Consider the following 57671-nt stretch of genomic DNA (forward strand, 5'->3'; position numbering starts at 1 on the left):
GGCGCCAACAGATCGCGCGGCGGCAAGGGCTTTATCTGCACGGCGTCAACAGCCAAGAATGGCACTGTCTCTTGTATCGTACCCACATTGACCGCCGGCTCATCGACAACAACCAGCAAAAATGATGTGGATCATGTAGTGACGGAATTCGGCGTCGCCAAGCTCAGGGGGCAGACGGCGAAGCAGCGCGCCATGAACCTCATCAACGTTGCCCATCCAGACTTCAGGGGTGAGCTCATGGAGGCTGCACGCAGGATGAACAGGATTTAAGATTTACCCGCTTCAGCAAAACTACTCCCATGTTATGCCCCCTTGTCTCAAGGGGGCCTTTTTCGTACCTCATTCAATAAAGAGAAATTGCAATAGCTGGAAATTGGCAGGTAGGCACACCCCGCCCTCGATCTCCGTGGTCATTTCAATCCTTATCATTCCCATATTCGGGCCCTGCTCCAGTTTGCCATGGCCCAGGCTTTTTCCGTTCTTTATGTCAAAATAGTCGACACCGCTCCGGGCAGGGCTATAATTAATCTATTTAGTTTCCATCCGGAAAGGGTTCTTTTCTGCCCTGGCGGCGTCAATCTGCGGGCTTACTTGTGCGACGTACCGATGTACGTCTCCGCGCAAGCCCTTGATTTCCTTGCCAGAACAAAAAATCCCCTCTTTCTGAATCGGAAACCACTAGTTTCTTATCCGGAGTTTCCGGATGGAAACTATTTATCCATTTGTCAAAGACGGGAATTCCATGTTGACGGTCGGAATCGTTTCCACCATGACAGTTCTTTATCTTGGCTTGCTGTTTGCCGTGGCCTATTACGCGGACAATAAGCGCAAGACGGGGCAGAGCATAATTGCCAATCCCTATGTCTATTCCCTTTCCCTTGCTGTTCATTACACTTCCTGGACCTTCTACGGCGTCGTCGGGCTTTCAGCTACCAACGGTATCGCTTTTCTCGCCCTTTATCTGGGCAACACCCTGATGGCCTTCAGCTGGTGGTTTCTGCTGCGTAAAATGGTGCGTATCAGCAAAGAGCAGCACATTACCAGCATCGCCGACTTCGTCTCCAGCCGTTACGGCAAGTCACCCCTCCTTGGCGGAATCGTCACCGTTTTCAGTATCATGATAATAATTCCTTTCATTGCCTTGCAGCTTAAGGCCGTGGCCTATACCTTCGATCTTCTGACCGTTTCTCCGGGTACAGACGGATTCAGGCACATAGTGCCAGCGCTTCCCGAATTCATCGATACCGCTTTCATTGTCGCCATATTTCTCGGCATTTTCGGCATTCTTTTCGGGGCACGGCATCTGGATGCTTCGGAGCGACACGAGGGGCTTGTGGCTGCAGTTGCCCTGCAGTCGGTTGTCAAGCTCATTGCCTTTGTTACTGTGGGCATCTTTGTTACCTACGGTATTTTCGATGGTTTCACCGATATTTTCAGCCGTTTTGCCTCGCAATTTCCCGAACGGAAACATCTCTTTCTCCTGGGGACCGGGCCGGCGCCTTATGCCACCTGGCTTACCCTCCTTCTTTCCACCATGGCGTTTGTAATGTTCCAACCCCGCCAGTTCCAGATCATGGTTATTGAGAATTCCCACGAAGAGCACATCAAGGATGCCATGTGGCTTCACCCGGCCTACACTTTTCTTATTACCCTGTTTGTCATCCCCATAGCTTTGGGAGGGATCATTGCATACGGCGGCAATACAACAATGGCCGACTTTTTTGTTCTTAATTTTCCGCTGCAGACAGGGCATCCCTGGTTGGCCCTGCTGGTATTCATCGGTGGCTTTTCTGCTGCTGCAGGGATGGTCATGGTGGAAGCGGTAGTTCTTTCCACCATGATTCTCAACCACCTGATAATCCCGATCATCATTCATCTTGGCATCGGAGGCTCAGACATATCCGGGGTTCTCATCAACATCAAAAGGGTTGGCATCCTTGGGGTGGTGCTCCTCGGCTACCTTTACTACCAGTTCATCGGCGAGTCATACACTTTGATCAATATCGGCATTATTTCGTTGATAGCTGCCAGCCAATTCGCACCCTCCATAATCGGTGGGCTTTACTGGAAGAGGGCAAGCCGTTGGGGTGCCACCGTCGGCCTGGTGCTTGGCTTTTTTATCTGGTTCCATACCCTCGTCATTCCCCTGTTGGTCAAAGAGGGCTGGTTGGATAACGGCATCATGCAAAACGGCCCCTTCGGCCTCGCTTTCCTGCGCCCGCTTCACCTGTTCGGTATGACGGAACTGGACATGTTGCCCCATTCCCTGTTTTGGAGCATGCTATTCAATCTTGGGACGTTCATTGCCTGCTCCCTCTTGAGCGAGCCTTCGGAAAGCGTGGCCGAGCAGGCCGTCAAGTTTGTGGATGTCTTTGAGGCGCGTGAGGAACCGGTCAGGCTCAAAAGGATGAGCAGAGCACCTGCCATTGTGGAGTTTATCGACCTGATGACCAAGTTTATCGGCGAGAAACAGGCTCACGCGGCCATATCCCGGTATCTTGGCGACAAGGAGATCGATGAACGGGGGAGCCTTTCCGAGTATGAACTGCCCGTTCTGAAGCGTTTCACTGAAAAGGTGCTGGCCGGTTCGGTGGGGGCCGCCTCGGCCGGAATTATCGTCGAAAGCTATATGGCGGCAAGGGGAAGCAAGCTGGAAGATGTTTTCGACATTTTCGGCACGGTGACCCTCAGTCGTACCGCCAGCCGCGAACAGCTCGGTCTCCTTTATGAGGCAGCAAAGGCCGTGGCAGGCAAAGCTGATTTGCTGGCCATATTGGACAATATTCTCAATCACATCAAGCAGCAGTTCAAGTTCGATGCCTGCACCATCCGCGTTCTGGAAGAGAAAAAAGGACGCCTTGTCCTTTTAAGCCAGAAGGGGATGAGTCTGAAACACCTGGAAGAATCGGACCGTGAGCTGAATATGGAGACCTATGCCGGGGCTGCCTTTCTCAACAATTCACCGGAGATAGTCAACGATGCCGATGGAATGAACAAGCCGCTTTCGGCCCAAGTCATCCGCAGAGAAGGAATTAAATCCTTCGTCCATGTCCCTATCACCATTGAAGGACAGCCGGTCGGGATACTTTCTGCATTCTCCAAATCCATGAAAGGGATTTTCACGGAAGAATTCATTGAGCTGTTCAACAGTCTGGCAGGACAGATCGGCATTGCACTGCGTAACGCCCGGCAGGCTGAAAAGCTCATTCAGGTAAAGGAACACGAAAAGGAGATGCAGATTGCCAGGGGAATCCAGTCCGGACTCCTGCCGGCCAGTCCTCCGGAGGTCAAAGGCATATCCCTTGCCGGTATATGCGTCCCGGCCAGGGAAGTGGGAGGGGACTACTTCGATTATCTGCCCCATGGCAGTGAGGCCCTGGATTTGATCATCGCCGACGTGTCCGGCCATAATGTGGGTGCTGCATTGATCATGACCGAAGTGCGTACCTTCATCCATGCGGAGGCAAGCAGTATCCGCAGTCCCCGCGATATTATGAACGCCCTCAATGAGTTTCTCTATGAGGACCTGACCCGTGCCGAACTCTTCATCACCATGTTTTACCTCAACTACGATGCAGGCCTAAGAAAGCTGTCTTTCGCCAATGCCGGCCATAACCGGCCCATATTGTGGCGGTCGGAATCAGGGGCATGTGAGTATCTGGATGCCGAAGGGCTGATTCTCGGCATAAAACGGAAGGTCGCCTTTGAGCAGAAACAGTTGTTGCTTGAACCCAATGACGTTCTATTGCTTTACACCGACGGCATCATAGAGGCAGCAAATCCTGCCGGAGAACTATTCGGCGAAGACAGGCTCTGTGGGCTCCTCCAAACGTATCGCCAGCTTCCCCCACAGCAGCTTGTCGATAGTCTTTTTAGCCAGGTCAGGTCTTTTGCCGGCAGCCAAAGTTTTGTAGATGATGTTTCGCTGGTGGTCATGCGGGTGGAGGAATGAACGGGATATGCCGGAACAGGTAAAATTAGGTTGACAACTCTGCTCGATACTTCCTATAACTCCTGCAAATTTATTGTCGCGGAAGTTCATATGCCCATTGTCAAACTCACGGACGCGAAAACATTGCCTCTCCCCGATGCTGTGCTTGAGGCCCTTGGCCTGATGGCAGGGGATTCTGTCTCCTTGGAGATCGGAGAAGACGGGGCGCTGATGGTGCGGCGGGTGGTTGTCACTGAGCCCGTTATCCGGGAGGCAACCACGACTTTGCAGCAGTCAATTCATCGCAAGAACCTGCAAACGCCCATGCAGTTTATCAAGGGAGTTGGTCCTAAACTGGCGGAACAGCTGGCAAAGAAGGGGATTTCTGTCGTTGAAGATGCCCTGTTTTTGCTCCCTCACCGTTACGAGGACCGACGGAGCTTAAGTAAGGTAAGCAAGCTGCGTCCCGGCGCCCATGAGGTTTTTTACGCAGAAGTGCTCTCTTTTGAAGCCAAGTCCACCAAGGGAGGGAAACGTTTTCTTGAGGTAACTGCCGGAGATGAAAGCGGCTCGATCACTCTCAAGTGGTTTCGCTTCAATCCTGTCTTTATGAAGAAGACCTGGCGCGTGGGGAGAAAAGGGGTATTTACCGGCGAGGTGGTCCAATACGGTTTCCAGAAGGAGATCCATCATCCTGAGGTGGAGTGGCTGGATGAAGGGGCCGATCTGGCGGCGCTCACAGCAAGGGATCCTCTCAATTTCGGCCGTATTCTGCCGGTTTATCCGCTGACGGAAGGACTCCACCAGAAGACACTGCGCAAGGTGATGAAGGAGGTCATCGACCGGTTCGTAATTGACGTGGAAAACCACCTGCCCCTGGGGGTAATGGAGAGGCACCACCTGATGCCCCTGGACGAGGCCCTGCGAGAGACTCATTTTCCGGGACACGATGCTGACCTGGCGAGACTGAACAACGGCGCAACCGTTGCCCACAAGACCTTTTCATTTGACGAACTCTTTTTTCTCGAACTGGGGCTGGCCCTGAAGCGGAGCGGCATCGTCCTTGAACAGGGGATTGCTTTCCAGGTGACGCACAAATACACCAGGGAACTGCTGAAACTGCTTCCTTTCCATCTCACCGACGCCCAGCGCCGTGTCCTTTCCGAGATAAAGAACGACATGATGCTCCCCCATCCCATGCACCGGCTGGTACAGGGGGATGTGGGCTGCGGCAAGACCCTGGTGGCCCTTATGGCTGCACTGGTGGCGGTGGAAAACGACTACCAGGTGGCGATCATGGCGCCGACGGAGATCCTTGCCGAGCAGCATTTCCTTACCATCCACCGCTGGTGCGACGCCTTGGGCATCAAGGTATCCCTGTTGACTTCAGGCATGAAGGGGAAGGCTAAAAGTGCCGTTCTCGAAGAAATCGCCGCCGGCAGGACCAGCATCGTCATCGGCACCCATGCGGTCATCCAGGAAAAGGTGGAATTCAACAGGCTCGGCCTGGGAATCATTGACGAGCAACACCGCTTCGGCGTACTGCAGCGGGGCATACTCAAAAGGAAAGGGATCAATCCTGACATCCTGGTGATGACCGCCACCCCCATTCCACGGACCCTGGCCATGACGGTTTTCGGCGACCTTTCCCTGTCGGTCATCGACGAACTGCCTCCCGGCAGGACGCCGGTGGAGACTCGCGTCGCCTTCGAATCCAGGCGCTCCCAAGTGTACGGCATCATCCGCGAGGAGGTTAAGAAGGGACGGCAGGCCTACATCATCTATCCTCTGGTGGAAGAGACCGAAAAGTCGGAACTGAAGGCAGCGGCGCAGATGGCCGAACATCTGGCACGGGATGTTTTCCCGGAATTGCGGGTTGGGCTGCTCCACGGCAGGATGAAGCCGGAAGAGAAGGAATCGGTCATGGGTGCATTCAAGGCCAGGGAGACGGACATTCTCGTTGCCACCACCGTCATTGAAGTGGGGATCGACGTGCCCAATGCCACGGTCATGGTCGTCGAGCATGCAGAGCGCTTCGGTCTTTCCCAGCTGCATCAACTGCGGGGCAGGGTAGGACGCGGCAGCGGCCAGTCCCGCTGTATTCTGCTCTCGTCCGGACAACTTTCCGAAGACGGCGAAAAACGCCTGCGGGTGATGGAATCCACCAATGACGGCTTCCGCATAGCCGAGGCCGATCTGGAGATCCGCGGCCCTGGAGATTTTCTCGGCACCCGTCAGGCAGGTCTTCCCGACTTCAGGGTGGCCAACATCCTGCGTGACGGACGTATCCTGGAAGCGGCTCGTGGAGAGGCCTTTGCCGTTGTTGAAAGAGATCCCGGTCTGGTTGACGGCGAAAATGCAGGTCTGCGCCAGGAACTTGTCAGACGCTGGGGTGGCCGCCTTGAACTAGCCGCCATTGCCTGATCCCTTCCTCAAATTTGTTATCCTTCCTTTACTTCATTCTCCAATCTGAAACATACTCTCGCGCCGGATAAAATTTCAGCGAACGTCAGGCAGGCAATTATCCCAGATTTATTAGTCCCCCTTCAATTGATAAAATGATAATCCTTATTAAAATGTAGGTTGTGGAAAAACGCGGGCAGCAGACAACTTCATGGGGAGGGAGCCATGGCGGACAGCGAATTGAACAGAAGGATCGTCTCCTGCGGAAGAGAGATGTTCGCCGGCATTTATGGAGAGACTCCTTCGCTCTTTGACAAGGGGCGGTGGCTGGGTAAGCTGATGGCCTGGAGCATGAGTGACGAGGAGTTCAAGACCCGGCTGTTCCGTTTCGTCGACGTATTCCCGACCCTTTCCACAGACAGGATGGTAGCCGACCATCTGGAGGAATACTTTGACGGTGCGCAGCCTCCAGTACTGGCTTTACTCCGCCAGGCCGCCGGTGTCTTCGGCCCATTCGGCAACTTTATCCAGAGGAAGGCTGTCTCAACGGCTATCCGAAAAATGGCGCAGCAGTTCATTGTCGGAGAGAATACCACGGAGGCAATCAGCAATATCGAACGCTTGCGCCATCAAGGTTTTGCTGCCGTTGTCGATGTATTGGGCGAGGCAACCCTTTCCGAAAAGGAGGCCGATGCCTATGTGGACCAGTATCTGGATCTTATCGGCTCCATTGAACGGGCCATGGGCCGCTGGAAACCCCTTGGCGCTGGCCGGACTTCAGGCAGTATGGATTGGGGACATGCACCCCGGATCAACGTTTCTGTCAAGGCAACAGCACTTTCTTGTCTGGCAAGCCCGATGGATTACGAGGGAAGCGTTGCGGCCATTCTTCGCAGGCTTCGCCTTATCTGTCGTCGCGTGAGGGAGGTAAATGGTTTTCTCTGCCTCGACATGGAGACCTATCGTTACAAGGAGATCATACTTGAGGTCTACCGACGCCTGAAACTGGAGAATCCAGACTATCATCACCTGGGGCTTGTTCTCCAGTCCTATCTCAGGGATACGGACCATGACCTGGATAATCTGGTTACCTGGGCAAGAGAAAATTGCCTTGGTATCTCCATCCGCCTGGTGAAGGGGGCATACTGGGATTATGAGATGATCAGGTCCCGCCAGAGCGGACTCCCCGAACCGGTCTGGACCATGAAGGCGGAAACTGACGCCGCTTTTGAACGTCAGGCACGCCGAATCATGGAAAACAGTGATGTCTGCCATTTTGCCTGTGCTTCCCACAACATCCGTTCCATTTCCGCTGTCATCGAGCTTGCCCGGGAACTGGCCGTGTCTGATGATCGATACGAATTTCAGGTCCTGTACGGTATGGCTGAACCAGTGCGTAAGGCAATCCTCAACCGTACCGGCCGATTGCGTCTCTACTGCCCATACGGTCCCATGGTTCCGGGCATGGGTTATCTGGTCCGACGGCTTCTGGAGAATACCTCCAATGTCTCTTTCCTTCGACAGACATTTGTGGATGCCGCAGGAGCAGAAAAACTGCTGGAGGATCCGTTGCATGTCGTGGAACGGCAGCGGCTTGCGGTCCAACCCAGACTGCGTGAGGGGGCAAAGTCTTCGGGGAAGGTGATTCCTTTCTCCAACGAGCCGGTCATCGATTTTACCAGAGAAGAGCAGCGCCAGGCGTTTCGTGAACATATCGGGCAGGTGCGCAGTCGGTTCGGCCGGAAATATCCGCTGTTCATAGGGGGACAGGAACTGGAAACGGAGGACTTGCTTCCTTCAATGAATCCCTCCGATCCGTCCGAGATCGTTGGCTGGGTGTGCCAAGCCGGAACCGATGAGGTAGCCCAGGCGATCGGGGCTGCCAGGAAGTCCTTTGAAACCTGGCGTGATATAACTCCTGAAATACGCGCTGAATTTCTCCTCAAGGCATGCACAGTCGTCCGTCGGCGCATCTACGAGCTTTCCGCCCTGCAGGTACTGGAAATCGGCAAGCAGTGGGATCAGGCCTATGCCGATGTGACTGAAGCCATTGATTTCCTCGAATATTATGCGCGGGAAATGATTCGCCTCGGCTCTCCCAGGTCAATGGGAAAAGTTGCCGGAGAGACGAATCAATACTTTTATGAGCCGAAAGGGGTTGCTGCTGTCATCGCCCCCTGGAATTTTCCCCTGGCGATCAGCATGGGCATGGTCTCTGCCGCCATTGTCACCGGGAACTGCGTCGTTTTCAAGCCTTCCGGCCTCACATCCATCATTGGCTGGCAATTGGTGGATATATTCAGAGAAGTTGGGCTTCCTGACGGTGTCTTTAACTTTGTCCCCGGTCGCAGCGGCATCATGGGCGATTACCTGGTTGACCATCCCCATGTCAGCCTCATTGCCTTCACCGGTTCCATGGAGGTGGGGTTGAGGATCATCGAGCGCGCTGCCAAGGTGCAGCCCGGCCAGGAAATGGTAAAAAAGGTCATCTGCGAAATGGGAGGGAAAAACGCGATTATTATTGACGATGATGCCGATCTGGACGAGGCGGTTCCCCATGTATTCAATTCGGCCTTCGGTTTTCAAGGGCAGAAATGCTCGGCATGTTCCAGGGTCATTGTCCTTGATGGCATCTACGATAAATTTGTCCAGCGGCTTACGGCACTGGCCGAAGCTGTTCCGGTCGGGCCAGTCGAAGATCCTGCCAATCTCATAGGTGCGGTTGCAGAAGAAAATGCTCAAAAACGTATAATGAACTACATTGAAGTTGGCCGGCAGGAAGGGCGTCTGCTTTATCAGGGGCATGTGCCGGAGGTCGGATTTTTCGTACCACTGACCATCATTGGCGATATCCGCCCGGAACATCGGCTTGCCCAGGAGGAAATTTTCGGACCGTTGCTTGCCGTAATGCGGGCAAGAGATTTCAATGAAGCCCTGGTCTGGGCCAATTCTACCCGCTATGCTCTGACCGGCGGCCTTTTCAGCCGCAGCCCCGAACATATTGCCATTGCCACCAAGCGATTTCGTGTCGGCAATCTCTACCTCAACCGCAACTGCACGGGTGCCCTGGTCGGTCGTCAACCCTTCGGCGGTTTCAGGTTGTCCGGTGCCGGTACCAAGGCGGGCGGGCCTGATTATCTCCTTCATTTCATGGATCCGCGGGTGGTGACCGAGAACACCATGCGCAGAGGCTTTGCTCCTGCGGGTGCAGGCGATGGATCTTCCTGCCGAAAACGTTAGAACATTTTTGGTTATTTATTGTTGCAAATAGTCCTCGAATGGTTTAATAGATGGACCCTCAGCAACGGGGGGCAGGGTGCGCTGGCAGTTTTACCTTGACAAATGGTGATCCGTCTATATACTGGGTAGCTTTGAATGCTGTGCCCATTGGTGATACTTTGAAAGTTCGGATAGCCGATTTAAAAGATAAAGCGTTGCACATGGAGGCTGAGGAGCCGGTTAATGACTATCCGGACTTGCTTGCCATGACCGGGACCGGCGAGTGCGAATTTCTGTCTCCGCTACGGCTTGATTTCACTGTAGCCAGGGAGTTTGACCATATCAGGGCTTCCGGCAAGGTAGAAACGGCCGTAAGAGTTTCCTGCGCCCGTTGTCTCACTGAATTCGACATCGAGATATCATCATCCTTTACGATTTTTTATACGAAATCTGCCGAGCCGCTTGACGAAGAGGTCGAGCTGGCCGCGGAAGACCTGATTTCCAAATCCTACCAAGGGGAAGAAATCGATTTCTCCACTGAGGTGGCGGAACAGGTAATCATGGAGATACCCTTCAAGCCCCTATGCCGGGATGATTGTAAGGGATTATGCAGTAGTTGCGGAGCCAATCTTAACGACACCGCTTGCGGCTGCGCTACGAGCGAAGGCAGTTTCAAATTCAACGCGTTGAAGGGTATCAAGATAGACAAGTAAAGGAGAATTATTTTATGGCAGTACCTAAGAAGAAGACATCCAAGTCACGCAAGAACATGAGAAGGGCCCATGATTTTCTTACCGCCCCGACAGTTTCCACTTGCCCACAGTGCAAATCCCCGAAACTTCCCCACAGAGTTTGTCCCTCCTGCGGCACTTACAAAGGCAGAGAAGTAATTAAGGCTGAAGAGCTTTAAACTGCCATCCGAGGCTCTTTGTATTAAGAGCCGCTGCTAGAGGTCATATGAGAGTTGCTGTAGATGCGATGGGTGGCGACAACGCGCCTGGTGTCGAGGTGGAGGGCGCTGTCGCAGCTGCCAGGGAATTCGGTATTGCCATAACCCTGGTAGGCGATACGGAAAAAGTAAACTGCGAACTTGCAAAGCATAACTGCAAAGATCTGGATATAACAGTCAAGCATGCCAGCGAGGTGGTCGGCATGCATGATTCCGCTTCCGATGCGGTAAGAAAGAAGAAGGATTCTTCCATCCGCATTGCCTTTGAACTGGTGAAGAACAATGAAGCGGACGCTGTTGTAAGTGCCGGTAACTCAGGTGCCACCATGGCTGCCGGCATGTTCGTACTCAAGCGCATCAAAGGTATAGATCGCCCGGCCATCGCCCAGATATTTCCCACTCTCCGCGGAAAAACCCTAGTGCTCGATGTTGGCGGCAACGTTGATTGCAAACCTCTCAATCTCGTCCAGTTTGCCATAATGGGTGAGGTCTATGCCCGGTCCGTCATGGATGTGGAAAACCCGAAGATCGGTGTTCTTTCCAACGGAGAGGAAGAAAGCAAGGGAAACGACCTTACCCGCGAATCAAGCACACTCCTTAAGAGCACTTCCCTCGATTACATGGGATATGTGGAAGGTCGGGATATCTTCAACGGCATGGTGGATGTTGTCGTCTGTGATGGATTTGTCGGCAACGTGGTGCTCAAGCTTTCCGAAGGACTGGCCGAGGCTGTCAGCACGATGCTTAAAGAGGAAATCAAGCAGAGCCTGCTGTACAAGATCGGCTATATCCTGTCTCGCCGGGCCTTCATCAATTTCAAAAAGAAGGTCGATTATACGGAATATGGTGGCGCTCCTCTGTTGGGAATAGATGGCGTCGGCATGATCTGCCATGGCGGTTCCAATGCCAAAGCCATAAAAAATGCCATCCGTTTTGCCCACGAATATGCCCGAAAGGGCGTTAATCAACACATGGTCGAAAAACTCCAGGAAAACTATCCTCTTTATATGCAGCAGCTGGAAACACTAAAAGCACAAGCGGCAGGGTAGGAAGGTTGTAAATCATGATTCGTACCAGGATAACCGGGACCGGTTCTGCCCTTCCCGATAAGGTGCTGACAAATTCCGACCTGGAAAAAATGGTCGATACCAGTGATGAGTGGATCACAACACGAACTGGGATCAAGGAGCGCCGCATCGCTGCCGAAGGTGAGTATACCTCCACCTTTGCCACCCGTGCTGCAGAAAAGGCCCTGGAGATGGCAGGAGTCAAGGCTGAAGAGCTGGACCTGATCATTGTCGGGACCGTTACCCCCGATTTTCCCTTTCCCTCGACTGCCTGCGTGATCCAGAGCAATCTCAATGCAAATAATGCGGCAGCCTTCGATGTTTCCGCAGCCTGTTCCGGTTTTATATACGGGCTCTCCATTGCCGACCGGTTCATCAGGACCGGCACCGCCAAAAAGGCCCTGGTCATTGGCGGTGAAGTGCTCTCCCGTATTCTGGACTGGACCGATCGCAATACCTGCCTCCTTTTCGGTGACGGAGCGGGAGCTGCCGTGGTCGAGGCACAGGAAGGAGATTGTGGTGTTCTTTCCACCCATATCCGCAGTGACGGATCCTACTGGGAACTTCTTTATCAGCCCGGTTGCGGCGGCAGAAATCCCGCCACACAGAAAACCATCGACGAAAAACTGATGTTCATCAAAATGCATGGTAACGAGGTCTTTAAACTGGCGGTGAGGGCTATGGAGGATGTGGCGCGTCAGGCACTTGCCGCAAATGACCTGACCACTGACGATATCGACCTTTTCATACCCCATCAGGCCAACCGGCGCATTATCGATGCCATCGGCAAAAGACTCGGCGTTGCCGAGGGAAAGGTTTTCATCAACCTGGAGCGCTACGGCAATACCTCGGCAGCTTCCATTCCCATAGCCCTTGATGAAGCCAACCGCTCCGGGCGTCTCAAGGGGGGGGATGTTGTCCTGCTTGACGCTTTTGGTGGCGGACTTACCTGGGGATCTGCGCTGTTTCGCTGGTAATAACAAGAAAGGAATGTTTCCATGAGCAAGAAAGCGTTTATCTTTCCCGGCCAGGGGTCTCAATTCGCAGGCATGGGCAAGGATCTTGCCGATAATTTCAAGAAGGCAGCCCTCGTTTTCGAGGAAGCCGACGATGCCCTCAATTTCAAGCTTTCCCGACTCTGTTTTGATGGTCCGGAAGAAGATCTCAGACTTACGGCCAATACTCAACCTGCCATTCTCACTGCAAGCATTGCCGCTCTGAGAGTCCTCGAAGAAGAAACCTCCCTCAAAGCAGATTTTATGGCAGGTCATTCCCTTGGAGAGTATTCGGCACTCGTTGCCGCCGGTGCCATCAAATTTGCCGATGCCGTTCGTACCGTTCGTGCCCGCGGCACTTTCATGCAGGAGGCGGTTCCGGTCGGCGTTGGTTCCATGGCTGCAATCCTGGGCGTAGAACCCGAAGTGTTGGCTGAAATATGTTCAGAGGCAGCACAGGGTGAAGTGGTTGCGCCAGCTAATTTCAACTCCCCCGGCCAGATTGTCATAGCCGGTAACAGCGGCGCCGTCAACAGAGCCATAGAGATTGCCAAAGGGAAAGGATTCAGAAAGGCGATGCTGCTTCCCGTAAGCGCACCCTTCCATTGTGCTCTCATGATACCAGCCGGTGAACGCCTTGCCGGTGTATTGGAGCCTGTTGTTGTTTCACCGTTGACTGTTCCCGTCGTAACCAATGTTGAGGCATCGGCCAATAGTGATGCCGGAAGGGTGAAGGAGCTCCTGGTCAGACAGGTGAGTGCCCCCGTCAAATGGGACGCATCCGTAGGGGCTATGATTGCCGCCGGCGTCGACAAATTTGTCGAAATCGGACCGGGCAAAGTGCTGGCTGGCTTGGTAAAACGGATCGACAAGAGCATTGCTACATCCAATGTGCAGGATCAGGAGAGCCTCAGGGCTTTGATCCAGGAGGGCTTATGAGTCTTAACGGCAGAGTGGCTATCGTTACCGGTGCTTCGCGGGGCATAGGCAAGGCAGTGGCTTTGAAACTGGCTGCCGATGGCGCCGATCTTGTGGTTACCGCCACCTCCCTTGAGACCGCCCAGGCCACAGCTGACGAAATCACCAGCGCAGGGGGCAATGCTCTGGCTGTGAAGGCGGATGTTTCCGTAACTGCAGAGGTGGAAGGTCTTTTTGCCGCAGCTGTCAAAAAATTTGGCAGGATCGACATCCTTGTCAATAATGCCGGAATAACCCGGGATGGCCTTCTGCTCAGAATGAAAGATGATGACTGGAATGCCGTGCTCGACATCAACCTTAAAGGCGCCTTCAACTGTACCCGTGAGGCCGCCAAATACATGACCAAAGCCAGGTATGGTCGGATCGTCAATATCAGCTCGGTGGTGGGCGAAATGGGCAATGCCGGGCAGGTCAACTACTGTGCCAGCAAGGCAGGCATGTTCGGCCTGACAAAAGCCACTGCCCGCGAACTGGCAAAACGTAACATTACCGTCAATGCAGTGGCTCCAGGGTTTATCGAGACAGATATGACCGGAACCCTTTCGGATAAAGTACGGGAAAACCTGCTGCAGCAGGTTCCGTTGGAGCGGCTTGGCCAACCCGAAGATATTGCTGCAGCAGTTTCATTCCTTGTCTCAACTCAGGCAAGTTACATTACCGGCCATATTCTGTCGGTCAACGGCGGCATGTATATGTAGCCCCGTTTGAGAACCGATTAAAACTGATTTTGTTCGTAAAATACCTTTTGCAAATTTAGCTTTTCATGTTATGTAGCTACAGAGTTGATAAATAAACCAGCCTGAAAAGGTACTAAAAAAATGGAGGTGTAGGAAATGTCGTCAATCGATAAACGTATCAAAGAAATAGTTGCTGAGCAGCTGGGTGTGGATGAGGCTCAGGTAACCAACGAAGCTTCTTTTATGGATGATCTGGGAGCCGACTCCCTTGATACTGTCGAGCTGGTTATGGCTCTTGAGGAAGAATTCGACATTGAGATCTCCGACGAAGACGCCGAAAAGATCCAGTCTGTTCAGGACGCCATCGATTATATCACTGATCACACCTAAGACGGATTGAGGGGAGGTTTACCTCCCCCTTTTTTTGCATTTCGGTTTAAAGCATGTTGAGGATCAGAAACTTAAGGAGCTTCAGTCTATGAGAAGAGTTGTTGTAACGGGAGTTGGTGTCGTCTCTCCGCTGGGCACCGGCAACAAGGCCAACTGGGACGCCCTGACCACCGGAAAGTCGGGCATTGCACGTATTACGCGCTTTGACCCCTCCGATTTGCCTGTCCAGATAGCTGGTGAAGTTAAGGATTTCGTTGCCGAGGATTTCATCGACAAAAAAGAAATCAAGAAGATGGACAACTTTATCCAGTATGCCTTGGGCGCCGCCCATTATGCCATGGAAGACTCAGGGCTGAAGATAACCGAAGAAAATGCTGAAAGGGTGGGCGTTCTTGTGGGAGCTGGCCTTGGCGGCTTGCCTACTATAGAGAGATACCACTCGGCTCTTCTGGAAGGCGGATACAAAAAGATATCCCCTTTCTTCATCCCCATGCTGATCATAAACCTTGCTCCCGGCCACATATCCATCAAGTACGGTGCCAAGGGCCCCAATATTTCATCGGTTTCAGCCTGTGCCACCGGCACCCATTCAATTGGCGATGCATATCACATGATAAAGCGTGGTGATGCCGATGCCATGATCGCCGGCGGTACGGAATCTACCGTGACCCCTCTTGGTATTGGCGGCTTTGCTGTAATGAAGGCATTATCGACCTGCAATGATGATCCTTCTGCAGCGTCGAGACCTTTTGATAAGGAACGTGACGGTTTTGTTCTTGCTGAGGGCGCTGGTATTGTTGTCCTGGAGGAATATGAGTCGGCAAAGCGTCGTGGTGCCAAGATTTATGCCGAAGTTGCAGGATACGGCATGAGCGGAGATGCTTTTCATCTTACCCAGCCTGCCCCTGACGGCGAGGGTGCTGCCCGCTGCATAAAGATGGCTTTGGCGACCGCAGGTGTGAAGCCTGAGGAGGTCGATTACATCAATGCCCATGGTACTTCGACCCATTTTAACGACCTCTACGAAACAATGGCGATCAAACGCATTTTCGGTGACCATGCAAAAAAATTGATGGTATCTTCCACAAAATCCATGACGGGCCACCTCCTTGGTGCAGCTGGTGGCATTGAAGCTGTCTTTACCGCCATGGCCATGGACAAGGGAGTTGTTCCCCCGACCATCAATTACAAAACGCCCGATCCCGAATGCGATCTCGATTACGTTCCCAACACTGCCCGTGACGCTTCCATTCGTTGTGCCCTGAGCAATTCCTTCGGCTTCGGCGGCACTAACGCCTCACTGCTTTTCAGAAAGATTTAGGGAAGGGTGGGACAATGATAGCACTGGGTAGTGATCACGGCGGACTTGCACTCAAGGTTGAAATCAAGAAGCTTTTGCTGGAGCGTGGCATTCCTTTCGAAGACTGCGGGACCGATAACGGTGATTCCGTGGATTATCCCGACTTTGGCGAAAAAGTTGCGAGGAAGGTATCCAAGGGTGAGGTGGAGAAGGGAATTCTTGTCTGTGGCACCGGTATCGGCATGTCCATTGTTGCCAACAAATTTCCCCATGTCAGGGCTGCCATTGTTACCGACAGCTTTATGGCCCGCATGGCCAAGGAGCACAACAACGCCAACATTCTCGTTCTTGGAGGCAGAGTTCTTGATAACGATGGAGCAAGAGAAATGGTATCTACCTGGCTCGATGCCGCCTTCGAGGGGGGCCGTCACCAGGGAAGGCTTGACAAGATTGCACTGATTGAAAAAGAACTCTACAAGTAGCCTGCCAGTAAGCGGTGAATGAGCTGTAAAACATTACGGGACTACCACAGTCCCGTTTCCTTTTTATACCATAGCAAAGGAGAATCTATGTCCATACTGGAGAATTTTGATCCCGCCGTAGCACATGCCATACGAGTTGAAACTGAGCGGCAGGAGTTTAACCTGGAACTGATCGCCTCGGAAAACTTCGTTTCGGAAGCGGTCATGGAGGCTCAGGGTTCGGTCCTGACCAATAAATATGCCGAAGGATATCCCGGCAAGCGCTACTATGGCGGCTGCCATAATGTGGACATAGTGGAAAATCTGGCCATCGATCGGGCAAAGGAGCTGTTCGGCGCCGAGCATGCCAACGTGCAGCCTCACTCCGGTTCACAGGCCAACATGGCTGTTTACTTTACGGTACTTAAGCCGGGGGATACCGTGCTCGGCATGAATCTGGCCCATGGCGGCCACCTGACCCACGGCAGTCCGGTCAACTTTTCGGGGAAATTTTTCAATATTGTCCCCTATGGGGTGACCAAGGAAAGCCAGACCATTGACTACGCCGAGGTTGAAAGGCTGGCTGTTGAGCATAAACCGAAAATGATCGTTGTCGGTGCCAGCGCCTATCCGCGTACCATCGATTTTGCAGCTTTCCGCAAGATCGCCGACAAGGTGGGAGCCGTGGTCATGGTGGATATGGCCCATATCGCAGGGCTTGTCGCTGCAGGACTTCATCCGAGTCCGGTGCCCCATGCCGAATTTGTCACCACTACAACCCACAAGACTCTGCGCGGGCCCCGTGGCGGTATGATTCTCTGCCGTGAGGAATTTGCCAAGGCACTCAATTCCAACATCTTCCCGGGGATCCAAGGCGGTCCCCTGATGCATGTCATTGCCGCCAAGGCGGTGGCATTCAAGGAGGCGCTGTCTCCCGAGTTCAAGCAGTATCAGCAGCAGATAGTCAATAATGCCAAGGCACTGGCGGTAGCGCTGATGAAAAATGGATTCAAGCTCACCTCCGGCGGTACCGACAATCACCTGATGCTGGTTGATCTGTCGGAGACACCGCTGACTGGCAAGGTGGCCGAGGAAGCCCTGGACAAGGCCGGAATTACCGTCAACAAAAACGGCATCCCCTTCGATACCCGTTCTCCTTTTATTACCTCCGGTATCAGGATCGGTACCCCTGCTGCCACTACCCATGGCCTGAAGGAACCGGAGATGGCGCAGGTGGCAGGTTTTATCGCCGATGCACTGGCCAATGTTGACAATGATGCTAAGCTGGCTGAAATAAAGGGACGGGTAAATACCATGATGAAGCAGTTTCCCCTGTATTCCAGCAGACTCGCCTGATAAAAACAACAAAAAGGGGGAGTATCCTGCTCCCCCTTTCTTTGTCTATTTGCTCTCCTTATTTTCTTTCTTTTCAGCCTCGTTTTTTCTCAAAATATTCGTGCCTGCCATGCACCGGGTTGTTTTTCAGGTTAACAGATGCAAAAGCTGTGGTATAAACAACTGTCTCAAAGAGTTGCTTCTCATGCCAAGGAGGGGAGTATGAAAAATCGCAGGCTTCTCATTCTCGTTATTAGTCTTTGCCTGATTCTCGACATCTCCTGCAGCATTGCTGCAGACAAAAAAAATGCTAAAAAGAGCGCGTTCATTACCCATGGTGAATTTGTCACCGATCTTGTTACAGCGATGGGATGGGACGCAGGTTTGCCCCTTAAGCCCAGGGAAAAGGATTACCTGGCCATCCTGTCTGGAAAGAGGTTCTTCAAGTTTGAAGCGGAAAAGTACTATGCAGCCCAAACCGACAATGTATCTGTCCGCAACTATGCCCTGTTAGGCCCTTTTTCCGGGAGCGGATGGGTGAGTGGTATTGCCTCGCCGACTACCGCTCATTTCAAGGTCTTGCTTCCCATTGGCGGCATTTATTCTCTAACCGTTGCAGCCAAAGGGGACGGCCAGAAATGGCAGGTAGGCGGCAAGGAGTTCACGGTCAGTACCGGCTCAAAAATCGCCGAGGCAAAGGTTGCCGACATTTCGCTGAATGCAGGCTTCCAGGAGATCAATGTAGTTCTTCCTCCCGACGGTGCTGTCGATTATTTTATCCTCGATGCTCCGACACTGCGAGCCATTGCTCCCATTGACGGCTGGGAGACCAAATCCGTCTTCAATCATGGGGACCTGGCAGAGGTTACAGTTGCCTTGCTCGGCCTTGAGAGCAACCTGCCCGACGACGGCAAGCCCATCGTTTTCCCTGTAGCTGATGTGGCAGAGCTGCCAGTATCGGCCAAGATCACCACCGTCGATTATCTTGGCAAACCGCTGGCCCCCAAATGGGTGCGTGCCGATTATCGCGGAGCCCAGCTGGAAGTGCCCTTCACTGTGGATAAGGATGGCGCCTACAGAATAAGGGTAAGAGCTCTTGGAGATACCATTTCTGCCGAGGTGGATTCCGACAAGGTAAAAGGAAACGGCAAGCCCTATCTGGAATGGGTAGACCTGGGACTTTTCCGTCTCGACCAAGGCAGTCACAAGTTGCTGATAAACCTGAAAACCAACCAGGGAGTGGATGTGGTCGAAATAGCCGGGAAAAAATCTTCACCGGCTGAGTACATGGCAGTATCCGCCATAAAGGGCGAACCTGATGCTCCTGTAAAGAGGACTGACCTGGATAAAATCCTTGCTTCTCTGGTGGACCGTTTCAAGGAGAGAAAATAAAAGGTGCAGGGGGTGAAAGGAAGACCACTTTTCATTCCCCTTGCCTCCATTATTGCCGGCATTCTGTCGGCAGGTCTTTACTCTTTATTTGTCCCGCAAGGAATCCTGCTACCCCTTCTGCTTTTATCCCTTTTTGCCGTCTTTCTGCCGAAAAAGTACCCATATCTCCTGACCATTTCTCTTCTGTTCTTTTGCTGGGGGAATCTTTCCCTAAAAGACCTGCTGCACCCTGACTTTCAAAAAAATCATATTGCCAGGTTTGTTTCCGATGAACCTGTGACTCTGGAAGGTGTCGTTGACAGCCGTCCGGAGGCCAGGGCAGCGGGATCACGGCTCCACCTTGAGGCTGAGCGCCTGTATCGGGCTGGTGGTTCCGTTCCAGTGACCGGCAGGGTTTTGTTGTATGTGGGGGAGGGGCGTCCTGATGTATTCACAGGAGACCGGGTAAGAGTTGTTTCACGTCTCCATAGACCCCGGAATTATGGCTTGCCGGGCGAATTCAATTTTGTTCGCAACCTTGCCCTGAAAGGTATCTTTGCCACCGCATTCGCAAGCCGTGCCGACGATGTGGTGCTGGTCATGGCCAATGTCAGCCATCCGCTGCAGCGTTTCATCGATCAAACGGCAGCGGGCATGGGCAGTTTTATCGTTAAGGCCGTGCCCTCGGTAGAAGGTGGCATTCTCAGAGCTCTTCTCATTGGGGAGCGAGGCTATACTCCACCATATATTGAGACTGCCTATGCCAATACCGGGGTCAATCACATCCTGTCAATCTCAGGTTTTCACGTGGGAATCATCGCCCTGTTTGTATTTCACCTCCTGTTGGGCGTTTGTCGAAACTTCCAATGTTTAACCCTCAATTTTAATCTGCGCAAAAGCCTCCTTATCATTACCCTGCCTCTCATTATCTTTTATCTGTTGCTCTCCGGGACGGCCCCGGCAACTGCCCGCTCCGTTATTATGATAGCCGCATTTGTTTTTGCCCTCGCTGTCGAGCGTGAGGTGGAGCCGGTGAACAGTCTGCTGCTGGCCGCAATGGTTATTCTTGCCGTTACGCCAGGCGCTCTTTTCGATATTTCCTTTCAATTGTCATTTGTCGCCCTGTGGGGAATCATCATTCTAACCCCCATTTTCATGCTGCCTTTTGCTAGATTTGCCAGCGGCACGATTTCGTATAAACTGCTGCTCTTTCTGATGGCTTCACTTGCTGCCATCACTGGGACCCTTTTTCCTGTGGCATTTTATTTTCATCGGGTTTCATTCACCGGTCTTATCAGCAACCTGATTGTGGTGCCGCTCATGGGCTATGGTGCTGTCGTACTGGGTTTTATGGCACTTCCGTTCATTTTCCTTTTCCCCTTTGTTGCGAGAATGCTGCTTGTTGCTGCCGCGTTTCCGGTTAAAATAGCCAACTCCTTCGTTCTGCTGGTTTCAAATATTCCAGCGTTGCCCCTTTTAAATCCAGATTACTTCGATCTTTTTTTATTCTATCTCCTGCTTCTGGTGCTGACCTTTGTCTCCTCAAGAAAATTCCAGATTGCCTTTTGCATTGTCACTACTGTTGCCATTGCCGGTAACGCTTTGTTTTTCAAGGGGCCGGATAAGGGGCTCCTGCAGATAACCTTTTTCAGCCTGGGCCAGGGAGAATCCACGTTGATATCATTTCCCGGTGGCAAAACAATGCTGATAGACGGAGGCGGTTCTGCCCGCGAGGGGGGAATCAACGTGGGCGAAAGATTGCTGGCGCCTGCACTGTGGGCACTGGGTGTCACGACCGTAGATTACATGGTGTTGACCCACGCCCACCCAGACCATATTCAAGGACTTCTTTACATTGCCGATAATTTTAAGGTGGGAGAATTCTGGGAGAACAGGCCGGCAATGGACGATAGCGAGAACTACCGCAATCTCAGGGCAATTATCGATAAGCGAAAGATCCCGGTTCGCGAGATCCATGCATCGGACCACCAGGTGGACATAGGAGGTGCGAGGCTTGAGTTTTTGTGGCCAGAAGCTGACAATAGCAACCAGTACCCCGATTTGAACCAGAGATCGCTGGTCTTTCGTCTCGTGTATGGAAAGGGAGCGGTTCTGTTTACCGGTGATATCGGCATGGAAGTGGAGAAGCGACTATTTGCCCATAAGGGTCAGCAGAGCAACGTTCTTAAGGTCCCCCATCATGGGAGCAGATATTCATCTTCCCCTGAATTTCTTCACTGGGCTTCCCCGGAAATTGCCCTGATCTCCGCCGGCTATGGCAACAGCTTTCACCTTCCCGCCGAACAGACGCTGGCGAGGTTGAAGGAGAAGCATGTGGAGGTATACAGAACCGACCTGAACGGGACTATCCGTCTCACATATGACAAAGGTAAAGGAAAGTTTATCGCCCATAGGCAAAACTGGCATTTTAATTGACAGAATTCCGATTTATCTGTTAGTTTGGGTCCACAATCGCCTGGATGCCCAATAAAGACCGACTCAGGAGATATTCCTCATGGAGAGGATTCTAGTAGTAGAAGACGACAGTTTCTTCAGGGAGGTATTTGCCGATCTGCTGCGGGATGACGGCTTTGCTGTCGATGTGGCTTGTTCCGGAGAGAAAGCCCTGGAAATGTTGCGTAGCAGCGAATATGCGTTGGTCGTCACCGATCTGGTAATGCCCGATATAACCGGACTTGATCTCCTGTCCAAGGTAAAGCAGTTTGATCCCTCCATAGATGTAATTCTGGTCACCGGCCACGCCAACACGGAGACCGCAGTGTTTGCCCTGAAAAACGGTGCCCGTGACTATCTTGTCAAGCCCATAAACAGCGAGGAATTCAAGCATGCGGTCGCACTCTGTTTCGAGCAGAGGAGGCTTCTTGATGAAAATCAGGAACTGAAAGGACTGCTGAACCTTTTTCAAATAAGTCAGACCATAGCCAATTCTCTTGATTTCGACCGCATTCACACAATACTTGTCGATTCACTGGCCAAAGAATTTGGTCTCAGTCGCTTAACCGGCTACTTCCAGAATGATGACGGTACGCTGGAGTTAAAAGAGATAAAAGGGTTCGACGAGGAAACCGCTTCTTCCCTTGGGGAGCTCATATTCGATATTTTCGATGTTCGCGAAGAGGATAATAGAAGCTTTGTCCTGCTTAATGATCTCGAGCAGCGGTCCCGATTCTTTGCAGAACACTCCGTTACCGAAGCAATGCTGTTTTTCGTCAGGGCAAAAACAGCACTTCTTGGCATCATAATAGTTTTCAACGAATCGCAAAGCGTTTTTCCGGCCCATTTGGATTTCAAAAACATAAATTTCCTGCTTGATCAGGCATCCCTTGCCCTGGAAAATGCGTCCCGTTACAACAATGCCAAGAATCTTCTCTACATCGACGAACTGACTGGGCTCTTCAATTACCGTTACCTGGATGTAGCCCTCGAAAGAGAAGTCAGGCGCGCTGAGCGTTATTCTTCCAACATATCCATCATCTTTCTTGACATAGATCTCTTCAAGCGAATAAACGATCAGTACGGACACCTTGTGGGAAGCAAGGCCCTGGCCGAAGTGGGGCTGTTGCTGAAAAAATCGGTGCGTGACGTGGACACGGTAATCCGCTACGGGGGGGACGAATATACGATAATACTCATCGAAACCGGAATAGACGGGGCTTCCGTAGTTGCTGAACGTATCCGCAGCACCATTGAGGGTCATGTCTTCATTCAAAGTGAAGGTCTTGACATAAAACTTACCGCCAGTCTTGGCTGTGCCAGCTACCCGGAAGATGCATGTACCAAACTGGAGCTTCTCGAACTGGCTGACCAGGCAATGTATCGAAGCAAGGCCTGCGGGAAAAACATGGTCTTTCACATATCTGCATATAAAAAGCAATGAACGAGGAGATAAACAGGCGTGAGCATTACCGGTATCAAGGGTTTTAACGATATACTTCCCGGAGAGGTTGAAAAGTGGCAGCATATTGAGGCAGCGGCAAGGAGGATTTTCGGGCTGTATGGATTCTCTGAGATCAGGGTGCCGATTCTGGAAAAGACAGAGCTTTTCTGCCGTTCCATTGGCGACTCTACCGATATTGTCGAAAAAGAGATGTACTCCTTTGTCGACAAGGGAGAGAACAAGGTTACCATGCGCCCCGAGGGCACGGCCAGCATCATGCGCGCCTTCATCGAACACAAGCTTTATGTGGCTGATCCGGTTGCCAAACTCTATTACATGGGTCCCATGTTCCGTTATGAACGGCCCCAAAAGGGGCGTTACCGCCAGTTTCACCAGATCGGTGCCGAGGTGACAGGGATAGCCGATCCCAAGGTCGATGCCCAGGTACTGACCATGCTTTGTCACTTTTTTGCCGAGCTGGGCCTGACCGAGCCCCATCTGCAGATCAATTCCCTTGGTTGTCCCGAGTGCAGGCCGAAATATCGTCAAGTCCTCAAGGATTTCCTCAAGAGCAGGATCGGCAAGCTGTGTGATGATTGCCGGAGAAGGATCGACACCAATCCCCTCCGGGCGCTCGATTGCAAAGCCGCCGGCTGCAAGGAGGCCACAGAAGGCGCGCCCTCTGTTCTTGATTATCTGTGTCATGACTGCAATGATCATTTTGCCAAAACCAGGTGCCACCTGGAATCGGTGGGCACGTCATACAGCATAAATACCCGCATGGTCCGTGGCCTTGATTACTATACCCGCACTACCTTCGAGCTTGTCACCGGCCTTTTAGGCTCACAGAGTGCTGTTGCAGCCGGGGGCCGTTATGATGGCCTCATATCAGATCTTGGTGGGCCATCGCTTCCAGGCATCGGTTTTGCCATGGGAGTCGAGAGGGTTGCTCTGCTTTTGGCAGAAAAAGATTTCCGCAAACGCCCGGATTTCTTCATAGCAGCCCTTGGCGAAACAGCACAGGAGGAAGCCTTCAGGCTTATGTCAGGACTGCAGCAGAAGGGCTGCTCAGTGGAAATGGACTTTGCCGGAAAAAGCCTGAAAAGCCAGATGCGGCGAGCCGACAAATTCAACGCCCACTTTACCCTGATCCTGGGTGAAGACGAGCTGGTTAAGGGTACTGCTGCCCTGAAGAACATGGATTCGGGCACTCAGACCGATGTCAGATTGAATGTGGACGTGCTCTGCAAGGCAGTGGCCTCCTGATCCCTTCATTTTTAATTTAAGGCACCGCCTGACTGGTATGCTTTATCAGCAGGCGGTTTTGTTTATAAGGTCCAATGGACAATGTATTCGAACATAAGCTGCGGGTCCGCTACTACGAAGTGGATTGCAAAGACTCGATCAAGCCGGCCGCCATTTTCAATTTTATGCAGGACGCGGCAGCTTCCCATGTGAGACAGTTGGGCTTATCCGTTGCCGATCTCGGTAAAAAGAACCTGACCTGGGTCATCTCCCGTTTTCATCTGCGCCTGTTGCACTACCCTCGAGGAAATGACAGGATCACCATTCACACCTGGCCCTCCACCAAGGACGGACTGTTTTCATGCAGGGAATACACAATCAGGGATGAAAATGGAAAAGTCATTGCCCTGGCCACCAGTTCCTGGGCCGCCGTCAATATTACCACCCGCCGGCCGGTGCGCCTAAAGGACCATCTCCGCGACTTTCCGCTTAAGTCAGAGCGGGCAATTGAAGATGATTTCCCCTCTTTACCCCGTCCGGGCAGGATCGATGGCGAGCAGCGTTTCCAGGTACGCCGTAGCGATCTGGACATCAATCGACATGTTAATAATGCCGTTTATGTGGACTGGGCGTTGGAAACTGTGCCGTTGAGCATTGCCGAAAAATACAGGCTGGCAGAAATCGAAGTTAGCTTTCGCGGAGAAGCATTGTACGGGGACAATGTGGTGTGCAGCTGCGAAGTTTTTCCGGTTTCGGCCGAAGAAGTTGAGTGTCTGCATCAACTGGTGAATGAAATTGACGGCAAAGAACTGACACGCTTCCGTTCCTTCTGGCGGCTGTTGGTTGACGGACAAAAGGCAGCGGCCTGAAAAGCGGAGGATATCTACTTGGCAAAAAAGAAGGGGAAAGGGACAAATAGACGCAAGAGTTCAGGGGGCAAATACCGGCAACTGGTTACGCTCCTGGCTGTAATAGTTTTGATAGCGTTGGCTTTTTTCCTATTGGAACAGTCCAGGCATACCTTGCCTGGAAAACAGGAAAGGCAGGGGAGCGTTGAACGACAGAAAATGCCTGCTCGTCCTGCGGCGAAACCCGGGAAGCATGATATCTATACTGCAGCCAAGGCGAGACCCGTTCCACAGGCAAGGACGAGGCCGCACCTGACCGGTCCCGGCACCGTTGCCATCATTATCGACGATATGGGACGCAGCACCAGAGAAGCCGATTCTTTACTGGCAATCAACCTGCCAATTACCTTCGCCATTATTCCCGGATATGCCAAGGCAAGGGCTGTCGCCGAAATTGCCCATGGCAGGGGAGGGGAGGTCATGGTCCACATTCCCATGGAGCCACAGGGATACCCGGAGAAAAAGATGGAAAAAAATGGCCTGCTGCTTGGGGAGAGTAATGAACAGATAGCCTCCAAGGTGAAGGGGTATCTGCAGGAAATTCCTTATGCGGTCGGCGCCAATAACCATATGGGGTCTCGTTTTACCGAGAGCGAAGAAAAGATGCAGCCTGTGCTGCAGATCCTGCAGGAAAAAGGCTTGTTCTTTGTCGACAGCATGACATCCCCCAAATCGGCAGGATTCCGCCTCGCCAGAAAGATGGGACTTAAATCGGGGACCAGGCAGGTGTTTCTCGATAACGTGCAGAATGTGCAGGCGATCAATGCCCAGTTGCAACAGGTGGCAGATGCCGCCAGGAGGAGGGGCAGTGCCATTGCCATTTGTCATCCTCACCGGACCACCATTCAGGCACTGTCAGGGATGATGCCCCAGTTGAAAAAACAGGGAATCACCTTCGTTTATGCGTCACAAATTGTCAGCTGACCTTTCCTTCCTTATTCGTTCAGCAGATCTGTTCTGCAATATGTCTTTTCAGCTTGGCGAATGCCCGGTAATTTTCCTCCATGAGGATCGCCTCAGGATTGCCGGTGGTTATGGGGTGAACAAAAAGAAATGCATCTCGCAAGGTTTCCCCATATCCTCTCAAAGTGTCCAAGGGAGGGGCCAATTCTCCAGGTTGATACGCCTTGCTGGACATGGGCAGGCCGCTGAGATCGAAACGATGGCACTCAACTTCAGTCCCCCTACCTGCGGAGACCGGCTTGAAGGCAAAGGCGGATTCCTTTATGGTGTCCTGCAGCATCAGCCGTACCGGGTCATCTGCCGGCAGCCCCTGTGGCAGATTATAAATGGACGACAGCAGGAAACGTGAGAAGCATCTTTCTTCCATAAAACCTGCATCACTTCCGTCGGATGTCTCATAAAAATAGGTAATGCCGCTTTTTGCTTGGCTGGATGGGCTGCCGCACATTATGCAGTGAGATTTGACGCCGCTCAGCCGAGCAAAAAATTCCTCTTTCTTGCGGGTGTCTTCAGCGGTGAGCCATTGATGGAAGAGCTGTGACCGTGGTTCGGTGGTGGCATTCATTTCCTGGAGCACACTTCTGGCCAGTTGGGTAAACTGGCTGTAAACGTCGGTACTGCGGGCATGGGTCAGGATCGGATAAATCTTGCCCTCCGGATTGGTGTTGAGACCTTCGACCTTGGGGCTTTTGGATATATAGGTATCGTGGCAGCGGTAACCGCGGTTAATGGCGTAGGCCTTGAGGAGTGTCTTCTGATCGCTGAACATCCCTTCGAATTTCACCCTCTCATCCACCAGGCAGGGGATCAGGGAAAGGGTCTTCTTGTCCATGCCACGTTTATCGAAGAGGTCGAAGATGTTGCGGCAGTTTTCCATGCTGGCCATGTCCTTGATGGGAATGATCACCTGGTCGGCTGCAAAGAGCGCATTCTGAGTAAGTATGTCCAGGTCAGGCCTGGTATCGATGATCAAGACGCCTGAGATGCCGGAAGATGCCAAAAGCCTTGCCAGAACCATGGGACCTTTCATCGAGCTTTTCAGGCCGGAGAGTGCGCCGGAAGAGGGTATGTAACTGACCCCATACTGCCCCGTGTGAAGCAGGTCTAAACCAGGCGTTTCAAGGAGCAGGTCGGAGACATCCTTATCCTGTTTCTGTCCCTTGATGGCGAACATCTTGTCTATGGTGAAGTGATTGTCGAAGGAGAAAATGGAAACGGGCAGGTTTTCATCCAGTGCCTTAAGGAATATGGCCAGGTTTGTCGCCAGGGTGGTCTTGCCGACCCCCCCTTTTTCCGAAGATATGGTGATTACATATGGATAGTTTTTCATGGCGGCATCATACAATGAAGCTATTCCCATGGTCAACCGGTAGTTTGACAGGCTATGGCGCCTATGGTAGAAACAGCTGTGAGTAAGGGAACACAGGGGGCGTGGTGCTTTTTGCCGAAAAGAATATTCTTAGCGTAAGTCAGCTGACCGGACTCGTCCGCAACGTGCTGGAGGATAATTTTGATCATGTCTGGGTGGAAGGGGAAGTATCAAACCTTGCCACGCCGGGTTCCGGCCATCTGTACTTCACGCTGAAGGATGCATCTGCACAGCTCCGCTGCGTCATGTTTCGCGCTTCTGTCCGCGCTCTGAAATTCAAGCCCAGCGATGGTATGGGGCTTATTGCCCGCGGCCGGCTCTCGGTCTTCGACGCACGTGGGGAGTACCAGCTTATTGTGGAATACCTGGAACCGAAAGGTATTGGCGCTCTGCAGCTCGCATTCATCCAGCTAAAGGAGCGATTGGCCAAGGAAGGACTTTTTTCCGATTCACACAAGAAAGATATACCCAGACTGCCCCAGCGCATAGGTATTGTGACCTCGGCCACCGGTGCGGCTATCCATGACATTCTGAACGTACTGAACCGACGTTTTGCCAACGTGCAGGTACTGCTCAGGCCGGTGAAGGTTCAAGGTGAAGGAGCTGCCGAAGAAATAGCAGCTGCCGTGAACGATTTAAACAGATATGGAAGCATAGATGTCATGATCGTCGGTCGTGGCGGAGGTTCACTGGAAGACCTGTGGGCCTTCAACGAAGAGATCGTGGCGCGTGCCATCTATCGATCCTCGATTCCTGTAATTTCTGCCGTAGGCCATGAGATAGATTTTACCATATCAGATTTCGTTGCCGACTTGCGTGCCCCTACGCCATCCGCAGCGGCGGAGATGGTGATAAAAAGCAAAGCGGAAATCTCTGCCGAACTGGAGGCATTGTTCCACCGCCTGGGAATGGCCGTTCGCCGACTGCTCAATGAACATTGGGGGGAGCTCAATGGCTTGGTCCGTGCTGTCAAGGATCCATCGATGCTCCTTGGCCATCTGGCCCAGCGGCTTGATGACCTGGAAGGCAGATCATGGCGCTGCATTCGTCAGTTGCTGATCAGAAGCGCCGACACAAATCATTTTCTTCATGACCGCCTTCGTCTGCAAAACCCTGTCCTGCGGTTGGAGCGATGCCGGGAGCAGCTCCTTCTTGTGCAGTCCAGGATCGAAAAGACCATGATGCATACTGTCGAGCGGGCGGGGCAGTCCCTTGCCTTCAATGCCGGCAAGCTTCAGGCACTTTCACCTTTGGCCACCATGGCCCGTGGTTATTCTATCGTGAAAAAGCTTCCGGGTGGTGCGGTGGTAACCGATCGGGACCAACTGGCCCCCGGCGATTCCCTGGATATATTGCTCAGAAAAGGACGCGCTATCTGTCGAGTGGAGTGCACCCATGACTGACAGCGGTCATCAAACCTTGACTGCTTGGCACTTATCTGTATAATAACGCTGTTTTTCCCCAAAACTCCTGTCGGAAAGAGCTTATCCATGGCCGTTGAAAAATTCGAAACCGCCCTCAAAAAATTAGAAGAGGTAGTGAAGAAACTGGAAGGTGGAGAGCTCTCCCTTGAAGACTCGCTTAAAGCCTTTGAGGAAGGGATCAAGCAGGCAGCTTTTTGCTCGAAGAAACTCAATGAAGCAGAAAAACGGGTGGAAGTCCTGCTCAAGCAGAAAGATGGCCGATTTATAACCGAACAGTTTCAGCCTGAAGATGAATGAATGTCTAATATCCCAACGTATGAAATGAGATATGAATGGATTTGAAAAGTTACCTGAAAGAACGCTGCCAGCTGGTAGATGATGCACTCAACCGATTTCTGCCCCTTGCCGATGACCTTCCTGCTTCGCTCCACAAATCAATGCGTTATTCCATCTTTGCGGGGGGGAAAAGGATCCGCCCCATACTGATGCTCGCTGCCTGTGAAGCCGTGGGAGGGAATATATCCCAGGCCATGCCTGCCGCCTGTGCCATGGAGATGATTCACACCTATTCACTGATACATGACGACCTGCCTGCCATGGACGATGATGATTTTCGTCGCGGCAATCCCACCAACCACAAGGTTTTCGGCGAGGCCGTAGCCATTCTTGCCGGAGATGCCCTTCTTACCGAGGCATTCATACTGCTCAGCAATCTGGCAGCGGCCCCAACTGTCCCGCCAGCTGCACTGGTCCAGGTAATTCAGGAAATTTCCTGCTGCGCCGGATCAAGAGGGATGGTTGGCGGACAGGTGGTTGACATGGAGAGCGAGGGCAATGCCGAGATAGATCTGGCGACAGTCCAGTACATTCACACCCATAAGACCGGCGCATTGATCAAAGCTTCGGTCAAGTCCGGGGCGCTGCTTGGCGGTGCAAGCAGCAAGGACGCCGAAAGTCTCACCCGTTACGGTGAGGCTATAGGGCTGGCTTTCCAGATTGCCGATGATATCCTCGACATTGAGGGAACCACTGAGGAGATCGGTAAGGACGCCGGCAGTGACGAAGCCAGGGGAAAGGCGACCTATCCCGCTGTGATGGGCTTGGCAGAAGCCAAAATACGTGCTGCGGAACTGGTGGACATCGCCCTTGATGCCCTGTCTGCTTTTGATGGAAAAGCGGATCCCTTACGTGAAATTGCATCTTACATCGTGAAACGGAAGTCCTGATGGCTGGTTTACTAGAGACAATCAGCGGTCCTGAATCACTGAGGAAACTTTCGCTCAGAGAATTGAATATCCTGGCCGGTGAACTGCGTGAAGTCATTATCAGCACTTGTTCCGGCAATGGCGGGCACTTGGCGCCCAGTCTCGGGGTTATCGAGCTTACCATTGCTCTGCACGCTGTCTTTAACAGTCCTAATGATAAAATAGTGTGGGATGTGGGACATCAGGCGTATGCACACAAACTGCTGACCGGTCGCCGTGAACGGTTCGGCACCCTGCGCCGGTTGGGAGGCATAAGCGGGTTTCCCAAGCGCTGCGAGTCACCACATGATGCTTTCGATGTGGGACATTCTTCCACTTCCATCTCCGCTGCCCTCGGCATGGCCTTGGCCCGTGACCTGAAACGGGAGAAAAACAAGGTGCTGGCCGTTATCGGTGACGGCTCCATGACCGGCGGACTTGCCTATGAGGGGCTCAATCACGCCGGACACCTTAACCGGGATATGGTGGTGATTCTCAACGACAACGAGATGTCCATCTCCGAAAACGTCGGAGCCCTTTCAAGCTTCCTCAGCCGGACCATCACCAGCGAATTTGTCCATAAGATCAAGAAGGATGTGGAGGGATTCCTGGAAAATATGGACGGTCTTGGCCGTGGCGTTCTGCAGGTGGCGAAGAGGGCGGAGGAAAGTCTTAAGGGGCTTTTTACCCCCGGCATGCTCTTTGAGGCCTTCGGCTTCGAATATGTGGGGCCCATCGATGGCCACAATATCGAACTGCTCATGCAGACCCTGGAGAACGTCAAGCGTTTCGACGATGCAGTGCTGATACATGTATTGACCAGGAAGGGGAAGGGTTACGGTCCTGCCGAAACCAATCCGTCCCTTTTCCATGGGGTCGGGCCTTTCGATGTGACCAGCGGCAAGGTTGCCAAGGGGAAAGGGGGGGCAGCCTCCTATACCTTTCTCTTCGGTGAGGCTCTGAACAAGATAGCCAATGACAATGAAAAAGTCGTTGCCATTACCGCTGCCATGCCCGATGGTACCGGACTTTCGGCCTTTGCCGCCAAGCATCCAGACCGTTTTTTCGATGTGGGGATTGCAGAACAGCATGGTGTCACCTTTGCCGCGGGTCTTGCCGGCCGTGGATTAAAGCCGGTGTTTGCCGTTTACTCCTCTTTCCTGCAAAGGGCCTATGACCAGATATTCCACGACGTCTGCCTGCAGAACCTGCCGGTGGTTTTCGCCATCGACAGGGCAGGAGTGGTGGGCAGTGACGGCCCTACCCATCATGGGGTCTTCGATCTGTCATACCTGCGTTCCTTTCCCCAGATGACCCTGATGGCGCCCAAGGATGAAAACGAATTGCAGCACATGCTCTATACGGCCATCAATCATGATGGTCCTTCGGCCGTTCGCTATCCGCGCGGCAATGGTCATGGAGTTGCCATTGATCAGGAGTTCAGGGAAATAGCCATAGGGCAAGGAGAGATTCTCCGTGATGGTGGCGATGTTGCCATCCTGGCCCTTGGCACCATGGTTTATCCGTCCATGGAGGCAGCCGATCTCCTTGCTGTCGAAGGCCTGAATGTGGCGGTAGCCAACATGCGCTATGTAAAGCCCATTGACAGGGAGCTTGTCCTTACATTGGCTGCCAAGGTCGGTAGACTGGTAACAGTTGAGGAAAATGCCTTGCAAGGCGGCTTTGGTGCAGCCGTTCTTGAGGTGCTCGAAGAGGAAGGACTGAGCCACTTGCCAGTCACCCGGATTGGCTATCCCGACTGTTTTATTGAACAGGGTGAACAATCTGAGTTACGGATCCGGTATGGACTGGATTCCACCGGAATTGCCAAAAGCATTAAGGGAAGTATGCTGTAGCAGTGAGAGCCGGGCCATGCCCGGCTTTTTTTTCATCTTTCGTTAAATTTTGAGTTAACGAGGCTGTCATGCAAAAAATGACCTTTGCCTGTTTGTCCGTTGTATGTCTACTTGCTTTTCTTTTTTGGCCCATTCCTTCCTGGGCCGACGATCCTTTGATCCGCAATGATTATGCACTCGAGTTGTTGAATGCGGGGGAATACGAAAAAGCCCTTGAACAGCTGCAGAAGGCTTTTTCTTTCTACCCCTACGACGAGACATTGCGCAAGAACCTGGCTGTGGCCTACATGTATATGGGTAAAAAAGAGCTTGAAAACAATCGCTATCTGGAGGCTGCCGAAAATTTTGACCATGCGCGAGAACTTTCCCCAGGAAATTCCACCTACGGAATGATGCGCGGAATAGCATTTTACCTGGCAAAGAACTATGATGCTTCAAAATTCGAACTGCGCAGAGCCATTGATGACGGCAACAGGACCACCGACATTTACTATTTCCTCGGGCGTGCCCATTATGATTCCGGTGAGCTGGAATCAGCCGTAGAAAGCCTGGTCAAGGCCCAAGAGCTTGAACCAGGCAATAAAGTTGTGGCTGACCTTCTGGAGAAGATCCGTAGGGAGGTCACTGTCGAGTCAAAGATGGGCAAAGGGCACAGCTCTAAATTCGAGATATCCTATGATACGGAGGCTACCTCCAGTCTGGCTGATGCAGTTCTCGATGCACTGGAGACAGCCTATAATCAGGTAGGTTCGGACCTTGATTATTTTCCTTCAGCACGGATACCGGTCATCCTCTATACAAAGAAGGACTATCGACTGGTAACCTCAAGTCCGGAATGGTCGGGAGGGCTTTATGACGGCAAAATCCGTCTCCCCATAGGTGGGGCGGCGGAACTTACTCCACAACTCAAAGCAATTTTATTCCATGAGTACACTCACGTTGTCGTCAATGAGCTTGCAAGGGGCAATGTTCCCACATGGTTAAATGAAGGACTTGCCGAGTATGAAGGGCGAAGGGAGTATAATCCCCCTATGGCTGAGCTGGGAGGGGTAGCAAAAATCGGCAGTTACCTGCCGTTCTCTTCCCTTGAAGGCTCTTTTGGAGGTCTGAGCAGCAAACAGGCTTCACTGGCATACCAACAGAGCTACTCCCTGGTCAACTACATGATCGGCGCCTATGGCTGGTTCAATGTGAAAGAGATTCTGGTGAATCTCGGCAGGAGGATATCTGTAGACGCCGCTTTAAGTAAAGCCCTGGGTGGTTTTGCCATGGATTATGCCGGCATGGTGCGGGAATGGCAAAACTACATGCGGAAGGAATTCGGCAGGTGAACGTGACCAAGAGGTGGTTCCCTGGAATCTTTTCCTTGACAGGGGAGCAGACTTTGACTATAAAAAGACAAAACTGGTCCTAAAGGTTGTTTTGATGATGGAGTTGACCCGCAAGGGAGAATATGCAATCAGGGGCATCATTTATCTGGCCCAGCAGTCCCCGGGCAAGGTCTCTCTCATAAGCGAGATTGCTTTGGCCACCGATGTGCCCCAGACATTTCTCGCCAAAATTTTTCAGAGCTTTGCCAAGCTGGGTATAATAAATTCATCCCGTGGCACCGGGGGCGGGTTTGTTCTGGGACGCCCTGCTTCTTCCATAACCCTCCGCCAGGTGGTCGAAGCCGTTGAAGGCCCGATCATTCCCAACCGCTGTCTTATGGATAGCGGCGCATGCGACAGGGGAGGGTACTGCAATGTGCATAATGTGTGGAGAACCGTACAAAGTAATGTGATAGGGATTCTGGATAGCGTGACCATCGAGGAACTGGCAAAGCCGAGGGCAAGCTAATTTTTTCGGCAACAAAAGAAAGTAAAAGGGCAGGGAATGTTAAAATAAGGGCCTTTTATCATGGCGAAAGGGGCCTTTTTCTTTTTTGCTGCTGGTTTCAGCTGCAAATACTTCTTTCTTGACACAGATGACATCGTTTGTTATTTTTACAAATCCATTTTTAGGTGTGTAGGTAGCTTTAAAGCCCATCAAGAGGGGTTCGATAACCATCCTAAAAAATTCTGCTCCTGTTTTTCCCGCCAAATATCCATGTCTGAACCATGGCAGTGATCCTGCCTGTTAATTACCTGATAAGAGAGGAATAAAATGCAGATCAGTGTCGAATCGTTAAGTTCTGTGAAAAAAAAGATCAATTTTGAGATCCCGGCAGCGCGGGTTGCTTCAGAGGTGGAAAAAGTCTATGACGAAATCAGAAAACATGCCGCCATCAAAGGCTTCCGGAAAGGCAAGGTTCCCAAAGATATAATCAAGAAGCATTACCATGAAAAGATGGCTGATGACGTCCTGAAAAATATTGTTAACGACACTTACTTCAAAGCCTTGACTGACGAAAAGATTTACCCTGTATCATACCCGGTCATAGATAGCGATGAACTGAAAGTAGGGGAAAATTTTAAATATTCTGCAACCGTCGAAGTGTTTCCGGATGTTGAGGTTAAGGATTATGACGGGCTGGAAGTTAAAAAGGAAAAATTTGTTCTGAACGATGAGGTGGTTACTGGCCGCCTGCGGGAGATGCAGGAGAATATGGCCCATCTTGAACCTGCTGAAGCTGGTGTTGCAGCAAAAAGCGGAGATTATGTTACCTTCGATTTCAAAGGTTCCATTGATGGTGTACCCTTTGACGGTGGAGCTGCTGACGATTTCCAGCTTGAACTTGGTTCAGGCCGTTTTATTCCCGGTTTTGAAGACCAGCTTGTGGGCATGAAATCCGGTGACGAAAGTGAAATCAAAGTGACTTTCCCTGAAAACTACGGCCAGAAAGACCTTGCCGGTAAAGATGCCTCCTTTACCGTTAAAATAAAGGAAATCAAGGTAAAGGAACTGCCCGAGCTGAATGATGATTTTGCCAAAGACTTCGGCGAATTCGAAACTCTTGAAGATCTGAAGAAAAAGATCGCGGAAGTGCATAATCTGCAGGAAAATGAGCGGATAGAGGCTGACCTCAGGGATCGACTGATAAAAGCCCTCATCGAAAAAAACAGTTTCGAGGTTCCTGAAACTCTTGTTGACAAACAGCTGAATCTGATGCTTGAGAACAGCAAAAGAAGACTGGCCATGCAGCGACTTACCATTGAGATGATGGGGCTTAACGACGAGGGCTATAAAGCACAGTTTCGCAGTGCTGCCGAGACACAGGTCAAAGGTTCCATACTGCTGGATGCACTTGCCCGCAAGGAATCCATCGAGGTCACTGCTGCTGAGGTGGATGAAAAGCTAGAGCAGATCGCTCAACAGAATAATCAGGACCTTGAGCAGGTGAACAAATTTTACCAGCAGAATGCCCAGGCAAAGGAAAATCTGAGCGCCCAGTTGAAGGAAGACAAGGCAATAGAGCTTTTATTGTCAAAAGCCACCGTAACAGAGGTTGAGCGCAAAGAACTGGATAAATAATTTTAACCCTAGGAGTTGACATGCTTGTGCCAATAGTAGTTGAGCAAACCGGAAGAGGTGAGCGGTCCTACGATATATATTCCAGACTTCTCAAAGACCGGATCATCTTTCTGGGTGGAGCAATAGATGACACTGTTTCGAATCTTGTCATTGCTCAACTCCTCTTTCTTGAAGCGGAGGACCCTGACAAGGATATCCATCTTTACATAAATTCTCCTGGTGGCGTAGTTACTGCGGGGATGGCTATTTACGATACAATGCGCTATATCAAAGCACCAGTATCAACCATCTGTGTCGGTCAGGCTGCTTCCATGGGTGCATTTCTGCTTTCTGGTGGTGAGAAGGGGAAAAGGTTCAGTCTCGCCAACTCCAGAATAATGATTCATCAGCCACTTGGTGGATTTCAGGGGCAGGCCACCGACATACATATTCATGCTCAGGAGATATTGCGCATGAAAAAGAAACTCAATGAGTTGCTGGCTGAACATAGCGGACAGACGGTGGAAAAGATCGAGGCGGATACGGAACGTGATTATTTTATGTCTGGTGAAGATGCGAAAACCTATGGTATCATAGATTCCATAATTACCAGAAACACCATTACGGGAGGTTCCCGGTGAGTAGAAGAGACGACCGGTCCGATAATCTGATCTGTTCCTTTTGCGGCAAAAGCCAGGAAGAGGTAAAAAAACTGATCGCAGGTCCCACAGTTTACATCTGTGACGAATGCATCGAGTTGTGCAACGACATCATAGCCGAAGAGTCGAAACTTGAAGAGGCAACGGGACCGGATGTCAAAAAGCTGCCAAAACCCCTTGAAATAAAAGATGTCCTCGATGAGTATGTGATCGGACAGAAACAGGCCAAAAAGGTTCTTGCCGTTGCAGTCTATAACCACTACAAACGCATTGAAGCCATGACCAAACCGGGCGAAGTGGAGATGCAGAAAAGCAACATCCTGCTTCTGGGTCCGACAGGCTCAGGTAAAACCCTGCTGGCTCAGACTTTGGCAAGGATCCTTAAGGTTCCATTCGCCATGGCAGATGCAACCAACCTGACAGAGGCTGGTTATGTAGGTGAGGATGTGGAAAATATCATTCTTAACCTTCTGCAGGCTGCCGATTATGATGTTGAGCGGGCACAGAAGGGCATAATCTATATAGATGAAATCGACAAAATAGCCCGCAAGTCGGACTCTCCTTCCATAACCAGGGATGTTTCCGGCGAAGGTGTACAACAGGCTCTTTTGAAAATCATCGAGGGCACTGTTGCCAGCGTGCCTCCCAAAGGTGGACGAAAGCACCCTCAGCAGGAATTCCTTAAGGTAGATACGACAAATATTCTCTTTATCTGCGGTGGCGCTTTTGCAGGTCTGGAAAATATCATACAGCAACGGATTGGGGTCAAGACTTTAGGTTTTGGCGCTGACGTTAAAAAGAAAATCGAGAAAAAAGCCGGGGAGCTGCTTATCGGCGTAACGCCAGAGGACCTGCTGAAATTTGGATTTATTCCTGAATTCGTAGGGCGGCTGCCTGTTCTTGCTTCTCTCACCGAATTGGATGAAGAAGCAATGGTTCAGATACTCAAGGAACCCAAAAACGCCCTGGTCAAACAGTACCAGAAACTTTTCGACATGGAGCACGTCAAGCTCAAATTCACGGATGGTTCATTGGTTGCCATTGCCAGAGAGGCTTTAAAAAGGAAAACCGGAGCGCGAGGGCTTAGGTCCATACTGGAGAATGCCATGCTCGACATCATGTATGAGATACCATCTCAGACCATGGTTAAAGAGGTGGTAATCAGCGAAGATGTTATCTACAACAAGGAAAAACCAATTATAGTATATGAAAGCGTGGCGGAGTCCGCCTGACGCATGGGAAACTGTTAAATGTCTGAAAAAACTAAGATCAGCAGCATCAAGAGAGGGAAACCGACCAGGTTCCCTCTCTTTCCTTTAAGAGATATGGTGATTTTTCCCCACATGGTGGTGCCTCTGTTCGTAGGGAGGGAAAAATCGATCCATGCCCTGGAAGCGGCGATGAATGGCAATAAATACATCTTTCTCGCCACCCAGAAAAATGCCAAGGTTGAAGACCCTAAACAGGATGAAATATACAGCACCGGAACCATCTGTCACATCATTCAACTACTTAAACTTCCTGACGGTACGGTGAAAGTGCTTGTCGAAGGTAAAAAACGTGGAACGATCCTCTCCTACCTGAACTGTGACGGCTACTTTACCGTGGAAGTCGCAGATGTTTCAGAAACTTCCAACAAGACGGCTAAATTGGAGGCCCTTGTCAGAGGCATCCGTAGTTCTTTCGAAAGATATGTCAAACTTACCAAAACCATACCTGCTGAAGTGACCAATGTGGTTTCCGGTATTTCGGAACCTTCCCGGCTGGCAGACAGCATAGCTACCCATTTAAACCTGAAAATAACGGACAAGCAGGACCTGCTTTCCCTGGCTGATCCGTTGAAAAGACTGGAAAAGCTCCTGGTATTCATGGAATCGGAGATTGAAATACTGCAGATTGAAAATCGCATTCATTCCCGTGTCAAAAAACAGATGGAGAAAGCGCAGAAAGATTACTATCTCAATGAGCAGATGCGGGCAATCCAGAAGGAACTGGGAAATAAGGATGAGTTCAAGCAGGAACTGGCAGAATTGGAAAAGAAAATAGCCCGACAGAAAATGCCTGTTGAAGTCTCTGAGAAAGCTCTGTCTGAATTGAAGAAGTTAAAATCAATGTCTCCTGCCTCCGCTGAGGCTGCCGTTATAAGAAATTACCTGGATTGGCTCCTTTCCGTGCCCTGGACTGAATCGTCTGCTGAAAACAAGGATATAGCCACTGCCGAATCTGTTCTCGATGCTGATCACTTTGGACTTGAGAAGGTAAAAGAGAGGATACTGGAGTACCTGGCAGTTACTTCTCTTGTTGCCTTGAAGGGACCTATAATATGTCTTGTCGGGCCTCCAGGGGTCGGCAAGACATCCCTGGTTAAATCCATCGCCAGAGCCACGGGACGGAAGTTTATCAAAATGTCTCTTGGAGGAGTGCGTGACGAAGCAGAAATCAGAGGACACAGACGTACATATGTTGGAGCCATGCCGGGCAAAATCATACAGAGCATGAAAAGAGCTGGTACAATCAACCCTGTCTTCCTTCTGGATGAAATCGATAAAATGAGCACGGATTTCAGGGGGGATCCTGCTTCAGCTCTGCTTGAAGTGCTTGATCCTGAGCAAAATTTCACCTTCACCGATCATTTTCTCGATGTTGACTATGATCTGTCCAGGGTAATGTTCGTGACGACCGCCAATTCCCTTCATTCCATTCCACGACCGCTTTTGGACAGGCTTGAGGTTATAAGGCTGGACGGTTATCTGGAAATGGAAAAACTTGCCATCGCAAAACAGTACCTGGTGAAAAAACAGCTGGCAGCCCATGGCCTGGAGGAAAAAAATGCGACATTTACTGATAAGGCCATATTGGAAATAATTCGCCACTATACCCGTGAGGCAGGAGTAAGAAACCTTGAGAGGGAAATAGCCAATATTTGCCGAAAAACCGCCCATGCTCTTGTAAAAGGTAAAAATTCAAGATCAAAGAAGATTTCCATTTCGGACAGAGAGATTAAAAATTTCCTCGGGGTTCCGCGTTTCAGATATGGGATGGGAGAGGAAACGGATTCCATAGGAGTTGTTACAGGACTTGCCTGGACAGAAGTGGGGGGGGACTTGCTGAAGATTGAAGTTGCCACTCTTCCCGGTAAAGGTAAAATGATCATAACAGGTAAACTTGGTGAGGTGATGCAGGAATCCGCCCAGGCTGCCATGACTTATGTCCGTTCCCGAGCATTGATGCTGGGGTTGGAGCCCGACTTCTATCAGAATCTGGACATACATATTCATGTCCCTGAAGGAGCGATCCCTAAGGATGGTCCATCTGCGGGGATAACCATGGCAACGGCGATAATCTCTGCTTTGACAAATAAGGCAGTTTTGAATTCCATTGCCATGACCGGTGAAATTACTCTTCTGGGCAGAGTTCTTGCCATAGGCGGTTTAAAGGAAAAGATTCTTGCTGCCAGGCGTGGTCTGATAAAAAAAGTGCTTATTCCGCTAGATAATGAGAAGGATCTGGTGGAAATGCCCAAGGAACTCATTGCAGGGTTGGAAATAAGATCAGTAAAACATATGGATGATGTTATTTTGAACGCTTTTGTTTCCAGTCCATTAGTTGCAAAAGCCGATAGTTTTTCAGATGCTGGCGGTATGATGAAGTCTCAGTCTGAAAAAGTTACATCCCATTGAGACTTTTTTTTGCAAAATAGTCTTGACACAATTGGTATTGTTTTGATATAAGAGGTGTCTGCTTAAGACAGGACGTCAAGTCTTGCAGGTCAAGGGGTCGTAGTTAAGATGGTTATAACGCCGGCCTGTCACGCCGGAGGCCGCGGGTTCGAGCCCCGTCGACCCCGCCATTAAGGGCGAATAGCTCAGCTGGGAGAGCGCCAGCCTTACAAGCTGGATGTCACAGGTTCGATCCCTGTTTCGCCCACCAAAACACTCGCGGGAGATAACATCTCCCGTTTTGTTTTACCACCACAATTTAATTTGGGGTCGTAGTTAAGATGGTTATAACGCCGGCCTGTCACGCCGGAGGCCGCGGGTTCGAGCCCCGTCGACCCCGCCATCTAGAGAAGCCATGCTTGTAGCATGGCTTTTTCTGTCAGATTTATCTCTCCTCAACAGCCTACCGGTCCTTTCGCTTGACTTAGAAGCTCCAAATCGTTTATCCTTCAGAAGTTACGGCACCACAATTCAGTTTCCCAAAAGTCATGTCCTCTATTAATAAGGCTCAAAATATATGAAGATTAAGGGGGGGTATCGGTGAAGACTGTTGTTGTTATACCCACCTATAACGAGTGTGAAAATCTTGAGAGACTGACGACGAAAGTCCTTGCTCAGGATGTATCCATCTCCATTTTAATCGTTGACGACAATTCCCCTGACGGGACCGGTGACCTAGCTGATAAAATGGCAGCATTAAATCCAAGGATCAGCGTCCTTCATCGCAAAGGAAAACTTGGCCTGGGATCAGCGTACAGAGAAGGATTCCGTCTCGCGATGCAGCAAGGTGCAGACTATATAATCGAAATGGATGCAGATTTTTCCCATGACCCGGAGATACTGCCGCACTTTCTTCAAAAAATGTCCGATTTTGATCTGGTCATAGGATCGCGGTATCTGAATGGGGTCAGTGTTGTTAATTGGCCCATAAGACGACTTATTCTCAGCTACTCTGCCAGTGTCTACACACGCCTTATTACTGGCCTCAAGATTTCCGACTGCACCAGCGGGTTTAAATGTTTCAGTCGTAAGGTTTTAGAAAAGATAAACCTGGACGAGATAAAATCTGATGGATATTCCTTTCAGATTGAGATGAATTTCCGCTGCGTCGAGCAAGGCTTTAAAGTCGGGGAAGTGCCGATCATTTTTATCGACAGGCATGCTGGGTCATCCAAGATGTCAAAAAAAATCGTCCGCGAGGCGGTAATAATGGTCTGGAAATTGAAACTCGGCTCACTATTACACTATAAATAAGGATATGAATAAGGAACCACCATGTCGTCCCAACAATGGGCCATTCTTACATTACTAGGTTTTTATGGCTGGATTTCATCTACTGTAGCTTTCATTCTGACCAGCTTTCCATCAAATGGAGGATTTCTGGTAAAAAAAGGAATCAGAATCGGAAGCTGTGTTGTTTTCTTTTTTGTCATGTGGATAATCGGCATGCTTAACGCCTGAAAGGGGAGTGGCTATTGCTTTTTAAAGCTTTTCTTACCGTTTCCCTGCTCCTGTTTACTGCCTGTGCAGCTGTTGAGCCGCTTACTCTCCACGATCCCCAGATTAATCTTGCTTGGCCTTATCCCCCCAACGAACCTCGAATCAGGTTTCTTCGGACCATCAACGGCCCGGACGATATTCTGCCCCCTCGTGGAAAGATCAGAAAATATTTTGATTATTTGACGGGTGAGTCGGACCAGGGAATAAAGCTTGATCTGCCCTTCGCTATCGGAGGGGATGGCGAATCCGTACTTTATATAGCAGATACAGGCATGGGGATTGTTCACAGATACGATTTGGAGTCACGGGAGGTGGGATACCTTCTCATGGCCGGGGAGGATGTGCTGTCGAGTCCTGTAGGGGTCGCGGTTGATTCCGCTAAAAACCTGTATGTCTCCGATTCGTTGAATGGCAAGGTGTATAAATACGATAAAAATGGAAAATTTCTTGGGGAATTAAAACCGGAAAAACCCTTCTCCAGGCCGGCCGGTATTGCAGTAAACAGCAAAGACGAAAAGTATGTGGTGGATGTTCTGGCACACAAACTGTATCTTTTTGACAAAGAAGATCGCTTTAAGAGTCCTTTCCCGCGAGAAAGTGAAGATCAGGAACTTAGTTACCCATCCAATGTTGCAGTGGATAGCAGTGATAATGTGTATATTACCGATTCAATGAATTTCACCATTAAAAAGTTTACGCCTGATGGCGAACTTAAGGGCAAAATTGGCGACATAGGCGACGCTCCCGGTTCTTTCGCCAGGCCAAAAGGGATAGCTATTGACGGGGAAGGTCATCTTTATGTTATTGATGCCACCCTTGATGATTTCCAGATCTTTAACTCGGGAGGAAAACTCCTTCTGCATGTGGGGAAAAATGGCGCAAGACCTGGGGAATTTTATTTGCCCAGCGGTATATATATCGATAAAAAGGATCATATCTTCATCGCAGACACTTACAACAGCAGAGTGCAGGTTTTTCAGTATTTGAGAGAGGGTACGAAACAGTGAAAAAGGTTCTTGTCGGAATGGCTGTTCTCATTAGCCTGATAATTCTCCAGAAAAACAGTTTTGCCATTTATGGTCCCAAGGTAACCGAGACAGGCAACAAGCACAACTTGTCCTATGACAATACTGGGGTTACATACAAGGCCTCCGATTCCAGTGATCCTCGCGCACGCCAGATATGTATATTCTGCCATACACCTCACAATGCGGTGATCAATCGTGGATTGTGGAACAGGATGGAGACCACCCAGGTCTTCGGACAATACACCGCTACGGGTCTTCGCATCAGAACCGATCTCAAAGCCATAAGCGATTATAACGAACCAAATGGTGCATCACGGCTCTGTCTCAGTTGTCATGACGGAGTTACTGCACTCGGAGCCGTTGCTCGGGGCACCAACATAGCCATAAACGGTGATCTTGCCAAGGTTATGGCCGGAATCAACGTTTTCGATCGCACTAAAGTTACCAATTCCCATCACCCTGTTTCCTTCAATTATGCCCGAGTGCAGCAAGCCCTGCCTGATTACAAGGTCGTTTCTTCCGATGGGAAAGTAAAACTTGACGGACAAGGCAGGATGCAGTGCACCACCTGTCATGATCCTCATCAGACCAGGGATACGACCATGCCTTTCTGGGTATGGGACTACATACCACCGGATCCCCCTTCGGATCCTGCGAACTCACACGATGCAGTATGTGTTACCTGTCATCAATTTCCTAACAATACCTTCTAAGGAAATTCCTTATGTATAAAATACTTTTCATATCCGTGTCGCTGCTAGCCATGTCCCTATCGATATCAGCGTTCGGGGCCGACAAAGTTACCCACCTGGATGGGACAAAGGTACCTCGTGGTTGCGCCACATGTCATAATCGTTTCAATTTCAAGACAGGGGGCGGCGTTGCAATATGCATTGTTTGCCATGGTGATCCTTCCCGGATTTCCCAGGAATACAAATTCATGCCAAAAAAATTTGCCCCCAAAATGTCCGACCAGAAAAACGTCGAGGCTGAGTTTAAAAAGCCCTATCGCCATCCTGCCTTCGAATTTTCAGCAGGAGTGCACCGGGCACAGGAGAATTTTCCTGAAACGGATTCCAGGGCACAGCGTCATGCAACGTGCGGCGATTGCCATAATGTTCACTATTCCACCTCTACCAACAAATTTGCCGGATTAAAGAATAAAAGGGGGTTGGTAACGTCCATATCCAATGAGTATGAGCTTTGCTACCGGTGTCATGGCGATAGTGCAAATCTTCCCTCACGATCTACAAATAAAAGAGTTCTGTTCGCTTCAACAAATCCATCCTTTCATCCCATTGAAGCCGAAGGTAGAAATTCGGCTGTAGTCAGTCTATTGAAACCATACAAGGAAAAAAAGATTATTCCGGGAGATGTATCCCGAATTTCATGCAGCGACTGCCATGGAAGCGATAATTCCTCATCTCCTTCTGGACCACATGGCTCCAACTATGAGTTCATCCTGGTAGAAAATTACTCTATCAGGGACAATCAGTCCGAGTCGCCGCAGAATTATGCTCTATGCTATCGGTGTCATAGTCGCACCAGCATCATGAGCGATGAAAGCTTCAAGTATCACTCGCTGCATATCAATGGAAGGGCCGCCGGTTCATCTTTTTCAGGTACTTCCTGCCATACCTGCCATGATTCCCATGGAAGTACCGAATACAAATATCTTATTAGATTCAACCAGGAGATAGTTGCCGCCAATGCAAACGGAACCTTGAAATTTGTGGAAAAAGGAGTAGCTTCATTCCGTGGCGAATGTTATCTTTCGTGCCACGGCGTGGACCACGATCCAAAAAAATATTAAAAATCTACATTTATATGTTAAGATATGGTAATTAAAACCACAGCCTTTTGTGCTGTGGTTTTAATTATTCTAATTTCAAACTTTTTATGGTAGATTCTGCCTCTATGTCTCTCTTTAAATGTAAAATAGGTGCCGCAGACGGCAAAATTCTTGAAAAGGAACTTGAGGCTGCAAATGTTTCCGTTCTCAAGCAAAGCCTTGAGGAGCAAGGCTTTTTTGTTTTTGAGCTTAAGAAAAAGCCAATGCAGTTTCTTCAGGACGTTGGTATCAGTCGCCGCAAGGTTGACAATAAAGCCCTCCTTACCTTTAACCAGGAATTACTGGTGCTGATCAAAGCCGGTCTACCGATCATTCAGGCGCTTGATACCATTTTGGAGCGGGTAGAGAAGGGGCGTTTGCCCGAAATACTGAATGACGTCCGGGAGGATGTTAAGGGGGGTGCCGCTTTATCAACAGCATTTCAAAAGCACCCGAAGGTCTTCCCCCATCTGTACATCGCTTCGGTCCAGGCTGGCGAGAGAACCGGCGATCTACCCCAGACCATTTCCCGTTATATTGCATTTCTTAAGAAATCAGAAGGCTTTAAGAAAAAGGTCATCTCCGCCCTTATTTATCCCGGAATCATCCTGACTGTTGCGTTTCTCGCCGTAACCATGCTGCTGGTCTATGTAGTACCCACATTCAGCCAGGTTTACGCCGACTCAAAATCGAGTCTTCCGTTACCAACGCAAATGTTGATCGGATTTACCAGTGTTCTCAAACGTTATTTCCTTGTCGCTGTCGGTCTCATCATCATTTCAGCGTTCCTTTTAAGGAAATGGTCGGAAACGGAAGCCGGCAGATTCAGGGTGGATAGCCTCAAGATCAGGATTCCGTTCGTTGGTCCACTTCTCATCAAGTATGCCATGACCACTTTCATGCGGACTTTGGCCACTGTTATGGGGAGTGGTATTCCCATTGTGGAATCACTCAGAATGTCAGTGGGTACGCTGAATAACATGTTGCTGGAGCGGAAGCTTCTGGCTGCCGTTGTAAGGGTGGAAGAAGGGGTCCAGCTATCTTCAGCCCTTGAAGGCACCAGGATGATGCCTCCCCTTGCTTTGCGCATGTTGGGTGTAGGCGAGACAACCGGTTCGCTGGAAGAAATGCTGGGCGATATATCCGAATATTTTGAAGAAGAAATAGAGCGGCATTTAAATGTGCTGACAACTTCCATAGAGCCTGCCATCATGGTAATTATGGGAATAATTATCGGCGGCATCATCATAACCATGTACCTGCCAATATTCAAAATAGCAGGGACAGTGGGCTGAAGGGAACATGAACAAAACATTCAAAAGGAAAAAGCTCGGAGACATTCTGGTCGACAACCAGACTATTACTCCGGAACAACTTACTTTTGTCATTGATAAACTGAAAAGCACCAGTGAGCGCTTTGGGGCCATCTGCCTCAATGAGGGGTTGATTACCGATGCCGATCTGGCTCGGGCTTTGGCTGAGCAGTTTGGCCTGGAATATATTGACCTGCAGGATTTCAAGCACGACGAGACTGTTCTTGAATTACTTCCTCCCGATGCAATGCAGCGTTTTCATTTTGTACCGCTTGAACTGCTCGGGGATGCTCTGGTAGTAGCCATTTCAGATCCCACTGATGTTCTTAAGCTCGATGAGATGGAGTTACTGCTCGATAGGCCTGTAATTCTGAAAATTGCTCCTGAGTCACAGATTCTGATCTTGTTAAAAAAAGGAGAAGGAGCAAGAAGCGTCCTTAAGGAAGTCTCTGAAGATTTCATGCTCCAGTTGGTGACCGAGACGGAAAAAGGGGAAGAAGTCCTGTCGGTGGAAAAAATTTCAGCCGATACCAGCCCCATTATCAAGCTGGTTAACTCAACGATCCTTGATGCCTTAAACCGCCGTACCAGCGATATTCATATAGAGACCACCCAGGAAGGGGTCATCATCAAGTACCGCATCGACGGGGTGTTATACAAAGCGACAGAACCTATCGATTTGCACTTTCAGGGGCCGATCATTTCCCGCCTCAAGGTCATGAGCGAGCTTGACATCTCAGAACGCCGCATCCCCCAGGATGGCAGATTCAAGGTCCGGATCAATGGCAAATCAATAGATTTTCGTGTATCCATCATGCCCAGTGCTTTCGGCGAGGACGCCGTAATAAGGATTCTTGACAAGGAAAGCATTGCAACGGATCTCAAGGGGCTCACCCTTGAGACACTGGGCATGGACAGCAGGGAGATAAAACGGTTTCGCAAGATGATCAAGGAACCGTACGGGATGGTGCTGGTAACGGGGCCTACCGGTTCGGGGAAAACTACGACCCTTTATGGCGCCCTCACTGAGATCCATTCAGGCGAAGAAAAAATCATTACCATAGAAGATCCGGTTGAATATGTTCTTCGTGGCATTGTTCAGATCCCGGTAAATGAAAAGAAAGGCCTCACTTTCGCACGGGGGCTTCGTTCCATTCTTCGCCACGACCCCGACAAGATAATGGTAGGCGAAATAAGGGATCCTGAAACTGCTCAAATCGCCGTCCAGTCGGCTCTTACTGGCCATCTTGTATTTACTACCGTTCATGCAAACAACGTCTTTGACGTGATCGGGCGTTTCACCCACATGGGGATCGATCCCTACAACTTTGTCGCCTGTCTCAACTGTGTCATGGCACAACGCCTTGTACGAAAGATCTGTCCGAAGTGCAAGTATCCAGTAGTCATTCCCGATGAAAAGCTGATAGAGTCAGCCATAGACCCGGAAAGATGCCGAAATGTCACATTTTACGAGGCCAAGGGCTGCGACGATTGCAATGGTACCGGTTATCGGGGAAGGTCGGCCATTGTAGAGCTTCTGGATCTCAATGATGAAATACGGGAACTTATAATAGCCAAGGCTTCGGCAATTCAGCTGAAAAAGGCTGCCAAAGAGGCGGGAACCGTTTTTTTGCGTGAGTCTGCCGTGGAAAAAGTACTTGCAGGTGATACCACATTACGGGAAATAAACCGCGTCACCTTTGTTGAATAAATAGAACGTTCGGGTCCACATCATGTTTTTTTCAAAAAAAGCCATAGGAGTTGAAGTGTCAGGGGAGGCCATCAAAATGGCCGTTGTAGACGGAAGTCGTAATTCCTTAAGCCTTGCAGCTTACAATGCGACTCCTATTCCCCATGATCTTCTGAAGTTCGGCATGAAGGAGCAGAATGTTCTCAATCCTTCTGCTTTTGTTGGCATTATCCGAGATGCCTATCTCAGACTCCTGACAAAAGAAACAGTCATTTCCCTGTCTTTGCCAGAAACCACAGGACGAGTCATGCTTGTCGATATTGAGACCCGTTTTAAAAGCAAGGAAGAAGGGAAAGAAATCATCCGCTGGAAGCTCAAAAAGAATTTCTCCTTCAATTTAAGCGAGACTCACCTGGATTATCAGTTGCTCGAAGAAAAAGATGACGGTGCAATGTCTCTTCTTGTGTCTATCATAGCCAAACCGGTGATTACACAATTTGAAGAACTCTTTCTTCAGGCCGGGCTTGAACCCAAATTTATAGATTTTACAGGCTTCAATGTTTACAGGCTATTTTCAAATCGTTTGTCGGTAACAGAAAATGTTACTTTCTTTACTTTCCATTGCGGCATTTTCACCATGATGGTTTTTTATGGCGAGGTACTTGTCTTTTATCGCTCCAAAGACCTCTCACCAGGTATTTTCGAGCCTAACCGACTATATCGGGAGATCAACAACTCACAGCTGGTGTTCAAGGATAAATTCCCCGGTTTTTCTGCCAATGAGGTCTTTTGTTTTGCTGCCGGCGAAGACGCCGAATCTTTTAGTGGTGTAGTCAGTGATGCAATAGGGGCGGAACCGATTTTGCTCGACGTGAGCCGCGTGATTTCCAGCCAAAGCGGAGTCGCCACAGATCGAAGATTGCTGCAATCTCTGGCTGGTGCTTTAGGTGCCGCAGTGAGGGATTTCTGATGCAGTTTACTACTAATCTTGCAACCAGAAGCTATATCAATCTTCGTCAGCTGCATCTGATTATTGCCATTACGGCAATTCTTCTCATACTGTGGCTTGTTTTTAACATCAGGGAAATATTCTTCAATCTTGGTGAGACCAAACGCCTTGAGACGCAAATCATATCCCTGGACAGGAAAATTAAGGGTGATTCAAAAGGTGTACCCGCAAAAGAATATGAAACGGTGCTGGCTGAAATCCGCTTTGCCAATTCGATTATTGAAAAGAAAAGCTTGAACTGGCTTAATTTTCTGGAACAGCTCGAATCGGTAGTCCCGGAAGGGGTTACTCTTAGTACTGTAGAACCTGATGTGGAGAAACGCACCCTTAAACTGACCGGCTACGGTAAAACCTTTACCGATTTGCGGCGCTTTTTTGAAGTTCTTTCCTCTTCAGCATATTTCAAGAACGTTTTCCTGGAAAATCAATCGGCAATCAAGGTAGGACAGAATCAGAAAGGGGTAAGTTTCACCATTACCTGCACGGTAATATACAAATGAATCTCAAACTTTTAAAAGAGACGCTAATAGCCAAGAAGCGCTTGGTTTTACCGATAATTTTTTTATTGTTCATCAACATTGTTTCCTTCGTTTATCTTACTTTCTATCAGGAACCACGGGTTGCATCACTGCAAAGCAGTTGGTTTGAAAAACGGCAGAAGAGCAGCCAGATGAGTGTGCTTGACGCTGCCACCATCTATGCCCAAGGGAAGAGAGACCTGCAGACGTGGCACTCAAGAATCCTTTCCAAGAATGATTTTGCACGCATGCTGGGCGAGCTTTTTGAAACTGCGAGCAACAATAGTCTGGTCGTAAACAATGTTACGTACAAACCGACCAGCATGAAAGAGCAAGGACTTCTTGCCTATACCATCGATTTTTCCGTTTCCGGTAATTATGCCGGGATGAAAAGCTTCATTTCCGACTTGATGCGCTCCCGGCAGATAATTTTATTGGACAATCTGTCCCTTGCCAATGCCAGCCAGACAAAAGAGGACGTGCAACTCAAATTGAAACTGATCACCTATTTCCGGATGGAGGGGCCATGAACAGGAAAAAACTGACCCTCGCCATTCTGGTGCTTTTGCTCATCCTGTCCATAATTTACAGTGTTTTCAGCCAACCCAGACAAAAAAAGGCCGGGACGCTCAAATATCCAGGCAAAGGTGCCACCGTCAGCCAAACTGGCTCCAAAGCATTCTCCAGCTCCACTTCCGCCAGGATAGATGACAAAAAGCTTCAGCTGCAATTACTGGACAAAGAGTATCCAAAGTTTGCCGGTTTTAGACGTAATATTTTTGCTCCCATTTTTCACGAGGATGTTAAACCGGAAAGCAGGCCCACCGGCAGAATCAATTTGCCGATACCGCCGCCTCCACCTGTAAGGCCTGCCCCACCTGTGGCGCCTCCTGCCATGCAGATGCCCGAGCAGACTCCGGTGCAGCGAGACATGGCCAGGTTTACCTTTCTTGGTTTTTTGAAAAAGGACAACAGTAAGACGATCTTTCTCTCCAGCGACAAGGAGATTTTTCTCGTGAAAAAAGGGGACACCATTGCCGGTAAATATGAGGTTGCCAATCTTACCGAAGATGCGCTGACCATTCACCCGCTGTCAGGTGGTGGGGAGATAGTTATCCCTCTGATCGAGAACAAATCTCTGGCTGCACCGAAACGCTGAAAAGACTGCCCATAAGGAGTTTCAATAATGCATCCCTTAAAACACCTGCTTGTCTTGATATTTGGTCTGGCTATTCTTTCCGGCTGTGCCGGCGGTCGCTCCGCGTTCAGCAATGCTGAAAAGCTGGAGCGGGAAGGGCGTCTTGACGAAGCCGTCCTCAAATATGGAGAAGTCGCAGGCGCCAACCCGGATGTGGTGGAATATCGGTCCAGGTTTCTTTCGGTAAGTGCAGCAGCCGCCCAAAAGCATCTGAAGAAGGGGGAGGAGTTCCTGGCGGCCCAAAATTATGACGATGCCCTGCGCGAATTCCAAACCGCCTATGCCCTGGACCCTTCCCTTCAGCAGGCCCAGCAGCAGAGCGAGCTGGTGATCCGCTTGAGGAATTCCCACGTTTATCAGAAAGAAGGGTCGGAGTTCGAGAAAAACCGGAAGCCCAAAGAGGCGATTCGCTCGTATCAGAAAGCATTGGAGTTCAACAGTAACAACACCGAGGCCAGGAACGCGGTTGATCGCCTGGTAAAAAGTAAAAAGCCGAAGATGGACGGGTACGAACTGAATCTCAAATCTAACAAGCCCCTTACCCTCAAATTCAAGGATGCCAAGATCAAAGAGGTTTTCAACATTATCTCGCAACTTTCCGGTATCAATTTCGTCTTTGACGAAGGGGTGAAAGACCAGAATTTTTCCATCTATCTGGAAAACGCAACCTTTCAGCAGGCTCTCGACATTATCTGTGGCGTGAACAAGCTGGGTAAGAAAGTCCTCAATGAAAACACCATCATCGTTTATACCAAAAGCCCGGAAAAAACGAAGCAGTATGAAGAGTTGATCGTCCAGACCTTTTACCTCAACAAGCTTGACGCCAAAAAAGCGGTAAACCTGATCCGCACCATGCTGCAGGTGAAGAAAATTTACGTCAACGAAGAGATGAACGCCCTGGTCATCCGGGATACCCCTGAAGTCATCGAAGTGGCGCAGAAAATTCTCGATGCCAATGACGTGCCCGATGCGGAAGTAGTGCTTGAAGTTGAGGTGCTCGAATTCACCAAGAGCAACGCTGAGAGCTTCGGTCTGGCTCTGAGCAGGTACGCGGTTTCCACTGCCGCTGCCAAGGTGGGCGCTTCCACATTTTTGTCCGATGTGCTGGTACAGCCCACATCCACATCATCTACGACCACCTCGACTACCACCAGCAGCGACAATCTGCTCAGCCTTTTTCGCTGGCGCGGGTTTAATGGCTTTCTGACGGTGCCCAATGCCACCTTCAATTTCGGCAAGACCCTGTCCAACAGCGAAACCTTGGCCAATCCCAAGATACGGGTAAAGAACCGGGAGAAGGCCAAGTTCAACGTGGGCACCCGTGTGCCGATTACCACCACATCCACCAATGGCACGAGCATCGGTGTCAACGTCAACGTTCAGTACGTGGATGTGGGGGTCAAGGTGAACGCCGAACCGACCATCCAGCTGAATAACGAGGTTTCCATCAAACTGAGCCTGGAGGTCAGCACCATCCTCAGCAAGGATAAGATCGGCGATGCCAGTTCGCTTACCACCGTCGTCACCATCGGTACCCGCAACCTGGATACCGTCTTGAGCTTGAAGGATGGAGAAACCAGCATTATTGGTGGACTGATCCAGGATGATAAAAGCAAGAGCAAACAGAAAGTCATGGTTCTGGGCGACATCCCTATCATAGGACCTTTGCTTTCAAATAACGACAATACTAACAGGAAATCAGAGCTGGTGCTGGCAATCACCCCCCGGGTGGTTCGGTCTGTTACCGTGCCGGAAGGGGATGCTGCCGGATTCTGGTCGGGCAGGGAAGATGAACCATCCCTGTCCAAGCCCTATTCATCCTTTGTTCAGGAGCAGGAACTTGTTCCTGCCGTGCAAACCACGCCGCTTCCACCGGCCGAAGCACCGATAAAACCCGAAACCGAGCCGAAGGCTGCCCCTTCTGTCCAGCCTCCACCACCAGTTCCCGCACAACCAGAGCCCCCCGCTGCTGCCGAACCGCAATCGCCGGCTCCCAAGGTTACTGTCAATCTGGCTGCCCCTGCTTCGGTAGAGCTTAATAGTCAGTTCAGCGTCGAGATCAAGGTTGCCAATGCGACCAATCTTATCAACGCGCCCTTCACCTTTGCCTATGATCCGATCTTTCTTGAACTGATCAGGCTAACAGAGGGCCCCTTCATGAAGAAAGACGGTAAGCCTACCACATTCCGCCCAACCATAGACAAAGTAACCGGGCAGGTGGCAATCAGCCTTTCCCGACCGGTGGAGGTAGGGGGGGTAACCGGCAGCGGGACACTGGCAATCGCCACCTTCAGGGCAAAAAATCAGGGGCCGGCAAGTATGGGATTTCTTGATACCAATCTGACTGCCGTCGGCGGGAAGCCTGTAGATGCCCTCTCTTATAGTGCCGTCGTTGAAGTGAAATAGAATTTAAACGTGAAAACGATCAGAAATAACAGCGGCGTAAGCCTGGTTGAGCTTGTTGTGACCTTGGTCATTCTTTCCATTCTGGCCGCAATAATTCTGCCGTCGGCGCAGATGACGGCACGACGTACCAAGGAACTGGAGCTGAAGAGAAACCTGAGGGTGATCCGCACGGCCATAGATGATTTCAGGAAGAAATACGATGATGCTGTTAAGGAAAACAAGATCCCTTCGGTCCAGAACAAGTCCGGTTACCCTGAGACCCTGCAACAGCTGGTGGAGGGCTATGATTTCGGTGGGTTGGTTAACTACAAGATGAAGTTTCTACGCAGGATTCCCCGAGACCCTTTCAATCCGACCAAACCGGGTGAGGACGTCAAGGAAGAGGACCTCTGGGGACTTCGCTCCTACGCGGACAAGCCTGACAGCACAAGCTGGGGAGGGGAAGACGTTTATGATGTCTATTCTCTTAGTGAAGAGACTGCCATCGATGGTACCAAATACAAGGATTGGTGATGAAAATATCCGTATCTGACAAGTCGCCGCAGATGATCAGGCCATGGGCCAACAAAAAAGCATTCACCCTCATAGAGTTGTTGATAGTCATGACCATTGTTGGTATCCTTGCCTCCATAGCCGTTCCCAACTACAGATGGGGAATAATCAAGGCAAAGGAAGCGGTGTTGCGGGAGGACCTCTACAACCTGCGCACCACCATTGACAATTTCTATGCAGATCAAGGAAAATACCCTGACACCCTCCAGGAGCTGGTGGATAAAAAATACCTGCGTGATTTGCCGAAAGACCCTTTTACCAACGATAAAGAAACCTGGAAAGTTGTGCCTCCACCTGCCGGAGGTGAGGGAGAAGAAATCAAAGGCTCCGTGTACGATGTCCATAGCGGCTCCGATCTCATCGGTACCAATGGCATATCCTACAACGAGTGGTGAGGTTCTTGCCGGTAGTTGCTTATGATAACAATGAGGCGTGATAAATGATCCAGTTGCATAACGTATCCCTTGCCTATCAAAACGATATGGCTGCTCTCAACAATGTCAGTCTAAAGGTCCCCAAAGGGGATTTTATTTTTTTAACCGGCCAATCAGGAGCTGGTAAATCGACCCTCTTGAAACTGCTCTATGGGGCGCTGGATCCTACTCAAGGGCAGGTTGTCATTGACGGGCAGAATATCTCTCGACTCTCCCGCTCCCAGATTCCCCACCTGAGAAGAAAAATTGGCGTCGTTTTCCAGGATTTCAAGCTGCTGCCTCAAAGAACGGTTCTTGAGAATGTGGCCGTCACCCTGGAAGTCTTGGGTTGGGGGAAAAAAGACATCGGCAAGAAGGTCTACCACATTCTGAAACAGATGGGGTTGGAGCATAAAATCAACAGCAATCCATTGAGGCTTTCAGGTGGGGAGCAGCAAAGGGTTGCCCTGGCCCGTGCACTGGTAAACGACCCTAAAATTCTCTTGGCCGATGAACCTACGGGAAATTTGGACGAAGAAAACAAGGAACAGATTCTTTCCATTTTCAAGGAAGCAAACATCAGGGGAACAACAGTTGTTGTCGCAACCCATGATCGGCGTGCCATTGAAAACTCCCATCGAAGATTGGTGGTTCTGGAAAAAGGGCGCATCGTGGAGGACTCAAATGTCATCGCGGAATAGACCGACAAAAAGGCCGAAGCTGGATGGGGATGGCTCTTTTGGCAGGCTTGGCTACTTCTTTTCCAGGGCTGTTGCCAATTTAAGGCAGAATATTCTTGTCAGTGCTCTCACTGTCGGTACGATCTCACTCTCACTGTTGATTATTGCCCTTTTTTTGCTCGTATATGTGAATCTTGAGAAAGTGGCGGAAACCTGGAGCGAAAAGGTTCAGTTGACTGCCTTCTTTGAGAAAGAGCTTACCGCTGAGGAGCTCTCTGCCTTCAAAGATCGAATTGCCTCCCTTGGCGGCACTGAAAAAATTGTTTATGTCTCAAAAAACGAAGCGATGAAAAGGTTCCGCGACAGGCTCAAAGGACAGGAAACGTTTCTGGAAGGGGTTGTCCCGGATGTCTTGCCTGCAGCCATTGAAATAAGTCTCAACAAGGCCAGCAGAAACAGCGAAGCTGTCGATTCCTATGCTTCCCGCCTGAAAAACATCCCCGGTATCACTGAGGTCCAGTACGGCGAGGAATGGGTAAGGCGGTTCAACACCTTTCTCAACTTCATGCGCCTGATCGGCGCTTTGGTGGGGGGATTTCTCGTTCTTGCCGGGCTCTTCATAGTTTCAAATACCATTAAACTGACTATTTATGCACGAAAAGACGAGCTCGAGGTGCTGGGGCTGGTTGGAGCAACACGGTTTTTCATAAAAGCTCCTTTTCTAATAGAAGGGATAATCCAGGGCGCAGCAGGAGGACTTGTTGCACTTGTGACGCTTGCCGCCTGTTATTTCGGGTTTCTGCATAATGCTGGAAACTTCCTGTCATTTAATGTAACCACAGCAGGTCTATCATTTTTGCCCTTATCCCATCTGATTGCCATCTTTGCAGGGGGAGTCTTTGTAGGGTTTATCGGGAGTCTCACTTCCCTTAAGCGTTTCATCGCCATTTAAAAAATGCACCTTCTAACGTTAACCATCTTGGTCCTTATTTACCTGTTGCTTCCATTTCAGTGTCTGGCTGATGTGAAGGACGATCTGCAAGGTATTAACAGGGAAATCAACCAGAAAAAATCCCTCCTTAACAAGACGAAAAAGGTTGAGACAAAGGTTTCGGGTGAATTGCAACAGATCGAGAAAAACCTTCAGGAAAAAGAGACCAATCTTCTGTCTCTCGGACGTGATCTCCGTGGCGTGGAGAATAATCTGGGCCGTATCAAAGGGCAGATAGAATCGGTGGAAGCGGAAGCTTTTCGGAAAAAACAGCAGATCAACAGTCGGATTTCCGCCCTATACAAAGCAGGCGATGCCGGAAATATTCGCATATTCTTTTCTTCCGGCTCCTTTTCACAGATGATGGAAAACCTGCGTTACATGAAGGCGGTTCTGGAGAATGACAGAAAACTTTTTACCGATTACCAGGCTAAAATGGAACAACTGAGACTGCTGAAAACGGAGCTTGAGCACGATCAGGCGAACAAAGAAAGAATCCGAAGCAAAATGGAGGCGAAGAGACTTGAGATTGCAGAGGAGAAAAAGATAAAGACCGGCCTGCTTCTTAAAGTCAGAGAAGACAAACAGGGTTACATTGTCTCTTTAAAAAAACTGCAGGCCAATGCAAAAAGGCTGCAATCAATGGTTGAAAGGCTTGAAGCAAGGAGTAGAAAGGGTTATACTGTTCGAAAAAACAAGGCGGTAACTGGTGCAGAACGTTACGTCTCCATTCCCGATAAGGGTTTGGGCGCACAAAAGGGTAAATTGTCATTACCGGTAAAAGGCAGTGTTACAGCCCAGTTCGGCAGACACAAACATCCCCAGTTCAACTCCTATACCGTTAACAACGGCATATCCATCAATGCTCCCGTCGGCACGCAGATACATGCCATTTATGATGGGCAGGTCATATTTGCCGATTACTTCAAGGGGTACGGAAATATGATCATTGTCGATCACGGTGGTGGATTCTTCAGCCTCTACGCGCACGCATCGTCCATCAACAAGAGAGTGGGCGCTACCGTGGCCAAAAACGACGTTGTGGCCAGTGTCGGAGATTCGGATTCAAGCAATGGGTCGATGCTGTATTTTGAAATACGATATCAGGGGAAGCCGGTTGATCCTTCCCCGTGGTTCAGGTAAAAGCAGGGCGAGTTGCATGAAGCTAATCAGAAATATAAACAATAGTTGCGGGAGGAAAGATGTTGAAAAGCGGTAAGAGCAGGAAAATGCTGACCATTGCCACAGTTGTCACCATTGTGGTGGTATTCTTTGGCATAGGAATTCAGCGTCGCTGTGCAGCTCAAGGAGGAAACGACTATGAATCCATCGAGCTCTTCACGGATGTCCTTTCCATAGTCAAGAAAAGTTATGTGGAAGATGTGGACACGAAAAAGCTCATCTATGGAGCTATCAATGGCATGCTGTCATCTCTGGATCCCCATAGTTCCTTCATGCCTCCTGATACTTATAAAGAGATGAAGATCGATACCAAAGGCTCCTTCGGTGGACTGGGGATCGAGATAACCATCAAGGACGGCATCTTGACCGTAATTTCGCCTATTGAAGACACCCCGGCATTCAAAGCGGGAATCAAGGCCGGCGATCAGATCCTGAAGATCGACGACAAGTTCACCAAGGACCTGACCATAACGGATGCGGTCAAACGCATGAGAGGACCCAAGGGAACAAAGGTTACCATTTCCATCTTCCGGGAGGGGCTCGACAAGCCGAAAGATTTCACCCTTGAGCGCGACATAATTCAGGTTAAAAGCGTCAAGTTCAAGACCCTGGATGACGGCTATGGATATGTGAGAATCTCCCAGTTCCAGGAAAAAACAGATGACGACCTGGAGAAAGCGCTGAAGACCTTGCGTGAGGAAAACGGCGGGAACCTGCGTGGCCTGGTTCTTGACTTGCGCAACGACCCGGGCGGCCTTCTGGACCAGGCGGTCAAAGTGTCCGAACATTTTATTGATGAAGGCAAGCTGATAGTCTACACGGAAGGGCGTGAAAAGGACTCGAAGATGAGGTTCACCTCCCGGAAGGGGGGTAAGGAGCAGAACTATCCAATCGTGGTGCTGATCAACAGCGGCAGTGCGAGCGCTTCAGAAATTGTTGCAGGGGCATTGCAGGACCATAAACGGGCAGTGGTAATGGGCACTCAGAGCTTCGGCAAAGGATCGGTACAGACTATAATTCCCCTTTCAGACAACTCAGGGCTCAGGCTCACCACGGCCAGATATTTCACTCCGAGCGGCCGCTCCATCCAAGCCAAAGGAATAACTCCCGACATCGTTGCAGAGCGGATCGAACTTTCTGCAGTGGAAAAGAAAGAGGGCATGCACATCAGGGAAAAAGATCTTGATAATCATTTCGAGGTCGAAAGCAAGGAAGCGACCGAAGATAAAAAACCCATGAAGATATCTACCAATAAAATGGACGAACAGATGAAATCCGATTCCCAATTGTTGAGAGCACTTGATTTACTCAAAGGATGGGACATACTAAAATTGATGAATAAATCTTCATGACAATATCGGCTGGAGGGTATTCCCCTCCAGCAGGAGGCATTACAACATTCCAGTTAAAATACGATTGAAAGGAGTAATTATGCGAAAAAAAGCACTAGTTTTTCTCCTTCTGGGTGTCTTTCTGGCTGTTGTTCTTTCAGCTTGCGGTGGGGGTGGGGGCGATGCTTCCGCTCCTACCCCTACTCCCGCTCCAACCCCAAGTCCTAGCCCTAGTC

The 57671-nt window shown here is 50.2% G+C and carries 49 protein-coding genes and 3 tRNA genes (1 of these 52 running past the window's edge); 50 read left to right on the plus strand and 2 right to left on the minus strand.

The window, feature by feature from the left end; genetic code table 11:
• The 20 genes from GEOB_RS12920 to GEOB_RS13010 form a co-directional block, all read left to right on the plus strand.
• A protein-coding gene (locus GEOB_RS12920; protein ID WP_012647683.1) for an acetyl-CoA hydrolase/transferase family protein crosses the window boundary here: on the plus strand, window positions 1–270 show its end. Its footprint begins 1041 nt before the window's first position; the window shows 270 of its 1311 coding nt (coding positions 1042–1311); its start codon lies beyond the left edge, outside the window; it ends in the stop codon at window positions 268–270.
• Between the two features lie 433 nt (window positions 271–703).
• Entirely contained in the window at window positions 704–3952 is a 3249-nt protein-coding gene (locus GEOB_RS12925) for a SpoIIE family protein phosphatase (RefSeq protein ID WP_327049798.1), read from the plus strand.
• A 90-nt stretch (window positions 3953–4042) separates the two neighbouring features.
• Window positions 4043–6355, plus strand: coding sequence for an ATP-dependent DNA helicase RecG (gene recG, locus GEOB_RS12930; protein ID WP_012647686.1), 2313 nt, complete (start codon window positions 4043–4045; stop codon window positions 6353–6355).
• A 204-nt stretch (window positions 6356–6559) separates the two neighbouring features.
• A complete protein-coding gene (gene pruA / locus GEOB_RS12935; RefSeq protein WP_012647687.1) occupies window positions 6560–9574 on the plus strand; it encodes an L-glutamate gamma-semialdehyde dehydrogenase in 3015 nt (1004 codons plus the stop codon).
• Window positions 9575–9732: 158 nt separating this feature from the next.
• Window positions 9733–10266 (plus strand): YceD family protein, encoded by a 534-nt coding sequence (locus GEOB_RS12940; protein ID WP_012647688.1) that lies wholly within the window; start codon window positions 9733–9735, stop codon window positions 10264–10266.
• Window positions 10267–10280: 14 nt separating this feature from the next.
• Window positions 10281–10463 carry a 50S ribosomal protein L32 gene (gene rpmF, locus GEOB_RS19810; RefSeq protein ID WP_012647689.1) on the plus strand — a complete coding sequence of 61 codons (183 nt, stop codon included), beginning with the start codon at window positions 10281–10283 and terminating at the stop codon, window positions 10461–10463.
• Between the two features lie 47 nt (window positions 10464–10510).
• Window positions 10511–11551 (plus strand): phosphate acyltransferase PlsX, encoded by a 1041-nt coding sequence (gene plsX, locus GEOB_RS12945; RefSeq protein ID WP_012647690.1) that lies wholly within the window; start codon window positions 10511–10513, stop codon window positions 11549–11551.
• Between the two features lie 14 nt (window positions 11552–11565).
• Window positions 11566–12546, plus strand: coding sequence for a beta-ketoacyl-ACP synthase III (locus tag GEOB_RS12950; protein WP_012647691.1), 981 nt, complete (start codon window positions 11566–11568; stop codon window positions 12544–12546).
• A gap of 21 nt (window positions 12547–12567) precedes the next feature.
• Window positions 12568–13503 carry an ACP S-malonyltransferase gene (gene fabD / locus GEOB_RS12955; protein ID WP_012647692.1) on the plus strand — a complete coding sequence of 312 codons (936 nt, stop codon included), beginning with the start codon at window positions 12568–12570 and terminating at the stop codon, window positions 13501–13503.
• Window positions 13500–14240, plus strand: a complete 741-nt coding sequence (fabG, locus tag GEOB_RS12960) for a 3-oxoacyl-[acyl-carrier-protein] reductase (RefSeq protein WP_012647693.1) — start codon at window positions 13500–13502, stop codon at window positions 14238–14240. The genes fabD and fabG overlap by 4 nt, the downstream gene beginning before the upstream one ends.
• Before the next feature lie 135 nt (window positions 14241–14375).
• Window positions 14376–14609, plus strand: coding sequence for an acyl carrier protein (acpP, locus tag GEOB_RS12965; RefSeq protein WP_012647694.1), 234 nt, complete (start codon window positions 14376–14378; stop codon window positions 14607–14609).
• 88 nt (window positions 14610–14697) lie between these two features.
• A complete protein-coding gene (fabF, locus tag GEOB_RS12970) occupies window positions 14698–15930 on the plus strand; it encodes a beta-ketoacyl-ACP synthase II (protein WP_012647695.1) in 1233 nt (410 codons plus the stop codon).
• Between the two features lie 14 nt (window positions 15931–15944).
• Window positions 15945–16391, plus strand: a complete 447-nt coding sequence (rpiB, locus tag GEOB_RS12975) for a ribose 5-phosphate isomerase B (RefSeq protein WP_012647696.1) — start codon at window positions 15945–15947, stop codon at window positions 16389–16391.
• An 87-nt stretch (window positions 16392–16478) separates the two neighbouring features.
• Window positions 16479–17726: a serine hydroxymethyltransferase gene (gene glyA, locus GEOB_RS12980; RefSeq protein WP_012647697.1), complete on the plus strand. Its 1248-nt coding sequence runs from the start codon at window positions 16479–16481 to the stop codon at window positions 17724–17726.
• Window positions 17727–17927: 201 nt separating this feature from the next.
• Window positions 17928–19097 carry a carbohydrate-binding protein gene (locus GEOB_RS12985; protein ID WP_012647698.1) on the plus strand — a complete coding sequence of 390 codons (1170 nt, stop codon included), beginning with the start codon at window positions 17928–17930 and terminating at the stop codon, window positions 19095–19097.
• A 12-nt stretch (window positions 19098–19109) separates the two neighbouring features.
• Window positions 19110–21512 (plus strand): DNA internalization-related competence protein ComEC/Rec2, encoded by a 2403-nt coding sequence (locus GEOB_RS12990; protein WP_154650494.1) that lies wholly within the window; start codon window positions 19110–19112, stop codon window positions 21510–21512.
• Between the two features lie 79 nt (window positions 21513–21591).
• Window positions 21592–22974, plus strand: coding sequence for a GGDEF domain-containing response regulator (locus GEOB_RS12995; RefSeq protein ID WP_012647700.1), 1383 nt, complete (start codon window positions 21592–21594; stop codon window positions 22972–22974).
• 18 nt (window positions 22975–22992) lie between these two features.
• On the plus strand, window positions 22993–24240 hold the full coding sequence (hisS, locus tag GEOB_RS13000; protein WP_012647701.1) for a histidine--tRNA ligase: 1248 nt from the start codon (window positions 22993–22995) through the stop codon (window positions 24238–24240).
• A gap of 74 nt (window positions 24241–24314) precedes the next feature.
• Window positions 24315–25088 (plus strand): acyl-[acyl-carrier-protein] thioesterase, encoded by a 774-nt coding sequence (locus GEOB_RS13005; protein WP_012647702.1) that lies wholly within the window; start codon window positions 24315–24317, stop codon window positions 25086–25088.
• Between the two features lie 18 nt (window positions 25089–25106).
• Window positions 25107–26051: a divergent polysaccharide deacetylase family protein gene (locus tag GEOB_RS13010; RefSeq protein ID WP_012647703.1), complete on the plus strand. Its 945-nt coding sequence runs from the start codon at window positions 25107–25109 to the stop codon at window positions 26049–26051.
• 19 nt (window positions 26052–26070) lie between these two features.
• On the opposite strand, the gene GEOB_RS13015 is transcribed toward GEOB_RS13010, so the two are convergent.
• Window positions 26071–27420 (minus strand): ParA family protein, encoded by a 1350-nt coding sequence (locus GEOB_RS13015; protein ID WP_041267555.1) that lies wholly within the window; start codon window positions 27418–27420, stop codon window positions 26071–26073.
• Window positions 27421–27521: 101 nt separating this feature from the next.
• On the opposite strand from GEOB_RS13015, the gene xseA reads away from it, so the two are divergent.
• The 6 genes from xseA to GEOB_RS13045 all read left to right on the plus strand — a co-directional run bounded on the left by xseA (window position 27522) and on the right by GEOB_RS13045 (window position 33822).
• A complete protein-coding gene (gene xseA / locus GEOB_RS13020) occupies window positions 27522–28862 on the plus strand; it encodes an exodeoxyribonuclease VII large subunit (RefSeq protein WP_041267147.1) in 1341 nt (446 codons plus the stop codon).
• Between the two features lie 87 nt (window positions 28863–28949).
• On the plus strand, window positions 28950–29180 hold the full coding sequence (locus GEOB_RS13025; protein ID WP_012647706.1) for an exodeoxyribonuclease VII small subunit: 231 nt from the start codon (window positions 28950–28952) through the stop codon (window positions 29178–29180).
• 35 nt (window positions 29181–29215) lie between these two features.
• A complete protein-coding gene (locus GEOB_RS13030; RefSeq protein WP_012647707.1) occupies window positions 29216–30109 on the plus strand; it encodes a polyprenyl synthetase family protein in 894 nt (297 codons plus the stop codon).
• On the plus strand, window positions 30109–31983 hold the full coding sequence (dxs, locus tag GEOB_RS13035) for a 1-deoxy-D-xylulose-5-phosphate synthase (protein WP_012647708.1): 1875 nt from the start codon (window positions 30109–30111) through the stop codon (window positions 31981–31983). The genes GEOB_RS13030 and dxs overlap by 1 nt, the downstream gene beginning before the upstream one ends.
• A gap of 68 nt (window positions 31984–32051) precedes the next feature.
• Window positions 32052–33314 (plus strand): peptidase MA family metallohydrolase, encoded by a 1263-nt coding sequence (locus GEOB_RS13040; protein WP_012647709.1) that lies wholly within the window; start codon window positions 32052–32054, stop codon window positions 33312–33314.
• A gap of 94 nt (window positions 33315–33408) precedes the next feature.
• Entirely contained in the window at window positions 33409–33822 is a 414-nt protein-coding gene (locus GEOB_RS13045; protein WP_012647710.1) for an RrF2 family transcriptional regulator, read from the plus strand.
• Between the two features lie 39 nt (window positions 33823–33861).
• Here GEOB_RS13045 and GEOB_RS20165 read toward each other — a convergent pair whose 3' ends face one another.
• A complete protein-coding gene (locus GEOB_RS20165) occupies window positions 33862–34032 on the minus strand; it encodes a hypothetical protein (RefSeq protein WP_012647711.1) in 171 nt (56 codons plus the stop codon).
• A gap of 96 nt (window positions 34033–34128) precedes the next feature.
• Between GEOB_RS20165 and tig the strand changes: the two genes are divergently transcribed.
• From tig to GEOB_RS13165, 24 genes are all read left to right on the plus strand, one after another.
• Window positions 34129–35436 (plus strand): trigger factor, encoded by a 1308-nt coding sequence (gene tig, locus GEOB_RS13050; protein ID WP_012647712.1) that lies wholly within the window; start codon window positions 34129–34131, stop codon window positions 35434–35436.
• A gap of 20 nt (window positions 35437–35456) precedes the next feature.
• Window positions 35457–36056: an ATP-dependent Clp endopeptidase proteolytic subunit ClpP gene (gene clpP / locus GEOB_RS13055; RefSeq protein ID WP_012647713.1), complete on the plus strand. Its 600-nt coding sequence runs from the start codon at window positions 35457–35459 to the stop codon at window positions 36054–36056.
• Window positions 36053–37306 carry an ATP-dependent Clp protease ATP-binding subunit ClpX gene (gene clpX, locus GEOB_RS13060; RefSeq protein ID WP_012647714.1) on the plus strand — a complete coding sequence of 418 codons (1254 nt, stop codon included), beginning with the start codon at window positions 36053–36055 and terminating at the stop codon, window positions 37304–37306. The genes clpP and clpX overlap by 4 nt, the downstream gene beginning before the upstream one ends.
• Before the next feature lie 18 nt (window positions 37307–37324).
• Window positions 37325–39754, plus strand: coding sequence for an endopeptidase La (gene lon, locus GEOB_RS13065; RefSeq protein ID WP_012647715.1), 2430 nt, complete (start codon window positions 37325–37327; stop codon window positions 39752–39754).
• A gap of 93 nt (window positions 39755–39847) precedes the next feature.
• Window positions 39848–39924, plus strand: a tRNA-Asp gene (locus tag GEOB_RS13070).
• Window positions 39925–39928: 4 nt separating this feature from the next.
• Window positions 39929–40004: transfer RNA gene (locus GEOB_RS13075), tRNA-Val, on the plus strand.
• A 55-nt stretch (window positions 40005–40059) separates the two neighbouring features.
• Window positions 40060–40136 (plus strand) — tRNA-Asp (locus GEOB_RS13080).
• A gap of 197 nt (window positions 40137–40333) precedes the next feature.
• Window positions 40334–41047, plus strand: coding sequence for a polyprenol monophosphomannose synthase (locus GEOB_RS13085; RefSeq protein ID WP_012647716.1), 714 nt, complete (start codon window positions 40334–40336; stop codon window positions 41045–41047).
• Window positions 41048–41565: 518 nt separating this feature from the next.
• Window positions 41566–42300: a 6-bladed beta-propeller gene (locus GEOB_RS13090; RefSeq protein WP_230198939.1), complete on the plus strand. Its 735-nt coding sequence runs from the start codon at window positions 41566–41568 to the stop codon at window positions 42298–42300.
• On the plus strand, window positions 42297–43034 hold the full coding sequence (locus GEOB_RS13095; RefSeq protein WP_012647719.1) for a cytochrome c3 family protein: 738 nt from the start codon (window positions 42297–42299) through the stop codon (window positions 43032–43034). The genes GEOB_RS13090 and GEOB_RS13095 overlap by 4 nt, the downstream gene beginning before the upstream one ends.
• Before the next feature lie 11 nt (window positions 43035–43045).
• Window positions 43046–44134 carry a cytochrome c3 family protein gene (locus GEOB_RS13100; RefSeq protein WP_012647720.1) on the plus strand — a complete coding sequence of 363 codons (1089 nt, stop codon included), beginning with the start codon at window positions 43046–43048 and terminating at the stop codon, window positions 44132–44134.
• A 104-nt stretch (window positions 44135–44238) separates the two neighbouring features.
• Window positions 44239–45447, plus strand: a complete 1209-nt coding sequence (locus GEOB_RS13105) for a type II secretion system F family protein (protein WP_012647721.1) — start codon at window positions 44239–44241, stop codon at window positions 45445–45447.
• Between the two features lie 7 nt (window positions 45448–45454).
• On the plus strand, window positions 45455–47176 hold the full coding sequence (locus GEOB_RS13110) for a GspE/PulE family protein (RefSeq protein WP_012647722.1): 1722 nt from the start codon (window positions 45455–45457) through the stop codon (window positions 47174–47176).
• 22 nt (window positions 47177–47198) lie between these two features.
• Window positions 47199–48125, plus strand: coding sequence for a type IV pilus biogenesis protein PilM (pilM, locus tag GEOB_RS13115; protein ID WP_041267149.1), 927 nt, complete (start codon window positions 47199–47201; stop codon window positions 48123–48125).
• Window positions 48125–48664 carry a PilN domain-containing protein gene (locus GEOB_RS13120; RefSeq protein WP_012647724.1) on the plus strand — a complete coding sequence of 180 codons (540 nt, stop codon included), beginning with the start codon at window positions 48125–48127 and terminating at the stop codon, window positions 48662–48664. The genes pilM and GEOB_RS13120 overlap by 1 nt, the downstream gene beginning before the upstream one ends.
• On the plus strand, window positions 48661–49212 hold the full coding sequence (gene pilO, locus GEOB_RS13125) for a type 4a pilus biogenesis protein PilO (protein WP_012647725.1): 552 nt from the start codon (window positions 48661–48663) through the stop codon (window positions 49210–49212). Before GEOB_RS13120 ends, pilO begins: the two co-directional genes overlap by 4 nt.
• The gene (locus tag GEOB_RS13130) at window positions 49209–49841 is read left to right on the plus strand and encodes a hypothetical protein (protein ID WP_012647726.1); all 633 of its coding nucleotides are present in this window, start codon (window positions 49209–49211) and stop codon (window positions 49839–49841) included. The genes pilO and GEOB_RS13130 overlap by 4 nt, the downstream gene beginning before the upstream one ends.
• A 27-nt stretch (window positions 49842–49868) precedes the next feature.
• Window positions 49869–52286 carry a secretin N-terminal domain-containing protein gene (locus tag GEOB_RS13135; RefSeq protein ID WP_012647727.1) on the plus strand — a complete coding sequence of 806 codons (2418 nt, stop codon included), beginning with the start codon at window positions 49869–49871 and terminating at the stop codon, window positions 52284–52286.
• A gap of 9 nt (window positions 52287–52295) precedes the next feature.
• The gene (locus GEOB_RS13140; protein ID WP_012647728.1) at window positions 52296–52799 is read left to right on the plus strand and encodes a type II secretion system protein; all 504 of its coding nucleotides are present in this window, start codon (window positions 52296–52298) and stop codon (window positions 52797–52799) included.
• Entirely contained in the window at window positions 52799–53233 is a 435-nt protein-coding gene (locus GEOB_RS13145) for a type IV pilin protein (RefSeq protein ID WP_012647729.1), read from the plus strand. Before GEOB_RS13140 ends, GEOB_RS13145 begins: the two co-directional genes overlap by 1 nt.
• Window positions 53234–53277: 44 nt before the next feature.
• Entirely contained in the window at window positions 53278–53952 is a 675-nt protein-coding gene (gene ftsE / locus GEOB_RS13150) for a cell division ATP-binding protein FtsE (protein WP_012647730.1), read from the plus strand.
• Window positions 53936–54883: a permease-like cell division protein FtsX gene (gene ftsX, locus GEOB_RS13155; protein WP_012647731.1), complete on the plus strand. Its 948-nt coding sequence runs from the start codon at window positions 53936–53938 to the stop codon at window positions 54881–54883. The genes ftsE and ftsX overlap by 17 nt, the downstream gene beginning before the upstream one ends.
• Window positions 54884–54955: 72 nt before the next feature.
• Window positions 54956–56065 carry a murein hydrolase activator EnvC family protein gene (locus GEOB_RS13160; RefSeq protein ID WP_230198941.1) on the plus strand — a complete coding sequence of 370 codons (1110 nt, stop codon included), beginning with the start codon at window positions 54956–54958 and terminating at the stop codon, window positions 56063–56065.
• An 86-nt stretch (window positions 56066–56151) separates the two neighbouring features.
• On the plus strand, window positions 56152–57456 hold the full coding sequence (locus GEOB_RS13165) for a S41 family peptidase (protein ID WP_407638387.1): 1305 nt from the start codon (window positions 56152–56154) through the stop codon (window positions 57454–57456).
• Window positions 57457–57671 lie beyond the last annotated feature (215 nt).

The sequence above is a fragment of the Geotalea daltonii FRC-32 genome, from assembly GCF_000022265.1.
Classification (GTDB): domain Bacteria; phylum Desulfobacterota; class Desulfuromonadia; order Geobacterales; family Geobacteraceae; genus Geotalea; species Geotalea daltonii.

What these genes read in the sequence shown, in the direction of transcription:
- GEOB_RS12925 (WP_327049798.1), top strand. Translation starts at nt 704, where the DNA reads ATGGAAACTATTTATCCATTTGTCAAAGACGGGAATTCCATGTTGACG.
- recG (WP_012647686.1), top strand. Translation starts at nt 4,043, where the DNA reads ATGCCCATTGTCAAACTCACGGACGCGAAAACATTGCCTCTCCCCGAT.
- pruA (WP_012647687.1), top strand. Translation starts at nt 6,560, where the DNA reads ATGGCGGACAGCGAATTGAACAGAAGGATCGTCTCCTGCGGAAGAGAG.
- rpmF (WP_012647689.1), top strand. Translation starts at nt 10,281, where the DNA reads ATGGCAGTACCTAAGAAGAAGACATCCAAGTCACGCAAGAACATGAGA.
- plsX (WP_012647690.1), top strand. Translation starts at nt 10,511, where the DNA reads ATGAGAGTTGCTGTAGATGCGATGGGTGGCGACAACGCGCCTGGTGTC.
- GEOB_RS12950 (WP_012647691.1), top strand. Translation starts at nt 11,566, where the DNA reads ATGATTCGTACCAGGATAACCGGGACCGGTTCTGCCCTTCCCGATAAG.
- fabD (WP_012647692.1), top strand. Translation starts at nt 12,568, where the DNA reads ATGAGCAAGAAAGCGTTTATCTTTCCCGGCCAGGGGTCTCAATTCGCA.
- fabG (WP_012647693.1), top strand. Translation starts at nt 13,500, where the DNA reads ATGAGTCTTAACGGCAGAGTGGCTATCGTTACCGGTGCTTCGCGGGGC.
- acpP (WP_012647694.1), top strand. Translation starts at nt 14,376, where the DNA reads ATGTCGTCAATCGATAAACGTATCAAAGAAATAGTTGCTGAGCAGCTG.
- fabF (WP_012647695.1), top strand. Translation starts at nt 14,698, where the DNA reads ATGAGAAGAGTTGTTGTAACGGGAGTTGGTGTCGTCTCTCCGCTGGGC.
- rpiB (WP_012647696.1), top strand. Translation starts at nt 15,945, where the DNA reads ATGATAGCACTGGGTAGTGATCACGGCGGACTTGCACTCAAGGTTGAA.
- glyA (WP_012647697.1), top strand. Translation starts at nt 16,479, where the DNA reads ATGTCCATACTGGAGAATTTTGATCCCGCCGTAGCACATGCCATACGA.
- GEOB_RS12985 (WP_012647698.1), top strand. Translation starts at nt 17,928, where the DNA reads ATGAAAAATCGCAGGCTTCTCATTCTCGTTATTAGTCTTTGCCTGATT.
- GEOB_RS12995 (WP_012647700.1), top strand. Translation starts at nt 21,592, where the DNA reads ATGGAGAGGATTCTAGTAGTAGAAGACGACAGTTTCTTCAGGGAGGTA.
- GEOB_RS13005 (WP_012647702.1), top strand. Translation starts at nt 24,315, where the DNA reads ATGGACAATGTATTCGAACATAAGCTGCGGGTCCGCTACTACGAAGTG.
- GEOB_RS13015 (WP_041267555.1), bottom strand. Translation starts at nt 27,420, where the DNA reads ATGAAAAACTATCCATATGTAATCACCATATCTTCGGAAAAAGGGGGG.
- GEOB_RS13025 (WP_012647706.1), top strand. Translation starts at nt 28,950, where the DNA reads ATGGCCGTTGAAAAATTCGAAACCGCCCTCAAAAAATTAGAAGAGGTA.
- GEOB_RS13030 (WP_012647707.1), top strand. Translation starts at nt 29,216, where the DNA reads ATGGATTTGAAAAGTTACCTGAAAGAACGCTGCCAGCTGGTAGATGAT.
- dxs (WP_012647708.1), top strand. Translation starts at nt 30,109, where the DNA reads ATGGCTGGTTTACTAGAGACAATCAGCGGTCCTGAATCACTGAGGAAA.
- GEOB_RS13040 (WP_012647709.1), top strand. Translation starts at nt 32,052, where the DNA reads ATGCAAAAAATGACCTTTGCCTGTTTGTCCGTTGTATGTCTACTTGCT.
- GEOB_RS13045 (WP_012647710.1), top strand. Translation starts at nt 33,409, where the DNA reads ATGATGGAGTTGACCCGCAAGGGAGAATATGCAATCAGGGGCATCATT.
- GEOB_RS20165 (WP_012647711.1), bottom strand. Translation starts at nt 34,032, where the DNA reads ATGGTTATCGAACCCCTCTTGATGGGCTTTAAAGCTACCTACACACCT.
- tig (WP_012647712.1), top strand. Translation starts at nt 34,129, where the DNA reads ATGCAGATCAGTGTCGAATCGTTAAGTTCTGTGAAAAAAAAGATCAAT.
- clpP (WP_012647713.1), top strand. Translation starts at nt 35,457, where the DNA reads ATGCTTGTGCCAATAGTAGTTGAGCAAACCGGAAGAGGTGAGCGGTCC.
- lon (WP_012647715.1), top strand. Translation starts at nt 37,325, where the DNA reads ATGTCTGAAAAAACTAAGATCAGCAGCATCAAGAGAGGGAAACCGACC.
- GEOB_RS13090 (WP_230198939.1), top strand. Translation starts at nt 41,566, where the DNA reads ATGGGGATTGTTCACAGATACGATTTGGAGTCACGGGAGGTGGGATAC.
- GEOB_RS13100 (WP_012647720.1), top strand. Translation starts at nt 43,046, where the DNA reads ATGTATAAAATACTTTTCATATCCGTGTCGCTGCTAGCCATGTCCCTA.
- GEOB_RS13105 (WP_012647721.1), top strand. Translation starts at nt 44,239, where the DNA reads ATGTCTCTCTTTAAATGTAAAATAGGTGCCGCAGACGGCAAAATTCTT.
- GEOB_RS13110 (WP_012647722.1), top strand. Translation starts at nt 45,455, where the DNA reads ATGAACAAAACATTCAAAAGGAAAAAGCTCGGAGACATTCTGGTCGAC.
- pilM (WP_041267149.1), top strand. Translation starts at nt 47,199, where the DNA reads ATGTTTTTTTCAAAAAAAGCCATAGGAGTTGAAGTGTCAGGGGAGGCC.
- GEOB_RS13120 (WP_012647724.1), top strand. Translation starts at nt 48,125, where the DNA reads ATGCAGTTTACTACTAATCTTGCAACCAGAAGCTATATCAATCTTCGT.
- pilO (WP_012647725.1), top strand. Translation starts at nt 48,661, where the DNA reads ATGAATCTCAAACTTTTAAAAGAGACGCTAATAGCCAAGAAGCGCTTG.
- GEOB_RS13130 (WP_012647726.1), top strand. Translation starts at nt 49,209, where the DNA reads ATGAACAGGAAAAAACTGACCCTCGCCATTCTGGTGCTTTTGCTCATC.
- GEOB_RS13135 (WP_012647727.1), top strand. Translation starts at nt 49,869, where the DNA reads ATGCATCCCTTAAAACACCTGCTTGTCTTGATATTTGGTCTGGCTATT.
- GEOB_RS13145 (WP_012647729.1), top strand. Translation starts at nt 52,799, where the DNA reads ATGAAAATATCCGTATCTGACAAGTCGCCGCAGATGATCAGGCCATGG.
- ftsE (WP_012647730.1), top strand. Translation starts at nt 53,278, where the DNA reads ATGATCCAGTTGCATAACGTATCCCTTGCCTATCAAAACGATATGGCT.
- ftsX (WP_012647731.1), top strand. Translation starts at nt 53,936, where the DNA reads ATGTCATCGCGGAATAGACCGACAAAAAGGCCGAAGCTGGATGGGGAT.
- GEOB_RS13165 (WP_407638387.1), top strand. Translation starts at nt 56,152, where the DNA reads ATGCTGACCATTGCCACAGTTGTCACCATTGTGGTGGTATTCTTTGGC.